At 59.4% G+C, this 42,297-nt stretch carries 42 protein-coding genes and 1 pseudogene; 13 read left to right on the top strand and 30 right to left on the bottom strand.

Annotated features, from left to right (window positions below; translation table 11 throughout):
* The 7 genes from B3V69_RS18535 to B3V69_RS18505 all read right to left on the bottom strand — a co-directional run.
* On the bottom strand, positions 1-236 hold a 236-nt coding region (locus B3V69_RS18535; RefSeq protein WP_296448620.1), incomplete at its 3' end, for an SDR family NAD(P)-dependent oxidoreductase.
* Between the two features lie 59 nt (positions 237-295).
* Complete coding sequence (locus tag B3V69_RS18530) at positions 296-1,135, bottom strand: enoyl-CoA hydratase/isomerase family protein (RefSeq protein WP_296448619.1); 840 nt, start codon at positions 1,133-1,135, stop codon at positions 296-298.
* Positions 1,136-1,273: 138 nt separating this feature from the next.
* Complete coding sequence (locus B3V69_RS18525; RefSeq protein WP_296448618.1) at positions 1,274-2,248, bottom strand: Bug family tripartite tricarboxylate transporter substrate binding protein; 975 nt, start codon at positions 2,246-2,248, stop codon at positions 1,274-1,276.
* 20 nt (positions 2,249-2,268) lie between these two features.
* Positions 2,269-3,225: an NAD(P)H-dependent flavin oxidoreductase gene (locus B3V69_RS18520; protein ID WP_296448616.1), complete on the bottom strand. Its 957-nt coding sequence runs from the start codon at positions 3,223-3,225 to the stop codon at positions 2,269-2,271.
* Between the two features lie 178 nt (positions 3,226-3,403).
* Positions 3,404-4,021: a 2-hydroxychromene-2-carboxylate isomerase gene (locus B3V69_RS18515; protein WP_296448614.1), complete on the bottom strand. Its 618-nt coding sequence runs from the start codon at positions 4,019-4,021 to the stop codon at positions 3,404-3,406.
* Positions 4,022-4,074: 53 nt separating this feature from the next.
* Positions 4,075-4,803: an SDR family oxidoreductase gene (locus B3V69_RS18510; RefSeq protein WP_296448612.1), complete on the bottom strand. Its 729-nt coding sequence runs from the start codon at positions 4,801-4,803 to the stop codon at positions 4,075-4,077.
* A 20-nt stretch (positions 4,804-4,823) separates the two neighbouring features.
* The gene (locus B3V69_RS18505; protein WP_296448610.1) at positions 4,824-6,386 is read right to left on the bottom strand and encodes a class I adenylate-forming enzyme family protein; all 1,563 of its coding nucleotides are present in this window, start codon (positions 6,384-6,386) and stop codon (positions 4,824-4,826) included.
* Between the two features lie 213 nt (positions 6,387-6,599).
* Here B3V69_RS18505 and B3V69_RS18500 point away from each other — a divergent pair, with 213 nt between their 5' ends.
* Entirely contained in the window at positions 6,600-7,454 is an 855-nt protein-coding gene (locus tag B3V69_RS18500; RefSeq protein WP_296448608.1) for an IclR family transcriptional regulator, read from the top strand.
* 12 nt (positions 7,455-7,466) lie between these two features.
* On the opposite strand, the gene B3V69_RS18495 is transcribed toward B3V69_RS18500, so the two are convergent.
* Positions 7,467-8,174, bottom strand: coding sequence for a TetR/AcrR family transcriptional regulator (locus B3V69_RS18495; RefSeq protein WP_296448606.1), 708 nt, complete (start codon positions 8,172-8,174; stop codon positions 7,467-7,469).
* A 214-nt stretch (positions 8,175-8,388) separates the two neighbouring features.
* Between B3V69_RS18495 and B3V69_RS18490 the strand changes: the two genes are divergently transcribed.
* From B3V69_RS18490 to B3V69_RS18455, 8 genes are all read left to right on the top strand, one after another.
* Positions 8,389-9,090 carry a 3-oxoacid CoA-transferase subunit A gene (locus tag B3V69_RS18490; protein WP_296448604.1) on the top strand — a complete coding sequence of 234 codons (702 nt, stop codon included), beginning with the start codon at positions 8,389-8,391 and terminating at the stop codon, positions 9,088-9,090.
* Positions 9,087-9,764: a 3-oxoacid CoA-transferase subunit B gene (locus B3V69_RS18485; RefSeq protein ID WP_296448603.1), complete on the top strand. Its 678-nt coding sequence runs from the start codon at positions 9,087-9,089 to the stop codon at positions 9,762-9,764. Before B3V69_RS18490 ends, B3V69_RS18485 begins: the two co-directional genes overlap by 4 nt.
* Positions 9,765-9,890: 126 nt before the next feature.
* Positions 9,891-10,910 (top strand): Bug family tripartite tricarboxylate transporter substrate binding protein, encoded by a 1,020-nt coding sequence (locus B3V69_RS18480; RefSeq protein ID WP_296448601.1) that lies wholly within the window; start codon positions 9,891-9,893, stop codon positions 10,908-10,910.
* A 77-nt stretch (positions 10,911-10,987) separates the two neighbouring features.
* The gene (locus B3V69_RS18475) at positions 10,988-11,419 is read left to right on the top strand and encodes a tautomerase family protein (protein ID WP_296448599.1); all 432 of its coding nucleotides are present in this window, start codon (positions 10,988-10,990) and stop codon (positions 11,417-11,419) included.
* Positions 11,420-11,427: 8 nt separating this feature from the next.
* Positions 11,428-11,853 carry a tripartite tricarboxylate transporter TctB family protein gene (locus B3V69_RS18470; RefSeq protein ID WP_296448597.1) on the top strand — a complete coding sequence of 142 codons (426 nt, stop codon included), beginning with the start codon at positions 11,428-11,430 and terminating at the stop codon, positions 11,851-11,853.
* Positions 11,853-13,352, top strand: a complete 1,500-nt coding sequence (locus B3V69_RS18465) for a tripartite tricarboxylate transporter permease (protein WP_296448596.1) — start codon at positions 11,853-11,855, stop codon at positions 13,350-13,352. Before B3V69_RS18470 ends, B3V69_RS18465 begins: the two co-directional genes overlap by 1 nt.
* 78 nt (positions 13,353-13,430) lie before the next feature.
* A complete protein-coding gene (locus B3V69_RS18460) occupies positions 13,431-14,015 on the top strand; it encodes a 2-hydroxychromene-2-carboxylate isomerase (RefSeq protein WP_296448593.1) in 585 nt (194 codons plus the stop codon).
* Positions 14,012-14,710, top strand: coding sequence for an SDR family NAD(P)-dependent oxidoreductase (locus B3V69_RS18455; RefSeq protein WP_296448591.1), 699 nt, complete (start codon positions 14,012-14,014; stop codon positions 14,708-14,710). Before B3V69_RS18460 ends, B3V69_RS18455 begins: the two co-directional genes overlap by 4 nt.
* An 84-nt stretch (positions 14,711-14,794) precedes the next feature.
* Here B3V69_RS18455 and B3V69_RS18450 read toward each other — a convergent pair whose 3' ends face one another.
* From B3V69_RS18450 to B3V69_RS18435, 4 genes are all read right to left on the bottom strand, one after another.
* Positions 14,795-15,859: a sensor domain-containing diguanylate cyclase gene (locus B3V69_RS18450; RefSeq protein ID WP_296448589.1), complete on the bottom strand. Its 1,065-nt coding sequence runs from the start codon at positions 15,857-15,859 to the stop codon at positions 14,795-14,797.
* 26 nt (positions 15,860-15,885) lie between these two features.
* Entirely contained in the window at positions 15,886-16,509 is a 624-nt protein-coding gene (locus tag B3V69_RS18445) for a Crp/Fnr family transcriptional regulator (RefSeq protein ID WP_296448587.1), read from the bottom strand.
* Between the two features lie 68 nt (positions 16,510-16,577).
* A complete protein-coding gene (locus tag B3V69_RS18440; RefSeq protein ID WP_296448586.1) occupies positions 16,578-17,894 on the bottom strand; it encodes a glycerate kinase type-2 family protein in 1,317 nt (438 codons plus the stop codon).
* 44 nt (positions 17,895-17,938) lie between these two features.
* Positions 17,939-18,706, bottom strand: a complete 768-nt coding sequence (locus tag B3V69_RS18435) for an IclR family transcriptional regulator (protein WP_296448584.1) — start codon at positions 18,704-18,706, stop codon at positions 17,939-17,941.
* A gap of 264 nt (positions 18,707-18,970) precedes the next feature.
* On the opposite strand from B3V69_RS18435, the gene B3V69_RS18430 reads away from it, so the two are divergent.
* Positions 18,971-20,881, top strand: coding sequence for an acyl-CoA synthetase (locus B3V69_RS18430; protein WP_296448582.1), 1,911 nt, complete (start codon positions 18,971-18,973; stop codon positions 20,879-20,881).
* Here B3V69_RS18430 and B3V69_RS18425 read toward each other — a convergent pair.
* From B3V69_RS18425 to B3V69_RS18390, 8 genes are all read right to left on the bottom strand, one after another.
* Positions 20,863-22,752, bottom strand: coding sequence for a putative bifunctional diguanylate cyclase/phosphodiesterase (locus B3V69_RS18425; RefSeq protein ID WP_296448580.1), 1,890 nt, complete (start codon positions 22,750-22,752; stop codon positions 20,863-20,865). The two genes, B3V69_RS18430 and B3V69_RS18425, sit on opposite strands and share 19 nt — an antisense overlap.
* A gap of 4 nt (positions 22,753-22,756) precedes the next feature.
* Positions 22,757-23,296 (bottom strand): YfiR family protein, encoded by a 540-nt coding sequence (locus tag B3V69_RS18420; RefSeq protein ID WP_296448579.1) that lies wholly within the window; start codon positions 23,294-23,296, stop codon positions 22,757-22,759.
* Between the two features lie 10 nt (positions 23,297-23,306).
* Entirely contained in the window at positions 23,307-25,337 is a 2,031-nt protein-coding gene (locus tag B3V69_RS18415) for a TonB-dependent receptor plug domain-containing protein (protein WP_296448577.1), read from the bottom strand.
* Between the two features lie 4 nt (positions 25,338-25,341).
* Positions 25,342-26,058, bottom strand: a complete 717-nt coding sequence (locus B3V69_RS18410; RefSeq protein ID WP_296448575.1) for an ABC transporter ATP-binding protein — start codon at positions 26,056-26,058, stop codon at positions 25,342-25,344.
* A gap of 105 nt (positions 26,059-26,163) precedes the next feature.
* Complete coding sequence (locus tag B3V69_RS18405) at positions 26,164-26,931, bottom strand: ABC transporter ATP-binding protein (protein WP_296448574.1); 768 nt, start codon at positions 26,929-26,931, stop codon at positions 26,164-26,166.
* Positions 26,932-26,943: 12 nt separating this feature from the next.
* Positions 26,944-28,026 (bottom strand): branched-chain amino acid ABC transporter permease, encoded by a 1,083-nt coding sequence (locus B3V69_RS18400; protein ID WP_296448572.1) that lies wholly within the window; start codon positions 28,024-28,026, stop codon positions 26,944-26,946.
* Positions 28,027-28,036: 10 nt separating this feature from the next.
* Complete coding sequence (locus B3V69_RS18395) at positions 28,037-28,966, bottom strand: branched-chain amino acid ABC transporter permease (RefSeq protein ID WP_296448570.1); 930 nt, start codon at positions 28,964-28,966, stop codon at positions 28,037-28,039.
* 455 nt (positions 28,967-29,421) lie between these two features.
* Positions 29,422-30,717 carry a replication-associated recombination protein A gene (locus tag B3V69_RS18390; protein ID WP_296448568.1) on the bottom strand — a complete coding sequence of 432 codons (1,296 nt, stop codon included), beginning with the start codon at positions 30,715-30,717 and terminating at the stop codon, positions 29,422-29,424.
* A 170-nt stretch (positions 30,718-30,887) separates the two neighbouring features.
* Here B3V69_RS18390 and B3V69_RS18385 point away from each other — a divergent pair, with 170 nt between their 5' ends.
* Together B3V69_RS18385 and B3V69_RS18380 are read left to right on the top strand one after the other, a co-directional pair.
* Entirely contained in the window at positions 30,888-31,388 is a 501-nt protein-coding gene (locus tag B3V69_RS18385) for a CinA family protein (RefSeq protein WP_296448566.1), read from the top strand.
* 143 nt (positions 31,389-31,531) lie between these two features.
* A complete protein-coding gene (locus B3V69_RS18380) occupies positions 31,532-33,271 on the top strand; it encodes a ClcB-like voltage-gated chloride channel protein (RefSeq protein WP_296448564.1) in 1,740 nt (579 codons plus the stop codon).
* A 299-nt stretch (positions 33,272-33,570) separates the two neighbouring features.
* Here B3V69_RS18380 and tnpB read toward each other — a convergent pair whose 3' ends face one another.
* The 10 genes and pseudogenes from tnpB to B3V69_RS18335 all read right to left on the bottom strand — a co-directional run bounded on the left by tnpB (position 33,571) and on the right by B3V69_RS18335 (position 41,217).
* Positions 33,571-33,918, bottom strand: a complete 348-nt coding sequence (gene tnpB / locus B3V69_RS18375) for an IS66 family insertion sequence element accessory protein TnpB (protein ID WP_296448563.1) — start codon at positions 33,916-33,918, stop codon at positions 33,571-33,573.
* Positions 33,915-34,178, bottom strand: a complete 264-nt coding sequence (locus B3V69_RS18370) for a hypothetical protein (protein ID WP_296448562.1) — start codon at positions 34,176-34,178, stop codon at positions 33,915-33,917. Before B3V69_RS18370 ends, tnpB begins: the two co-directional genes overlap by 4 nt.
* Positions 34,179-34,353: 175 nt before the next feature.
* Entirely contained in the window at positions 34,354-34,656 is a 303-nt protein-coding gene (locus tag B3V69_RS18365) for a cyd operon YbgE family protein (protein ID WP_296448560.1), read from the bottom strand.
* Between the two features lie 8 nt (positions 34,657-34,664).
* Complete coding sequence (cydX, locus tag B3V69_RS18360; protein WP_296448557.1) at positions 34,665-34,787, bottom strand: cytochrome bd-I oxidase subunit CydX; 123 nt, start codon at positions 34,785-34,787, stop codon at positions 34,665-34,667.
* An 89-nt stretch (positions 34,788-34,876) separates the two neighbouring features.
* Positions 34,877-36,013 (bottom strand): cytochrome d ubiquinol oxidase subunit II, encoded by a 1,137-nt coding sequence (gene cydB, locus B3V69_RS18355; RefSeq protein ID WP_296448555.1) that lies wholly within the window; start codon positions 36,011-36,013, stop codon positions 34,877-34,879.
* A gap of 10 nt (positions 36,014-36,023) precedes the next feature.
* Positions 36,024-37,598, bottom strand: a complete 1,575-nt coding sequence (locus B3V69_RS18350) for a cytochrome ubiquinol oxidase subunit I (protein ID WP_296448553.1) — start codon at positions 37,596-37,598, stop codon at positions 36,024-36,026.
* Complete coding sequence (gene cydP, locus B3V69_RS20845; protein ID WP_414707576.1) at positions 37,595-37,777, bottom strand: cytochrome oxidase putative small subunit CydP; 183 nt, start codon at positions 37,775-37,777, stop codon at positions 37,595-37,597. The genes B3V69_RS18350 and cydP overlap by 4 nt, the downstream gene beginning before the upstream one ends.
* A 189-nt stretch (positions 37,778-37,966) precedes the next feature.
* Positions 37,967-38,161: pseudogene (locus tag B3V69_RS18345) on the bottom strand (transposase); the annotation flags it as partial.
* A 46-nt stretch (positions 38,162-38,207) separates the two neighbouring features.
* Positions 38,208-38,861, bottom strand: coding sequence for an outer membrane lipoprotein chaperone LolA (gene lolA / locus B3V69_RS18340; RefSeq protein WP_296448552.1), 654 nt, complete (start codon positions 38,859-38,861; stop codon positions 38,208-38,210).
* Positions 38,862-38,865: 4 nt separating this feature from the next.
* A complete protein-coding gene (locus B3V69_RS18335; RefSeq protein ID WP_296448549.1) occupies positions 38,866-41,217 on the bottom strand; it encodes a DNA translocase FtsK in 2,352 nt (783 codons plus the stop codon).
* Between the two features lie 240 nt (positions 41,218-41,457).
* On the opposite strand from B3V69_RS18335, the gene B3V69_RS18330 reads away from it, so the two are divergent.
* On the top strand, positions 41,458-42,297 hold an 840-nt coding region (locus tag B3V69_RS18330; protein WP_296448548.1), incomplete at its 3' end, for an FAD-dependent oxidoreductase.

The raw sequence follows: 42,297 nt of genomic DNA, 5'->3' as shown, positions 1-42,297 counted from the left end.
GCTTCGGCACTGGCGACGAAGCGCGCGGCGTCGGATTCGTTGGCACCATCCCCAACGACGGCTTGCGCCGAGCCACCCGCAGCACGAATTTCCGACACGACATGGTCGAGTTTCTCGGCCGTACGTCCCGCGACCACCACATGCAAGCCTTCCTTGGCAAAGCGTCTGGCAACAGCGGCGCCCAGGCCACGGCTGGCACCCACACCGACGATGAGTGCGGTTTTTTCTTGGATCATCAGGCTCTCCCTTTTGAAATCAATACTTCACTTTGTGCCATGCCCGATCTCCGGTCGTTTCATCTGCTCGAAACAGGAATGCGACCCAGTGCGGCTCCGAGATTGAGTTCAACGTCGCCATGCGTCGCCGCGTCCTGTGCCAATAACCATTTGACGCGTTCGGCGACTTCCGGCTGAACCATCAATACCTGGAAGCGCTGGCTCTCATCGGTCAGTAAACTTTCGGCGGGCAGCGTGGCGCGGTTCACCATCTCTTTTGCGTTCCGGATGCCGGCTGGCGGAAACCCGGCAATCCGCGTCGCCAGGCGGTCAACGAAACCGCTGAGTTCCGCATCCGGTAGAGCACGATTGACCCAGCCGTAGCGCTCCGCTTGCGCGGCGTCGTAGTCGTCGCTCGACAGGATGACTTCGAGCGCACGGGCACGCCCGAGTAATGCGGGCAGCCATTGTGTGCCGCCCGCACCCGGCAGCAGGCCGCTGCCGACTTCCGGCTGCCCGAATACCGCGTTTTCCAGGGACGCAAAGCGCATATCCAGCGCAAGCGCGAACTCACCGCCCGCGCCCCGCACGCGGCCGCGAATTTCACCAATGGTGATTTGCGGAAGTTGCGATATGCGTATATACAGTTGCGCGAGCGGCGACAGACCGCTACGTGGTGTCGAATCGGTGGATTTGTTTACCTGCCCGGCCATGTCGAAGTGGTTCACGAAAAAATCCGCGAGCGCACTGCGAAAGACGACAACGCGCGTCTTGTCGTCTTTCGACAGCGAATCGACCAATGTCATCAAATCGACGACCAATTTACGGTCGACCAGATTGGTTGGTGGGTTGTTGATTTCGATGATGGCGACGCCGTCACGATCCGTGCGATGAAGTGTTGATGGATTCTCGGTAGTCATTGCTTTTCCGTAAATTAAGTAACGATCGTTATCCTAAATGACGCCATTCTAGACTTTTTCTGGCGTCAAGGCCTATGACAGGCTGAGTACTGCGTGCGCAGGCACGCCCGATGTTTCAAGCGCTGCACAAGCAATGGCTCATCTCCGGCTCAAACCCAGTGCTTCAAGAATTTCTTTTTCCTGTTTCATGGTGTCAACTGCAAACTGGTGAAAATCTTTTGAGCTGCGGTATTCAGGCTCCATGTCGTAACGGGCCAAGGCTTGCTTGAATTCCGGCATCTCCATGGCCTGCCTGAATGCGACATGTAGTTTTTCAATGATCGTTGGATCAGTCCCCTTTGGAGCAATCAAGCCCCAATGAGAGGTCTGGGTCATGTTGATACCAACTTCCTTCAAAGTCGGCACGTTCGGAAAACTTGGCATACGCTTGTGACCCCAAGTAACGAGCAAGCGCATTTTTCCTTCCTTCACGAAGGGCACCCAGGCAGACGTTTCGGCGCCCGAGTCTATTTGACCTGCCACTAATGCTTGCAAAGACTCTGCTGAACCTTTGTAGGGAATGTGATTTAGCTGGATTGCAGCGGCTCTGGATATCCGCTCCATCGTCAGATGATTGGTCGTGGCGACGCCGGGGGTTCCATACGTCAGTTGATTGGGTCTTGCCTTGGCTGCGGCGACATAGTCGTTCCAATTCTTGATTGGAGAAGATGAAGGCACCACAATGCCAAAGGCATAGCCAGTAAGGCCGATGATGTAGCTGAGGTCTTTGGAAGGATCCCACTTGAGGTCTGTGGTGTAGGGAAGACGATAGATTCCCAAAGATGCTATTCCTAGCGTGTAACCATCATTTGGCGATGCCTGGAGAATGGTCGCGGGCATGGTGCCACCGGCACCCGGTTTGTTTTCGATGACAACCGGCTGCTTCAGGATCTTGGATGCACTCTCAGCCAGTACCCTCATAGGTGCGTCGGTTGAGCCTCCAGGTGCAAAGCCAATGAGGATTCTGATAGGTCGCGTAGGATAGGCTGTTGATTTCTCCTGGGCTTGTACCCATTGAATTGAAATCATCGTTACCAAGGCTGCGGATAAGAATCCTCGCTTCGTTAGGTACATGCGGTCTCCTATTATTTGAATTAGGTTGCTAAGACTACGAGAGCGTCGGCATATTCTTGTTTGAATCTCTTCACCAGATCGTCGACGGCGTGGACCGTTTTAATTGCGGCAATGCCTTGACCACAGCCCCAAATCTCTTTCCAAGCCTTTACGGGTTTGTTCGATCCAAAATTCATTGCTTCAACATTGCCAGAGGGAAGATCATCCGGGTTCAGTCCATTTCGGCGCACTGACTCCTTCAGATAGTTGCCGCTTACACCAGTGAACAAACTTGAGTAGACAATATCTTCTGCACTGCTTTCCACGATCATTTGCTTATAGTCGTCGACTGCATTCGCTTCGCGAGTCGCTATAAATGCTGAACCGATATATGCCAAGTCAGCACCCATAGCCCTCGCCGCCAGAATTGAACGCCCTGTCGCTATCGATCCCGATAGCAGCAGCGGACCGTCAAACCACTCTCGGATCTCCTGAATAAGAGCGAAAGGTGACTGAATTCCGGCATGACCTCCTGCGCCGCAAGCCACCGCTATAAGACCATCTGCACCTTTTTCAATAGCCTTTTTTGCGAACGTGTTGTTGATGACGTCATGAAAAACCAGGCCGCCATACGAATGAACCGCATCATTTACTTCGGGTCGTGCGCCAAGCGAGGTGATGACGATAGGAACCTTGTACTTGACACAAAGCGCGAGATCGTGATCTAGCCGGTCATTTGATTTGTGTACGATTTGATTCACAGCGAAAGGTGCGCTGGGTTCTCCTGGATGAAGGCGGTCATGTTCGGCGAGTTCCGTTGTGATGCGGATCAACCATTCCTCGAACAACTCTTTCGGCCGCGCGTTGAGCGATGGAAACGAGCCGACGATGCCTGACTTGCACTGGGCAATGACGAGATCAGGGTTGGAAATGATAAAAAGCGGCGAACCTACGACTGGAAGGCGAAGGCGATTTCGCAGCAGAGCTGGAAGACTCATGGAAAATCCTAATGGCGGTAATCTTGAAATGATGTGGGGCAAATCGTCACATTGAAACTCTGACCAAAATCAGTGGGTTTCCACGACCATCGATGTCATACGTGCCCGCCGGGGTACATCAGGCGGCAGTCAGTATGGTGTTGACTTGGCAAGTGCTCAGGTCGTATAACTTTTTTTGTCAGATTACTGCTACCCGAATAATTTTTTCCTCAACTTCTCGAAGGCGATCTTTTCCAAAAAAGATTTCGTCTCCAACAAAGAACGTCGGCGAACCAAAGGCGCCGCGTTCATACGCAGATTGGGTATTTGCAAGAAGCCCGTTCTTCACGTCCGGCTGCTGTGATGCCTCGAGCAGGCTGTCAGAATCAATCCCGGCCGCGTTCAAGACAGCGATGATCTCAGTCTGCTCGTTCATGTTTCGCCCCTGTTCCCACATGGCTTCATACACCGCATCCACGTAGGGCATGAAATTTCCCAGCTTTTGCGCCGCCATCGCGCCGCGCATAATTTTTAGCGTATTGACAGGGAAAAATGGATTGCTCTTAAACCGATCCAACTTGTGCTTCGCGATGAAACGCTTCATTTCGAGCAGGTCGTAAGCTTGCTTGTTGGGGATGCCAGCAAACGCTTCTGCTGGAGAACGGTTGTTGGCGAGCTTGAAGAGGCCGCCCAGCAGGACGGGGACGTACTCAAACTTGACGCCGGTCCGATCCTCGATCTCCGGGATTACCTTGTGGCAGAGGTAGGCATTCGGACTTCCAAAGTCGAACATAAATTGAACTACGGGCAGGCTCATGGGTGGGCTCCAATCATTTTCAGAAAATTGAGTAAAAATATTCGCGGGGCGTGTTACCAAGTTTCCATCCAGGGGCGCAGTTCTGTTTCGTGCGTCCATGCATCGCGTGGCTGCATGTGTATCTGCCAGTAGGCATCTGCGATGCTGTCCGGGTTCAGGATGCCTTGTTGATCTTTCAGCTGGTAGCGTTCTGGAAAAGTGGAGCGGATGAACTCGGTGTCAATAGCACCATCAATAACGGGATGGGCAACGTGAATTCCTTTCGGCCAAAGTTCGCGTGCCATGCTCTGGGCCAGCGCACGCAAAGCGTGTTTGGCGCCGGCGAAGGCTGCAAAGCCCTCACGCCCGCGCAGGCTGGCGGTTGCACCCGTGAAAATGATGGTTCCCCGTCCACGTGGCAGCATCACCTTGGCAGCTTCCCTTCCCATGAGGAACCCTCCGAAGCAGGCCATCTCCCAGACTTTTTGATAGACGCGTGATGTCGTTTCCGTGATCGGAAAGCGCACGTTGGCGCCGATATTGAATACAGCGACCTCAATTGGAGCGATTTCTCTCTCAATCTTTTCGATGAGTCCGATCATCTCTTCTTCCTTGCGAGCATCGCTGCCAAAGCCGTGTGCATCGCCTCCGCTGTTACGAATCTCATTGACCAGTGGTTGCAGCTTTTCTTCACTGCGTCGGGTTACACAGGCAACAAAGCCCTCACGTGCAAAACGCCGTGCAATAGCGCCTCCGGTGGCATCACCGGCTCCGATGACAAGAATGGCTTTCTTTTCGTTCATGGTGAACTCCTTTAAAACGATTAATGCTCCGCAACTGGAGATGCGGTCGAATCCTGCGCCATCTTCTTCAGTACGTTCTTCAGCACTTTGCCGGTTGGCGCTGCTGGAAGCGCGCTCAGAAAGCACACCTCGGCCGGTACTTTGTAGGGCGCCAACTGCTCTCGCAGGTACTGTTGCAGAGTGGCCGCGTCGAGCGAACTTCCCTCTCGTTTCTCGACAAAAGCGATGACCTCTTCGTTATGCCCTACGGTGCGCCCTACAACCGCCGATTGCACAACATCTTTGTGGGCATTGATCGCCTGCTCTACCTCGACTGGATACACGTTCAAGCCGGAACGAATGATCAGTTCCTTGGTTCTTCCAACGATATTCAACGCACCATCTGGATTGGATCGGGCCATATCGCCCGTATTGAACCAGCCCTCGCTATTGATGGCCTCTGCGGTAGCCACTGGATTCAGGTAGTAGCCCTTCATCAAGCCGGGACTTCTTATCCAAAGTTCTCCGATGTCTCCCAAACGAACATCGTTTCCAGTTTGATCCACAATGCGCACCTTCACGTCATCAATGGGCTGACCAACGGCACAGTCGCTGCGAGGAGCCTCCATGCGCGTTTGCGCAATCGTCGGAGCACACTCGGTCAGTCCATAACCGTTGTGCAGCGTTTGTCCAAAGGCTGCCTCCACTTCGGCTTTCAATGGTGCGGTCATCGGGGAACCGGCTGCCGCAATGAAGCGCACGCGATCAGCCTTGAGCACATGCCCCGAGCTGCGTGCCCATTCAAGCAGGCGGGCATACATTGCTGGCACACCTACAAACGAGGTAATTCCTTCGTCAGCCAACACGCGCGCAGTCTCGGCCGGCGTGAACCGTGGCTCGAACAGTACTGAGGCACCGCCACACATGGTGCCGAGGAACTGCGATGCAATACCTACGACATGCGCCATGGGTAGCACGCAGTAGCTCCCGTCTTTCGGTGACAGACCGCGCATGCGAGCCGCAGACATGGCGGTGAACATCAGGTTTGCATGTGTGAGCATCACACCTTTCGGTGCGCCTGAGGTACCGGACGTGTAGATAATTGCCGCGACCTGCTCGGTTGCGCTGCTCAAAACGGGCTCCACCCAGGTTTCACTGTCAAGTGGACCGACCTGCATTTCTCCGAACCATGACCAAGTCACGGACTGCGCGCCGTGACGCTGGGCGTGTCGGGCTGCGTCATCAGATACCTTGTGGGTATACAGGACGCGGCGCGGTCGCGAGTGTTCGATGAAGACATCGATCTCCCGGTCGGATAACCGTGCGTTCGACAAGATGCACCACGCATCCATGCGACTTAGGGCAATGACAAGAACGGCCTGCGCAACGCAGTTCTCGCCAACCACCAGAACCCGGTCACCTGCTCGAACGCCCAAGCTTTTGAGTTGCAACATTGTCGACGTGGCCGCCTGATCCAACTGTCCATAGGTCAGCGAGAGGTTGGCGTCACGTAAAGCCAGGGCGTCGGACTGAGATTCGATCCATCTGTCTAGCAGCTGGTGAACCCGCGTTAAGCATCCTACGTCGTACGTAATTCCCGTCATGTAAGTCTCCTGTCATGACCTGTTTGGCCTTGATGGGTTGCGATCATATTCCGACATGCGGTTTATAATTTGACGAAACTCCGATATTTTAAATTTAGAAACCGCATAGCGGAATTACGCAGGCCTCTTTGGATTTTCTGAGGATTCGATGAAGTGGTGGCAGGATCGCTACACGGGTTGTCCTGCACTCGCTCTCAACACATACTTTTCAGCATGACTTCTCATTCCAACGCACTCGACGAAATCGACAAGCAAGCCGTGGCACCTAACCCGGATGAAGCGCTTGATGCCAAGTCGCCATCGGAAGGAAGTGACCGCCAATTCGTTACAGCGCTTGCCCGAGGTCTGGAAGTTCTTCGCTGCTTCCGGTCAGGAGAAGAGCGCCTTGGCAATCAACAGCTGGCGGAGCGGTGCCGACTGCCGAAATCCACGGTAACGCGTCTGACCTACACATTGACAAAGATTGGCTACCTGCACCATGACCAGGCATCGGGTCGTTACCGGCTTGGCATGGCAGCACTGGGCATCGGCGGCTCTACATTGGCGCGTCTTGAAGTCAAGGAGAAGAGCCGGTCAGTACTGCAAGCGGTTGCCGAATCCACCGGTTTGCAGCTCTCACTCGGTGTTCGGGACGATCTCTCAATGCTCTACGTGGACACCTGCCACGGAAATTCCATCGTGACCCTCCAGCTGAACGTGGGTTCGCGCATTCCAATCTCGGTCACGGCCATGGGAAGGGCCTGTCTAGCAGGCATGGATGAGGTTTCTAGACGGGATATCCTGGTGCGCATCCGTGCGCTGGATCCTGTCAAGTGGCCGAAGATCAAGACAGGTATTCAACAAGCGATCGTGGATCTTGCCGAGCACGGATGTTGCGTGTCGTTCAGCGAATGGCGGACGGAAGTCCACGGTATTGGAATTCCACTGTCCTTAGGTAGCGCATTGCCTGACATGGTGGTCACCGCCGCAGGCCCAGCTATGACGCGTACGCGTGAGTCGTACATGACAGAAGTTCGTCCGTTGCTCATCTCGGCGGTGCAGGACATCAAGCGGCGTCTCAGCGACTAGGCCTTTCCAATCCTAAGGCAGCACAAGTCCCTTACTCGGCCCGCCCGATCGAGGCGCGCCAGCCGGCTTGTGCGCCAGGCCGTTTGAACCCGATGCCATGATTTCGCGGCCCCGGGCAGTAAGGCCGGCCAAAGCGAAATCGATTACCGAATCTCGCCATTGATTGAATGGAAGCGAAGCAGCAGGATTCGGCCCGTGTGGGCGCCCACAGAACAGCATGCTCACGCCGTGCACAGCCGACCAAGCGCACTGCACAAGCTCGTCGGTACATGCGCCTTGTAACTCTAGTGATCTGAGGTACTCGAAGACGTACCGTTCAAGCATCGCGTAAGAGCGTTCGGTCGCCTTGTTGATCTCCTCACGCTCGTGGCGGTCAGAGATCTGCGGGCCGATCATGACCCAGAACAGCCCTGGCTTTTCAATTGCGAAGTCGGCGTAGACCGTCATGACCGCACGGAGCCTTCCCGCCGCATCTTTTGCTTTGTTCACCGCTTGCTCGCGTAAGGCGATCAACTCGTCGAAGCCGTCCACTGCAATGGCGGCGAGTAGGCCGTTGAGGTCGCCAAATTCATGGCGGGGAGCACCCGGAGAGACGCCTGCCGCCCGTGTCACAGAACGCAGGGATACGTTCAACGGACCCTGTTCGAGTAGCAGTTGCTTCCCGCAAGAAATGAGAGTTTCCCGCAGGTTGCCATGGTGGTAAGTAGAACGTTCGGCCATTCGAGCCAGCCAACTTTCAAGCAGCTTCTTCGAAGCCGCGCTAGGAATCGAAACCGGATGGCTCGCCGCGACTGAGTACCAAGGCGAAACCGTTTGGGCATGATATCACTTCGATCTAGGCACAACGGGGCGACCTGACAAGGGTAAACACTGTATACATTAATGTATACTGCGTTTACATTAAGCTTTCAAACCACTGACAGGAAAGGTGCAAATGATCAACAAAGTTGTTACTTCGTTAGAGGAAGCGCTAGGGCCCGTCAGTGACGGCTCCACGGTTCTGGTTGGAGGTTTCGGGACGGCTGGCATCCCCTCCGAGCTTATTGAGGCACTTATAGCCTCAGGCGCGCGTGACCTCACGATTGTCAACAACAACGCCGGCAATGGCTACGCCGGCTTGGCGGCGGTGCTGCAAACCGGACAGGTTCGCAAGATGATCTGCAGCTTTCCGCGGACGGTTGATAGCTGGGTCTTCAACGATCTCTATCGCACTGGGAAGATCGAACTGGAGTTGGTGCCTCAGGGCAACCTTGCTGAACGCATTCGCGCAGCCGGAGCAGGGATCGGGGCCTTCTTTAGTCCGACAGCCTACGGTACCGAGCTGGCGGGGGATCGTGAGACGAAGGAAATCAACGGCCGACTTCACGTCATCGAGTACCCCATCCATGGAGACATAGCGCTTATTCGAGCAGAGGTAGGCGACCGTTGGGGAAACCTGACTTATCGGAAGGCCGCGCGGAACTTCGGACCTGTTATGGCCACTGCAGCCCGGCGGACGGTGGCAACTGTTCATGAACTTCGGAATCTTGGGGAAATCGACCCCGAAACGATTGTGACCCCAGGGATCTTTGTCAAGGCGCTAGTCAAGGTCGGTCGCGTCGCAACTGAAGCGGGCGGCTTCAAGAAGGCAGCATGAGCGCAATCCTGGACATACAAACTTCTGCCCTTCCTCGGCGAAGCAAGACCGATTTGGCGAAGCTCGTCGCGCGAGACATCCATGATGGCGCCGTCGTAAATCTTGGCATAGGACAACCGACCCTCGTCGCGAACCACATACCGATGGGACGCGAAGTAATTTTCCACAGTGAAAACGGCATACTTGGCATGGGTCCGGCGCCGGCAGAGGGCGAAGAGGACTACGACCTTATCAACGCGGGCAAGCAGCCGGTTACGCTTGTCGATGGCGGTTGCTTTTTCCATCACGCAGACAGCTTCGCAATGATGCGCGGAGGCCATCTCGACATCTGCGTGCTAGGCGCCTTTCAGGTTTCTGTAACGGGCGATCTCGCAAACTGGACCACTGGCGAGGCAGGTGCCGTACCCGCTGTCGGCGGTGCAATGGATCTAGCCGTTGGCGCCAAGCAGACCTGGGTGATGATGGACTTGCTGACCAAGGACGGCAAGAGCAAGATTGTTGATCGTTGTACCTATCCGCTTACGGGCCTGGCTTGCGTCAAGCGCATCTACTCGGACCTGGCTACGCTAGCGTGCACCTCTGACGGTCTTCGACTCATCGAGCTTGTACCTGGCATATCACATGACGAGCTTGAGAAGCTGATTGGGCTTCCGGTCGCGCCTCTGAAGCGCTGATCCATCTGCCTGAATAGCCGGTGATACCAACACCTCCAAATCACCAAATCGTACCGATGTGTCGATATTTTTGAGCCGATTCGAAAGGGCAAATTTTCTAAGTTAGAGGACAAATTGGAAACAAGCATGAACAAAAATTTTGAAGTCATCCCAAATTCAAACTGTGGGGGAGTCCGTACTTTCCTCGCGACGATAGCAGTTGGTCTCGTTGCCGTCGTCTTTGCATCTGGACCCGCGCTAGCGCAGGCAAGTGATCAGCCACTGCACATGATCGTCCCGTATCCTGCTGGAGGATCGTCAGACTACGCAACCCGCTTGGCGGCGAAGTACCTGACCGGACCACTGGGATCCACGGTCATAGTGGAAAACAAGCCCGGCGCGAACAGTATTATTGGCGCGCAGTACGTTACTCAAGCGCGTGCCGACGGCACTGTCGCGCTGGTCGCGGGTACGGCGGCAACCACGGCTAATCCGTTCCTTTACAAGAAACTGCCGTACGACGCTGAAAAGGCGTTCACGCCGATCGGGATGATCAGCCGGATGCCGTTCGTGGTCATCGTGAACAGCAACTTTCCTGCGAACTCAATTGCTGAGTTCCTAAAAGCAGCCAAGACTGCAAAGGCACCCCTTAGTTACGGCTCAGCCGGGAACGGGAATCCCACACATCTCGCGGGCGCCCTCTTTGCCCAGACTACCGGCATTAAGCTGCAACAGATTCCTTACCAAGGCAGCTCACAGTCGATCACAGCGCTTCTAGCTGGCCAGACGGACGCGAGCTTTGAGGTTCTCCAGACGGCTCTGCCGTTCCTCAAGGCGGGGAAAGTCAAGGCGCTGGCGGTGATGTCGCTGGAACGTCACCCGCGTATTCCAGACGTTCCCACCTTGGCTGAATTGGGCTGGCAGGGTCTCGACGTCTCGACTTCGTTCGCGATGCTGGTTCCGGCTGCGACACCAGCGGCGACACAGCATCGACTACACGAAGCACTGATGACTGCGACCACAAATCCCGCCTTCATAAAAGCCTTGGACGACCAGGCGTTGCAGTCCTATCCAGCCATGTCCCAGGCAGACACCGCGGCGGTTTTTGCGAAGGAACGCGTGCGCTGGAAGTCTGTAATCGAACGCAATGCAATCGCACTGGACTGACCAAAACCACCGGCTGCCCGTGGACAGCTTTAACCCGCGTCGGCTATGTATGGCGGCGCACACCTAGGAGAAATCTCATGCCTTTCTACACCTGCATTCACAAAGCTGGAATTATGTCTGAGGAGGCGAAGCGCGCCATCGCAGTCGGGATTACAGACATCCACTGCGGCCTCACCGGCGCGCCGCGTCACTTTGTTCACGTGATGTTCCAAGACTACAAGAGCGGTAACTGCTATTCGGGAGGGGAAGACTCCCGCGTCGCCAACATTCGAGGAAACGTGCGCGCGGGCCGCAGTCAAGAGACGAAGGAAAAAATGATGGAGCAGATGACCGCACTTTGGCGTAAGGAATGCCCCGAGACAAAGCTAGGAGACATTGTTGTTTCCTTGGCAGAGGTTCCGGCCACCAACGTCATGGAGGGAGGTGTCTTGCTGCCGCATCCCAAAGATGACGCGGTTTGGTTGGTCGCCAACGGTTTTTCTGCCGCAGGGGTATCGGAAACTGTTTGAAAAGAAGTATGAATAACTTGAATTTCGTCAGGGGTCTGTGCCTCATGGCGATTGCTCTGCTCTTTGGCGTGGTGTCGCTGAACTACAAGGTAGGCGAATTCAGTAGAGCCGGCCCTGGCCTGTTTCCTCTGCTGGTGAGTTGCATGGTGTTTTTGATTGGTCTGCTCACCGTGGTGCGTTCGCGATTCGTCAAGCCGGTACCCCTGAACTACAACATGAAGAACATAGCCCTCGTCCTGTCGGGCCTGTGCGGCTTCGCGGTGCTCTCCGAGCACCTCAACATGATCGCGGGCATCGTGTTTCTGGTGTTTTGCGTCTCGTTTGCCGGCACCTCCTCTTATTCGGTCGTGCGCAACCTCAAAATCTCGGCCGGCCTGATTGCCATTGCCTTCATGTTTCGATACCTACTCGGCCTTCAACTGCCCTTATTCTGATGGACGTCCTACACAACCTCGCGTTTGGTTTTGAGACTGCACTGACCCTGCACAACCTCATGTATTGCGCCATCGGCTGCGTGGTGGGCACACTGGTGGGTCTGCTGCCGGGACTTGGGCCGTTGTCCACCATCAGCTTGTTGCTGCCTTTGACCTATTCCATTCCCGCCACTGGCGGGCTCATCATGCTGGCTGGCATTTACTACGGCGCTCAATACGGCGACAGCGTGAGCGCCATCACCATGAAGATTCCGCACGCCAGCAGCATCGTGGCCTGCATCGATGGCTACCAGATGACGCTCAACGGCAAAACCGGCCTGGCCTTGTTCACCGCGGGCGTTTCCAGCTTCATTGGCGGTACCGTGGCCATCGTGGTGCTGGCGACGGCGGCCCCGGCACTGGGCGAGGTGGCATTCTTGTTTGGCCCGGCCGATTACTGTGCCCTCATGTTGTTCGGGTTCCTGTGCGTGAGCTTTGTCACCACCGGCAGCCTGCTCAATGGCCTTGCCATGGCCTTTATAGGCGTGCTGCTTGGGTCAGTCGGCACCGATGTGAACAGTGGCACTGCGCGCTTCACCATGGACTTGCCCTTTCTGGCCGACGGTATTGGCTTGATCAGCATCGCCTTGGGCTGCTTCGGCATTGCCGAGGTCGTGAAAAACCTCGACAGCGGCAGTCAGCTCACGCCGTTCAACGGCAAGATCAAACTCATGCCGACCTGGCCCGAGTTCAAGCGCATCATTCCCAGCGCCTTGCGTGGCAGTGTGATTGGCTCGGTCTTAGGCCTCTTGCCCGGCGGGGGACCCGTGATCGCCCAGTTCGCAGCCTATGCCATCGATAAGCGCTTCAGCAAATACAAAGACGAGATCGGTCACGGTGCCATTGAGGGCGTGGCCGGGCAAGCTGCCGCCGACGAAGCGGCCGCTCGAACCAGCTTTATCCCGCTCATGGCCATTGGCATTCCCGAGAACGCGGTGATGGCCCTCATGATGGGCGCCTTCATCATCAAGGGCATCCAGCCCGGCCCTGGCATGATCGCCAACCACCCCGATTTGTTCTGGGGCCTGGTGGCCAGTATGTGGGTGGGCGGCTGCTTTTTGCTCATTCTCAACGTGCCCTTGGTGCGCTACTGGCTGTCGGTGTTCAAGATTCCCTTCAATGTGCTGTTTCCAGCGATCCTGTTTTTCTGTTGCATCGGAACTTACAGCATCAACAACAGCTTGGATGACATCTACATTACCGCCATCTTTGGCTTCTGTGGCTATCTGTTCATGCGCCTGGGGCTGGAGGCTGCGCCGCTCATGTTGGGCTTCATCCTGGGCCCCATGTTGGAAGAAAACTTCCGACGCGCCCTGCTCCTCAGCCGGGGGAATTTTGGCGCTTTCGTCACCCGCCCCATCAGCGGCACCTTGTTTGCCTTTATTGCCATCTTCATCATGTGGCAGCTGTTGACGTTTTATTTTCAGTCGCGAAAGGTAACTACTCCGTTAACCGTCTGAATACTCACCACATTAGCCGTGGTTGTGTCGCCATAGCGGCCCAGTCGCGATACATCGAGACCATCTTGGAGAAAACATATGAATTCGCTGGAGTTTTACTTTGATTACCGAAGCCCTTACAGTTACCTTGCTTATACACAATTCGCCAACCTGAATGCGAACCTGATTCTGGTTCCGTTTGACATCGTCGATGTCATGAAGCGCGTGGAAAACGTGCCGACGTCAGTGATCTGCGCGGCAAAAAATCGTTACGTCCAGAAGGACCTCAGGCGCTGGGCTGCCTTGTACGGCGTCCAGTTGAATCGGCATCCCAAGGCCAATGAGATCGACGCTCGTCGGCTGCTACGTGCAACGTTGGCGGCCGGACAGCTTGGCAACATGGCGAGCGCTGCTGGGGCGATCTTTCACGCCCGATGGCGTGACCCCGTACCGCTCGAGACCAGTTCGCAAATTGCAACCCTTCTTGGGCAGGTGGGATTCGATTGTGCCGAAATTGAACCGATGATTGACAGCCTGGAGCTGGATCAAGCCCTTGACAAAGGGTCTGCCGCTGCAGCGGAGCGTGGAGTGTTCGGTGCGCCGACGTTTTTCGTGGGCGATGATATGTACTTCGGCAATGACCGGCTGGACTTTGTTCGCGCCCGATTGGAGGCTGATCAATGAAGCCCCTGATCTTGATTACCGGTGTGGGCCCCGGTACCGGCTCAGCGCTCGCTCGACGATTCCACGAGGGCGGCTACCAGGTCGCCATGATGGCACGCAACGCGGACCGGCTAGCAACCCTGGAGCGAGAACTGCCAGGGTCGATCGCGGTCCCTTGTGATGTGTCCGATCCTCAGTCGTTAGAAAGCGCGCTGGCTTCCATGGAAGCTAAAGCTGGTACACCCAAGGTGGTGATTCACAACGCCGTGGGCGGCGCATTTGGCAACTTCCTGGATATTGCGCCCGAAATACTTGAACGCAATTTCAAGGTCAATGTAATGGGTTTTCTTTACTTGGCACGATGGGCCGCACCGCGGATGGAACGTGCAGGCGGAGGTACCCTGTTAGCAACGGGAAATACATCGGCCGTACGAGGAAAGGCGAATTTCGCCGGCTTTGCACCCACTAAAGCAGCGCAACGAATACTGGCAGAGTCGATTGCTCGCGAGATGGGCCCCAAGGGCGTCCATGTTGCCTATCTGATGATCGACGCGGTGATTGATCTGCCTTGGACGCGCGAACGCCACAAAGATGCCCCAGATGACTTCTTCATAAAGCCGACAGACATTGCGGACGAGGCCTGGCATATAGCTCACCAGCCGCGCTCCGCATGGTCGTTCCTCACGGAAGTCCGCCCATTCGGGGAGCGATGGTAGTTGTACGCAGCCTCTGCGCACTTGGGTCAAACTGGATCGACAACGGAATGTCTTATCCGACGCGATTCAAAGTCCAAAATTTTCTCAGGGCGATGACTGCCGCGGCGCATAGGTCACCACGCGGTTGCGGCCACCGTTCTTGGCTTCGTAACACGCGCTGTCCGCCGCGTGAATCACGGACGCCATGTCGGTCAATTCCGGGGTCACCGCAGCCACACCAATGCTGGCGCCCACGCTGAACTCCCCACCCTCGTGCGGCAGGCGCCAACTATCGACGGCCGCACGAATTTGCTCCGCCAGCTGCTGCGCGCGCGCCAGTGAACAGCCCGGCAACAGCACGGCAAACTCATCACCGCCCAAGCGACCCACAAGATCGCTCTGGCGCACCTGTGCTTCCAGCAAACGTGAAATCTGGCACAGCACCTCATCCCCGGTGGCGTGACCAGCGCTGTCGTTGATCACCTTGAAGCGGTCCAGGTCGATGTAAAGGATGCAGAGCTTATGGCCATCGAACTGGTTCATGGCCTGCGTCAGGCGGGATTCAAACTCCCGCCGGTTGACCAGTTGGGTCAGGCTGTCATGCGTGGCCGTCCACGACAATTGGTCGCGAGCCGCCTTGGCGCCGGAGATGTCTTCCACAATCCAGATGGTGCCACCGTCCGGATCGCCCGGAGTCACCGCCCGCGCCAGCATATGGGCCCAGAACTCACCGCCATCCTTTCGCCGCAGAATCTGTTCGCCGTCAAAGTGGCCCTGCGCGCTGAGGGCCGCGCCCACACGCGCACCAAACTCCGCATACACCGCGTCGGATAATTGAATCAAGCGGGTAGAACACCCCAGCAATTCTTCCTCGGAATAGCCAAACATGCGACAGCAATGCTGCCCCAGCAGTTCGATAAGGCCGCTGCGGGTAATGGCAATGCCCACGGAAGCGCTGTCCAGAATGGCGCGCAACTGACCCACAATGACCCGTTGGGATTGGGCCTGCTTTTCGTGCGCCAGCGCCACGTCACGCAGTGTTGCGACCAGTTCGCCGATCTCCCCCGAGGCCTCGGGCGAGGCCTCGGGCCAGCCCTCGGACGCCGATCCGTCGCCATGCAACTGCTGTGCTACCCGCTTTTGCAAACGGTCAATGATGCTGGAATCCATGGGGAGCGAGTGTAGCCCGGACCCGTTCAAACACCCGCCAGCGACCTCAATCCGCCCGGATCCACCAGGTTCAATATCCGGCCCGAGCCGCTGATCAGGCTGCGCTCGCGCAAGTGGCGCAGCACGCGTGACAGCGTCTCGGGCGCAATGCCCAATTGCGCCGCAATGGAGCGCTTGCGCTGCTGCAACAACACGGCCATCATGCCTTTGTCGCCGGTCTGCGCATGACGCAGCAGCCATTCGGCACAGCGGGCCTCGGCATCTTTCGCCAGACGACTGACGGCCAACTCGGCTTGCTGGCGGTGCGCCATGGCCACATCGTGTAGCACGGTCTGGGCTGAGGCCGACATGGCAGAGAGCGAGCGGCGAAATTCGGCCACGGGCACCCGACGCAACGAGACTTCGGTTTCCGCCACGGCATCCACGACGTTGGGCAGGTTCAGCACGGCCGAGGTCGCCTCCAGCCAGCACGGGCCGTCCACCACCCCGAGCTGATGCTCCATGACATCGCCCTCCATCACGCCCAAGGCAACACGACCCGACTCCAGGTAACTGACCCACGGCGACGCAACAGCACGCTTGAGCAAGAGCGCACCCCGGGCAGCAACTTGTCTCTCAGCGGAAGGGGCAATAGTTGGGGCGTGTAACATGAGCCCCACTTTGCCGCGCTCAGTGCCGCGCGACCTTGAGCAAGATCAAACAATTGTGAGGAATAAGCTCACAAAACCAGTACCGCGCGGAAATCATTCACGTTGGTAAACGTTGGCCCGGTGGTGACCAAGTCGCCCAAAGCCGCAAAGTAGGCATAGGCATCGTTGCGCTCCAGGTAATCGTCGATTTTCATGCCCGCTGCCCGTGCCCGGCTGAGTGTGGTCGGCTCCACCCAGGCGCCTGCGTTGTCTTCCACGCCATCGATACCGTCGGTGTCCGCCGCCAGCGCGTAGACCTTGGCCTGACCCTGCAGTGCCTGGGCCAGCCCGAGACAAAATTCCCCGGCGCGCCCGCCGCGACCGCGGGGCTCACCGGGTGCCACGGGCCGCACGGTCACGGTGGTTTCGCCACCGCTCAGGATGACGCAAGGGCGTTGAAACGGCTGTCCCTTGACCGCCACCGCACGCGCCAGCGCCGCATGCACCCGACCCACCTCGCGCGACTCGCCTTCCATCTCATCGCTCAGGATGTATGCCGCCACGCCGGCCGCGCGGGCGGCGTCGGCTGCGGCGTCCAGTGACTGCTGGGGCGTGGCGATCAGGTGGACTTGCGTGCGGGCAAATGCAGGGTCTCCCGGCTTCGGGGTTTCCAGTGCGCCACTTAGTAGCAAATCAGCCACTGGCCCTGGTATTTCAATGCGATACCGCTTCAAAATTGATAGCGCATCGGCACCGCTGGTGGCGTCCGGCACGGTTGGCCCACTGGCGATGACGGAGGGGTCATCGCCCGGCACATCGCTGATGGCCAGCGTCACCACCCGCGCCGGAAAGCAGGCCTGGGCCAGGCGCCCGCCCTTGATGCGCGAGAGGTGTTTGCGCACGCAGTTCATCTCGGCAATGTTGGCACCACTGTTCAGCAGAGCCTGGTTGATGCGCTGCTTGTCGGCCAGCGCCAAGCCTTCTGCGGGCAACGTGAGCAGGGCTGAGCCGCCGCCCGATATCAGGCACAGCACCAGGTCGTCTTCTCCCAGCCCCTGCGTCAGGGCCACTATGCGCTGGGCCGCCGCCAGGCCCGCGGCGTCGGGCACCGGGTGCGCTGCCTCGACCACTTCAATGCGCTGCTTCAGACCCGGCGGGCGCGCTGGTATGTGGTGGTAGCGCGTCACCACCAAGCCCGTCAGGGGTGCATCCTGCGGCCAGAAGGCCTCCACCGCCTGCGCCATGGCGCCGGCGGCCTTGCCGGCACCCAGCACCAAAGTTCTGCCTCGGGGCGGCGGCGGCAGATACGCCGCCGTGTTATGCAGAGGCAGCGCGCGCATCACGGCAACACCATAGAGATATTCGAGAAACTGACGGGGCTGGCTGGCGGGGTGGGGTGCGATCATTGCGGGGTCTCCAAACCGCATTGTGACCACTGCGGTCGCCGCCGTCACACCGGGGCCAGCTGGCGCACCGCCTGCGCCAGCCGGGGCCCCAGTCGCGTGACCACATCCGTCGGCTCAATCGCATTGGCCGACGTGCCGCACAGAAACACCACGGGCTCCGCCGCCGCCTGGCTTCGAAACGGTGTCGCCACCGCGTAAATCGCCGGATTCCAGCGCCCGAATGAAGGCACAAAGCCCCGTGTGGCCAGCTCGGACGTCGCTTGGTCCACGTCAGCGGCCAGCCGGGGCATCGACACGCCGCTGCTGGCGCACAACGCGGCCATGAGCGGTTTGAGCCGACTGGCCTCCAGCGCGGCCAGATAGGCCATGCCCGGCGCCGTCGTCTCCAGGGGCAGCACCGTGCCCACCCGCAACCAGATGGACGAGGAATCACGCGGCCGCCAGCAATGCGTCATCAGCATGCTGTGGCCGTTGCGCACCGCCATGGCCACCAGCGCGCCCACCTCATCGGCGACGGCCTGCATCAGGTCCGCCGCCCGGTCCATGAAGGGCAAGGTGGCGCTCGCCACATTGCCCAGCGCGATCAGGCTGGCCCCCAGGCGGTACTTCTCCATGGCCACCAGGTGCTCAAGATAGCCCAGCTGCGACAGCGTAAAGGTCAGGCGGGAAATGGTGGACTTGGGAATGCCGGTGCGCGCCGACAGTTCCTGGTTGCCCAGCGGCCCGTCCGTGGCCCGGAACGCCTGCAAGACCTCCAGCCCGCGGGCCAGGGTCTGCGCGAAACGGCGGTCAATCTCGTCGTCATTGGCCATTGCACTGTCTCGCGGGTGTCTTGGCATATCTGCCAGTCTTTGCTTCGATGAACCGCACGTTGGAATCGCTTGAAAAAATATTGTAAATAATGGCTATTATTAGAATTTAAAAATCGCAAATTCCGCATAGTAGAACAATATTCGTCTTATTGAAACAAACTCGTATTTTCTCTACAATGAGCCGGGTTTGACACCCACTCACCCGCCAAAGCTGCGCCCCATGGACGCCTTTTGCCCGCCCCCCCCCTACAGGACCTGACCAGCATGCCATTTGTCGCCCCATTTCCCATTCGGTCTGAACAAGACATCCAGCGCCTGGAACAGACGCCGCTGGCGCAGGCCGTGGACTGTGCCAGCACCTACGAACTGATTTGCCGCTCGGTGCAGACCCGTGGCGACCGCACCGCCCTGACCTTTCTGCACAGCGGACGGCCCGAGGACGCGCCCACCCGCTGGACCTACCGCACCCTGCTGGACGGCATTCACCAGACCGCCAACCTGCTGCATGGCCTAGGCATGGGCCATCAGGACGTGGTGGCCGTCATGCTGCCCGGCGGACTGGCCTACCACCTGGCGCTGTGGGGCGGCGAAGCCGCCGGCATCGTCCAGCCCCTGAACCCCATGCTGAGCGACGACAAGCTGCTGGCGCTGCTGCGGGCCAGCGGTGCCCGGGTGTTGATGGCCCACGGGGAAGATGACGATTCCGGCATGCTGGCCAAGGCGCTGCGACTGAAGGCCCAGCTGCCCGAGCTGTCAACCCTGTTGCTGGTGACGCCGGACGGCCAGCCGCTGCGCATGGCAACGCCGTTGCCCGAAGGGGTGCTGGACTTTCATGTCCTGCGCGCCACGCAGCCGGCCGACCGGCTGCTGAGCCAGCGGCGCTTTGCGCCCACCGACATTGCCGCCTACTTTCACACGGGAGGCACCACCGGCGCCCCCAAGCTCGCCCGCCACAGCCACGCCGCCCAGGTGTTCACCGCCTGGGCCAATGCCAGGATGCAGGGCATGCGACCCGACGACGTTCTCATCAACGGCTACCCGCTGTTCCACGTGGCGGGCGTGCTGCCGGGTGCGCTCTGCTCACTGGCGGTGGGCATGGAAACCATTATTCCCACGGCCTCGCTGTTTCGCAACCGGGAGGTCATCCAGAACTACTGGCGTCTGGTGGAAAAATACCGCAGCACGCTGGTGTCTGGCGTGCCCACGGCACTGGCGGCGCTGGCGGCCGTGCCGCTGAACGGCGCCGACATCTCCAGCGTACGCTCGGTGCGCACCGGCGCTTCGCCCCTGCCTGCCGAACTGGCCGCCCGCTTCCAGCGCCAGTTTGGCCTGCCAGTCAACGAAAGCCTGGGCATGACCGAAATGGCCGGCCTGTCCACCGTGGCACCGGCAGGCGTGGAAGCGCCGGCTGGCTGCGTCGGCTGGCGCCTGCCTTACACACAGATCCGGGTGGTCGCTCTTGACGCCAATGGCATCCCCACCGAGGAGGACCTCGGTGCCGGGGAATCCGGCATGGTGCTGTTCAAGTCACCCAACCTGTTTTCGGGCTACCTGGATGAAGCCGAAACGGCGAACGCCTTCACGCCCGATGGCTGGCTCATCAGTGGCGACCTCGGCTGGCGCGACGCCCAGGGCCGGCTGCATCTGTCGGGCCGCGCCAAGGACCTCATCATCCGGGGTGGCCACAACATCGATCCCAAGGTGATTGAAGACGCGCTGGGCGCCCACCCCGCGGTCCACCTGTGTGCCGCCGTCGGGGCACCTGACGCCTACGCGGGCGAGTTGCCGGTGGCATTTGCCACCCTGCTGCCGGGCGCCACGGCGACCGAGGCCGAACTGCTGGAATTCACCGCCGCGCGGGTCGACGAAGCTCCCGCCCGCCCCAAGTCCATCACGATTCTGCAGCACATGCCCGTCACCAACGTCGGCAAGATCTACAAGCCCGAACTGCGCACGCTGGCCACGGCGGCGGTGGTGCAGGCCTTTGTCGACAAGGTGTGCAACGAGCTCGCTTTGGCGACAGGGGCCCGACCCGAGGTTCAGGCCACCGCCGATGCCCCGGTGCGCGTGCTGCTGGACGCGCAGCGTCAGGGCACCCAACTCGTTTCCCTGGAGGAGCGCCTGCTGCCCTTGCTGGCTGCGCTACCGGTCAAAGTTCAGGTGGAGAACGCCTGAACGTAGACCACCAGCTCGGCCGCTGGCATCGGGCGACCGAGCAGATAGCCCTGCAGGATGTGGCAACCGCAGGCGCCCAAAAACTCGGCTTGCGCCTGCGTTTCCACGCCCTCGGCCACCACCATGATGTTCAAGGCACGCGCCATCTGAATCACCGCCGAGACAATCGCCGCGTTCTCGGCATCCTCGGGGAGGTCGCGCACAAAACTCTGATCGATCTTGAGCGCTCCCACCTGAAAGCGTTTGAGATAGCCGAGCGAAGAATAACCGGTACCAAAATCGTCGATTGAAAGCAAAAACCCGGCCGCGCGGAAAGCATCGAGTACAACGGATGCGCCCTCTCCCATCAACGCATTTTCAGTCAACTCAAATTCGAAACGGTCGGCGGGTTCACCGAAGCGCGCCACAGTTTCGCAAAAGCGCTCGACCACGCTACTGCCGCGCAGCAACTGGCGTGGCGAGACGTTGACTGACACCTTGGGCAGATCGACACCACTCGCGCGCATGAGCGCGAGATCCCGGCACACCTGGCTCAACACCCAATCGCCAAGCTCGCTGATCAGACCGGTTTTCTCGGCCACCGGAATGAACTCGACGGGGGCGATCAGGCGTCCATCCGCTTGCCGCCAGCGCACCAAGGCTTCAACTCCGATCAACCGTCTTGTTTGCGCACAGAGCTGCGGCTGATAGGCCACCCAGAGCCCGCGTCCGCCCTCATCCAGGGCTTGGCGCAGGCCGACCTCCAGTTGCAGGTCACCGCGTACGCGCGCATCGATTTCCTCCGAAAAGAACTGGAAACCATTTTTGCCTCGGGTCTTCGCCACAAACATGGCCATGTCGGCGCATCGCAACAAGAGCGCGGGATCATCGCCATCGGCGGGCAGCAAGGCCACGCCAATGCTGAGTCCGACGTGACTCGGGGTCGGCTCGGTCGGGAAAGGCTTGGCAATGGCTTCGATCATCAAACGCGCGACCGTCGCCACATTCTCCGAATCTTCGATGCCATAAAGAATGGCACCAAACTCGTCTCCGCCGAGACGGGCCACCACATCGGTCGAACGCAGAACAGCCGCCATGCGCTCGCCAATCATCCGCAGCACCTTGTCGCCCACCTCGTGCCCGAACGAGTCATTCACTTTTTTGAAATCATCGACGTCAATGAACAGCAGCGCAGCCCGCGTGCGCTCGCGCGCCAACCGCGCCAGGGTCTGGCGCAACTCGCGTTCAAACAAACGCCGATTCGGCAGGCCGGTCACCTGGTCATAAAACGCCAGCTGCTCCAGCTGCTCCTCCGCCCGCACCATGCGCCGACGCAAGCCACGGGTCAGGCGATAGGCCAAGGTAAGGGCCACAGTCGCAATGCCCAGCACGCCAAGCGCGTATTCGAGCATGCGCCAGTAGAGCGAGGAAAAACTCACATGAAGCAGCAAGGTGCCGACCTGGCTGCCCTCGACGCGAATGTCCTCGCGCAAAAATCCGCCTGCCATCGCGTAGGAGGTCGACGTCGGCACATCCATCAACTGATGCGAATCCTCGCCGCCGTCGAGCGTCAGCCGCAAGGGAAAACGCCACTCCCCCGCCGACGCGAGCCGCACGCCGTCAGCCCGATACAAGGCGCCGCCGCTGATGCGGGGGGTCAGCCGCACGGCGCCAATCGTTTCCTGTGCCGCCTTGGGGTCATCAAAAACCAGCGCAGCCGCGCTGTTGGCGCCAATAATCGCCGCCTCGGTATGCAACTCTTCCAGCATCTGCTGGCGCCCCACCACGTACTGGTGCACCATCAGCAGGACGAACGCTATCAGCAAGGCCAAGCCAGTCGACAGCAGGCTCAAGCGATTTGAGCTTCCGATCCGGTCGTCTTGGATTGTCATGCGTTCACTCTAGCACTTGGCGCGCCAGTCGAAGCACTTTGGAGCTCACCGCGAGTCCGGCCTGGCGCATTGAGCGCAGATCGATATCGAACACGACACGTCCGCCATCGATCTCCAGATTGAGCATCACGCCGCGTTGCAGATAGCCCGGGGTATCGCCCACCAACAAAATGCCACTGGCTCGCCCATTGGCGACGACGCGTGGCAGACTGACAGCGTCAAGCGACGACAGGTACAGGGCATGGCATCCTCCCATCGTCGCGCTATCAACACGCAGCACCTGCAGCGGCTTGCCCTTGATCAACTTGCCGCCAAGTTGTTCAAGCGCGGTGGCTACAGGCCCGCCGTCGAGATAACAAACGGTCAGCCGGTCCGGCGCCTGCCCCCCTTGGGCCGGCCAGTCCACAAATAAGAACATATTGACCAGAATGGCCGCCTTCAGTTCGGGCTCGGGGGCCAGCCGCTGTGCCAGCGCCAGCGGGGCCATCACCAGCAACGCCAAGGTAAAGAGTTTTCGACAAAATGTGCCGGCAGAAATCAACATGCGGCGCCCGTCACAGGGGCAATGTCCAGCGCAGTCTGAACTGCCGCCCATCCTGGGCCAGTGCATCCTGTGTAAAAGCCGATGACGCTGGATCAAGATAGTGAGCATTGCCGACGTTATAGACTCCCAGCGCCAGCTCTCCCAGGCCCGCCAGGCGCCCCGAAGTGAGCGCCAGATTGAGCACGCCGAAGCCAGGCACGCGACCCACCAGTGAACGCCGGTCGGACATGCCCTGCCACGCTGTGCCAAGCGTCCAGCCAGCGAAAATCGGCATGCTGAACACCAGTTTGCCGAGCAACTGCGGTGAATTTCCGAGTTCACTGCCATCGGCCGCACTTGACCACTGCCGCGAGACGCTGCCGCGCAGGCGGTAGCCGCTGGCCCAACGCTTTTCGGCATCGAACTCGATACCGCGGGTCTGGACGCTGGACTGATTGGCGAATACATACAGGCCGTCCGCCGGATCGAGCACCTGATCGATCATGTTTCGCATGTCATTGCGGTAAACACTCACCCCGACCCGCCCCCCCTGACCCACGCGAAAATCCGCCGCCAGTTCCGCGCTACGGATACGTTCGGGCAACAGGGCCGGATTGGCTTTTTGCAGCGCGCCGCCATCGTCGTAAAAACGCTCGTAGGCATTTGGCGCGCGATAAGCACTGCCGACCATCGCCTTCAGGGTAGCGCCGTCGTTCGGCTGGTAGATCAGGGCAGCACGCGGCGAGGCAATCGCCGAATACTCGCTGTGCTTGTCGTAACGCAAACCGAGATTCAACAGCCACTGCGCCGACAAGCGCCATTCGTCCTGAACAAAAACGCCGTAGGTGTGGGAGGGACGGTTGCTGTCCAGATAGCTGGCGGCGGGGGAGATGTCAAAATTTCGCTGTTCCAGCTGCGTGTTCCACTGCGTTTCGATGCCCAGCATCAGCTTGTGCGTTGGCAGCGTGCTCACGATCAGCCGGTAGTCGACACCCGCCCAATTGGCACGACCCTCATCGCGATTGTCGAGCGCTCCCGCGTATTGGTAATCTCCGTTGTACCGGTAACTGCCGTTGAACACCCGGAACTGCTGCTGCCAGCCATTGGCCAGCAGACCGTCATACGCCAGTTCAATCAGCCCATGCTGATCCACCGTGTGGGTACCGGGCACACCGAAGGCGGTCAAGAACGGCGCATTCGGCAGATTCTTGTCGCGCGAACTCAGACTGGCGGTCAAGCGCCAGTTGCCAAAGCGAAACTTGCCGTAGGCTTTCTGGTAGTCCTCGCCATCGAGGCCGCGCGCCCAGCCATTGCTGGCCCCATTGTCGAACTCGGGAAAGTAGAGATCATTGCCACGCGCGCCATAGGCGGAAAGTGCGACAAACCAGTCACGTTCACCGTCGACGCGGTGGCCGGCCAGCAGCCCCAGACGGTGGCTTCCCCCGCTGCCCGCATCAACCGTCAAACGCGTGCCACTGATGTCCCCGCCATCGAGCATCACGGCATTGACAATGCCGAACAGCGCATTGGCGCCATAAACCGCGGACGCCGGCCCGGACACGAACTCCAGTCGCTTGACCCAATCAATCTCGATCGGCGACTCGTTGCCGATATGCGCCTGGTCGTAAAGGGCGTCATTGCGCCGCGCGCCGTCGGTCAGCAGGAGAATGCGGGAGTTGTAGTCGCCGGGACGGTTGAAGCCGCGCACCCCGAGATAACTGTAATTGCGGTCATTGCTGACATAGACGCCGCGCACGCTGGACAGCGCCTCGGCCAGATTGCGGTAGCTCTGCCGGCGCAACTCCTCGCGGTCGATCACCGTCACCGATGCCGGCGAATCAGCCAGCGGCTGGGCGTAACGCGATGCGCTCTGCACCTCGACACGCAGCAGATCGTCAAGCGACATCTGCGCCAGCTCACCCGCATCGGCCAACAAGGCGGTGGCCCCAGCCGGCGCGCCGCAGCACAGCACGATCAGCGCGCTCAAACACTGAATACGGGAACGCACCAGGACCGAGAGCACGAACACCCTGCGGTAACCAACGGTTGTACGCGGCACCATGGACTTACTCGCCCAGGTACGCGGCGCGCACCTTGGAGTCGTTGAGCATCTGTTTGGCGTCGCCCGTCATGGTGATGATGCCGGACTCCATGACATAACCCCGATCGGCGATGGCCAAGGCGCGGCTGGCGTTTTGCTCCACCAGCAGCACGGTCACACCCTGCGCATAAACGTCACGCACCACTTCAAATATTTTGTCCACCATGAGGGGCGACATACCCATGGAGGGCTCGTCCATCAGCAGCACCTTGGGACGGCTCATCAAGGCGCGGCCCATGGCCAGCATTTGCTGCTCGCCGCCCGACATGGTGCCGGCCAGTTGGTCGCGCCGCTCTCTAAGACGCGGGAAGAGGGTGAACACCTTATCGATGTCGGCCAGAATATCGGCCTTGTCGTCACGGATGTAGGCGCCCATCAGCAGGTTCTCCACAATGGTCATGCGGGTGAACACGCCGCGCCCTTCCGGCACCATCGCCAGGCCTTGCTTCACCAGATCCCAGGGGCCCTGGCCGCGAATGCTTTTACCCAGGTACTCGATATCGCCGTCGTTGATCGGCAGCGTGCCGGTGATGGCTTTCATGGTGGTGGTCTTGCCAGCGCCGTTGGAGCCGATCAGCGACACCAGTTCGCCTTCGCGCACCTCAAAGTCGACGCCCTTGACGGCCTGAATGCCGCCGTAGGCCACTTTGAGATCCGTCACTTTGAGAAGAATATTGGTCATCGTTATTTCCTTGCGAGACAGACCTTCAGCTCTGTCCTCAACTTCCTGAAATCTTGCGGGACAGACCGCAGCCACACGAAGTGGGCAAGCTCTGTCCTCAACTGCTTAATGGCTGGTGCCAAGATAGGCTTCGATTACTTTTTCGTTTTTCTGCACTTCGGCGGGTGTGCCTTCGGCAATCTGTTTGCCGTAGTCCAACACCGTCAGCCGATCACACAGGCCCATCACCAGCTTCACATCGTGCTCGATCAGCAAAATGGTGCGGTTGTCGTTGCGGATCTTGGAGATCAACTCGCGCAGCATAAGTTTCTCGGTGGCATTCATACCGGCGGCCGGCTCGTCCAGCGCAAGCAGCTGCGGATCGGTGGCCAGGGCCCGTGCGATTTCCAGGCGACGCTGATCGCCGTAGCTCAGCGTGCGGGCCTTGTAGTCGGCAAATTTTCCAATGCCCACATAGTCCAGCAACTCATGTGCACGCTGGGTAATGGCGGCTTCTTCGGCCTTGAAACCCGGTGTGCGAAAGATGGCGCCCAGCAGACCGGAGTGAGTTCGGATATGGCGCCCCACCATGACGTTTTCCAGCGCCGTCATGTCGGCGAACAGGCGAATGTTCTGGAAGGTGCGAGCAATACCGGCTTTGGCGACTTCGTGCACCGCTGTCGGCTGATAGGCCTTGCCGGCCAGCGCAAAGCTGCCGCTGTCGGGCGTATAAAGACCCGTCAGCACATTGAAAAAAGTGGTTTTTCCGGCGCCATTGGGGCCGATCAGGCCATAGACCTGGCCACGCTTGATCTGGATGCCGACATCGCTCAAGGCCTGCAGGCCGCCGAATCGTTTGGAAACGCCAGAGACGTTGAGTACGGTGTCTGTCATATTCGTTCCGATTTATTTCCCGTTCTGCAGCGACTTGCCGTGGTCCGGCGCGGGCCACAAGCCGCGTGGACGCGACAACATGATGCTGATCATGGCCAGCGCAATCAGCAGCTGGCGCAGAATCGCCGAATCCAGCCGCCCATCGGTCATGGCCTGCAGGGGCCCGGCGACATAGCGCAACACCTCCGGCAAGGCCGACAGCAACACGGCACCCAGAATGACGCCCGGCAAGTGCCCGATGCCGCCCAGCACCACCATGGCCACAATCATCACCGACTCCATCAGGCTGAAGGACTCGGGAGAAATGAAGCCCTGGAAGGACGCAAACATGGCGCCCGACACGCCGCCAAAGGTCGCGCCCATGCCGAAAGCCATCAGCTTGAGATTGCGGGTGTTGATGCCCATGGCCTTGGCGGCGATTTCGTCTTCGCGAATCGCCATCCAGGCGCGGCCCACGCGTGAGAGTTCCAGCCGGTGGCAAATCACCACGCTGAACACCACCAGTGCCAAGAACAGGTAGTAGTACAACTGCACCGAAGTCAGCTCGAAGCCGCCGACGCTGACATTCTTGCCCAGGTTCAGCCCGAAGAAGCTCAGCGCGTCAATCTGGTTCAGCCCCTTGGGGCCATTGGTGATATTGACCGGATGATCCAGGTTGTTCAGGAACACCCGGATGATTTCACCAAAGCCCAGGGTCACGATGGCCAGGTAGTCGCCGCGCAGACGCAGCGTCGGCGCCCCCAACAGCACACCAAAGAAGCCGGCGATGGCCGCCGCCGCGGGAATCACAATCCAGATCGGCGTGTGCAGACCGTCCGGAAAGATGGCCGCAATCGCAGGAAAGGTGTCGGTCAGGTGGGGCGACGCCAGCAGGCCGTACATATAGGCACCAATGGCAAAAAAGGCCACGTAACCCAGATCCAGCAGGCCGGCGTAGCCCACCACAATGTTGAGCCCCAGGGCCAGCAGGACATAGAGCAGTGCCATGTCGGCAATGCGAACCCAGGCGCTGCCAAAGCCCTGAAGCAACAGCGGCAGAATCAGCAAGGCGGCAGCGGCAATCAGGAAAGGAATGATTTTTTGTGGTTGTTTCATGGCGTGCTCCTCAAGCACGATCTGCCACGCGCTCACCCAGCAGACCCGAGGGTCGCAGCGTCAACACGATGATCAGAACAATGAACGCAAAAATATCGGAGTAGTTGCTACCCAACACGCCACCCGTGAGTTGTCCGATGTAGCCCGCACCGAGCGATTCGATCAAGCCCAGCAGGATGCCCCCGACCACGGCGCCCGCCAGATTGCCAATGCCGCCAAACACGGCCGCCGTAAAGGCTTTGAGACCCGGCAAAAATCCCATGGTGTGCTGCACCATGCCGTAGTTGGCGGCCCACATCACACCGGCAATCGCCGCCAGCACCGCGCCAATCAGAAAGGTGGCAGAAATCACCACATCGGGTTTGACGCCCATCAGCGCGGCCACCCTCGGATTTTCAGCCGTGGCACGCATGGCGCGGCCCAGCTTTGAATAGTTCACCACATACATCAGGATCGCCAGTGACACCGCAGTCATGGCCAGAATCAGCACCTGGGTCGGCGTGATCACCGCGCCACCGATCTCGAATGGGGTGCGGGGCAGCAAGGTGGGATAGGGTTTGTAGTTGGGTTTCCAGATGATCATGGCCAGCGTCTGCAGCAGGATCGACATGCCGATGGCGGTGATCAGCGGGGCCAGCTTGGGGCTGTTGCGCAGCGGCCGGTAAGCCACTTTTTCAATCACAAAATTAAGGGCGGCGGCCACCACACAGGCAATGAGCAGGGCAATCAGGAGAATGAGCCAGCCCGGTGTGCCGGGCATGGCCTCTTGCATCAGGCCGATGATGGTCCAGCTGGTCAAGGCGCCTACCATCAGCACTTCGCCGTGGGCAAAGTTGATCAAGCCAATGATGCCGTACACCATGGTGTAGCCCAGCGCTACCAAGGCATACATGCTGCCCAACACCAGACCATTGATGATCTGCTGTATGAAAGTATCCATTAACTTCTCCGATTTTTGGCCGGCGCTTGGAAATCAGCAACTTGCTGACGAGCGGCGCGGCCTCGTGAGCTCTACCAGTTCTGTAGCAAAAAAAATGCCAGCGTAGCGACGGGCAGATTGGTGCTGGCGATTGTAGCGAAGGGGTGCCTTCGCTTCGCCTTTGAGTCACATCGGGGCCGCCGCGCCCGGTAACAGGGTTAGCCGCCTTGCGTCTTCTTCTCGAGGGCCGTTCGCAGCGCGTCCGGCAGCAAGACTGGACGTTTGGTTTCGGGCGAAACGCACACTTGAGTGATGGTGGCGCGAAACGTTGCCTCAAGGTCTGCGTTGTAGGCAGCAAGAAGGCACGGCGTCCGGCTTGAGCGACCCGTCGAACGATACACCGTGCTTCAGAAAATTGCTCGCCGCCTTTTGATCACTCCCCCGACAACCCCGACAACCCCGGCAAATCAAGCCCGCTAAGTCGCCCCGCTCTTGCGATCCAGCTCGCGCAACTGCCGCAGTTTCTCGGCGATGCGGATCTCCAGCCCGCGCTCGACCGGCCGGTAAAAACCGGGTGACGCCATGCCGTCGGGCAAGTAGCGCTCGCCCGCCGCAAAGCCGCCTTCTTCATCATGCGCGTAGCGGTAGCCCTTGCCGTAGTCCAGCTCCTTCATCAACTTGGTCGGCGCGTTGCGCAAGTGCATGGGCACCGGACGGGTACTGTCTTTTTTAACGAAGGCCTTGGCCTCGTTGAACGCCTTGTAGACCGCATTGGATTTGGCGGCAACCGCCAAGTACACCACGCACTCGGCCAACGCCAGTTCGCCCTCGGGCGTGCCCAGGCGCTCGTAGACCTCGGCCGCGTCCAGCGCCAGGCGCAAGGCCCGCGGATCAGCCAGACCGATGTCTTCACTGGCCATGCGAATCAGGCGGCGCGCCAGATAACGCGGGTCGGCGCCGCCATCGAGCATGCGCACCAACCAGTACAGCGCGGCGTCGGGGTCGCTCCCCCGCACGGACTTGTGCAGGGCCGAGATGGTGTCGTAGAACTGCTCGCCGCCCTTGTCATAGCGGCGCATGCGCTCGCCCAGCACCTTGAGCAGCCAGACATCGGTGATCTCGGCTTGCTTTTCCTGGGTGGCCGCCACGGCCAGTGTTTCCAGCGTGTTCAGCAGGCGCCGCGCGTCGCCGTCAGCATACGCGATCAAACGCTCAACTGCTATCTTTTCAATAGCTGGTACCGCATGTACGGCGAGGGCTGAGGCCACAATTTGTTCAAGGTCTTGCTGCGACAGGGGCTGCAGCACATAGACCGCCGCCCGCGACAGCAAGGCCGAGTTGACTTCAAACGAGGGGTTCTCGGTGGTGGCGCCGATAAAGGTGAACAAACCGCTCTCGACGTGCGGCAAAAAAGCGTCCTGCTGGCTTTTGTTGAAGCGATGCACCTCGTCCACAAACACAATCGTGCGCCGGCCCTGGCCCAGCGCAATCTGCGCCTGTTCCACCGCCTCGCGAATGTCCTTGACGCCCCCCAGCACGGCGCTGATGGTGATGAACTGCGCGTCAAACGCGTCGGCCATCAGGCGCGCAATCGTGGTTTTTCCGGTGCCCGGCGGACCCCACAGAATGCAGCTGTGCGGCTGGCCGGATTCGAAGGCGATGCGCAGCGCCATGCCGTCGCCCAGCAGCTGCTGCTGGCCGACGACTTCGCTTAAGCGTTTCGGGCGCAGCCGTTCGGCCAGGGGTTGGTGACTTGGAGATGCAGCGTTCATTGGGCAATATTGTGGCCTATTGCCTTTGCGTTGACTCCCGCGAGTCGGGAAACTTGACTTTCTTCAACGATACTAAGCTGAAGCAGATTCGCGGACGAGACGGACGCGTTCGTCATGCGGATACGGCCATTGAACAATAGCGTTGGCCAGCCTCAACCAAAGGATTTACGATGTCAGACCCATCCGATCTTCCCTCGCTGGCCTCGCTCGCTGCCCGCGTCGCAGAATCTTTGCGCGAACGCGGTCAGACCGTAGCAGTCGTCGAGTCTTCAGCCGGTGGCCTCGTCTGCGCCGCATTGCTGGCGATACCTGGCGCATCGGCTTACTTCGTTGGAGGAGCGGTGGTCTATACGCGCAAAGCCGGCAAAGGGCTACTCGGGCTGACCGCCGACGACGTCGTCGGAATGCGTGCGGAAACTGAACCGTACGCAAACCTTATCGCGGGCAAGATCCGCGAGAGGCTCGGCGCAACGTGGGGGCTCAGCGAAAGTGGTGCGGCTGGCCCCTCGGGAAGTGGCTATGGAGACTCGCCCGGCCATGTGTGCATTGCCGTTGCGGGTCCGAATTCAAGAAGCAGAACGATTGAAACAGGTCAGTCAAATCGTCCCGCCAACATGGACATCTTCGCGCGGCAATTGCTCTCGCTGTTCGATGAAGCCCTGCACGAATGACATCCGCTACCGCCTGCATAGCAACAGATGACAATCGAAACGGTCTAGGCATATTGACCTTGCTGATATCAATATTGAGCGACTCCAGTCCCGATTGGCATTTGAAAGCCGTGACGCGTTAAAGAGCTGGTATCTTTGTCCTTATGAAACATTTGGCCTCCGTGATGCTTGCCTTGCGTACGAGGTTGCGGGAAGTTTTCCGCGTCTCTGACTGGCAGGTGATGCTGTTGTGGTCAATCCCGGCCGGTCTACTAGGCGCATTGGCCACCGAGCTGTTCCGTTCGGCACTATTCGGACTGGACCGACTGGTTTTGGGGCAAGGTGGCAGTCTGGTGGCCATCGCGGTCCATTTGCCACCCTGGCTGCGGGTGCTGGTTCCCACCGTCGGCGGCTTGCTGGCGGGCGGCTTGCTGATGCTGGCGCTGGCTCGGGGCCGCGCCGCGCCCAAGACAAAAGGCGACTACATGGAAGCCACAGTCTTGGGGGACGGCTGCATTCCGGTACGGCTCAGCCTGATCCGCAGCGGCTCTTCGCTGATCAGCATTGCCAGCGGCGGCTCGATCGGTCGTGAAGGCTCCATGGTGCAACTGGCGGCACTCAGCGCTTCATTGCTGGGACGGCTGCTGCATTTTCCGGTCGATCGGCTTCGCCTGCTGGTCGCGTGCGGTGCGGCCGCCGGGATCACGTCGGCCTACAACGCGCCGATTGCAGGGGCTTTTTTTGTCGCTGAAGTGGTGTTGGGCTCGATGGCCATGGAAAGCCTGGGGCCGATCATGGTGGCGTCCGTGGTCGCGAACATCACGATGCGCGAATTTCCTGGCTATCAGGCCCCGTACGTGATGCCGGCATTTCCGTCGGTGGCAGGCGTGGAAGTGTTGCTGTTTATCGTTTTGGGGATTTTCGTGGGGGGTGCCTCGGCCTTGTTTTTGCGCGGCCTGAGTTCCAGTCGCCAGCTTTTTGAACGTCTGAGCCTGCCATTGCCTGTGCGTCTGGCTTTGGGCGGCCTGGTGGTCGGGCTGATCTCGCTGTGGTGGCCCGAGGTCTGGGGCAACGGGTACAGCGTGGTGAATTCGGTCCTGCATTCACCATGGTCGATCACGGCATTGCTGTTGTTGCTGGTCGCCAAGGCGATTGCCACCCTGTCTACCGTGGGTTCGGGGGCCGTCGGCGGGGTATTTACGCCAGCCCTGTTTTTTGGCTGCATGATGGGAGACGTCTTCGGCCAAGCGGTCCAGGCGCTGTGGCCCCAGACCACTTCGGCACCCTTCGCCTACGCCATCGTCGGCATGGGGGCGTTTCTGGCAGGCGCTACCCAGGCACCGCTGATGGCCATCCTGATGATCTTTGAGATGACACTGAGCTACCAGGTCATGCTCCCCCTGATGACCGCCTGCGTGGTCGCCTACTTTGTGGCCCGGTCGGCCAACGCAGGTTCGATGTATGACATCACCCTGCTGCGCCTGGCCAAACGCGATGAACAGCTGCGTCTGCGCACGCTGCACATGCGCGATCTGGTGCAGCCGGCACAGACCGTGGTGCGCCCGGATGCAGGCCTGGAAGCGATGAGTCAGCTGTTTCTGCAATACCCCGTCAAATACCTCTATGTAACCGACACGCTGGACCGGTTTCTGGGCGTGGTTCCTCTGAAAAAACTCAGCGCAGCTGCGGGCGTAGGCGACCTGGCGCAAAAATGTGCAGCTGATTTGCTGGCGGATGAAGTCACACCACTCACATCGGACATGACGCTGGCCGAAGCGCTGCAACGCTTCATGGAGCACCGCGGTGAACGCTTGCCCGTAATCGACAGCCTGGCCTCGCCGGTGTTGCTGGGCGTGGTCAACAAAAGCACTTTGCTGGCCACCTATGTCCGGCTCAGTGAGTAGCCAATAGGTTGCTTCGAATTTCAACGTGGTAGCGGACAACGTACAGTTCCCGGTTCCGTCGGTGTCCGCAGCGGGCACAGACTTGACCGTGGCGGGAAATCGGCGAATGACTTTTCCCAGTGTGCACCGTGAAAAGGCGGCGCTTTCCTGTGGGTGCAAGTGGCACCCGCCTATGAGGTGGATCGGTGCGCATTGAAGTACCACGCGAGCGCGAAGGCACATTTGAGCTCCACCGAATTCATGCCGTGTTCTGGTCCTGAATTGGCCCCAACTTTGATCCCCATAAAAGGACGTAAAAACTATGCGGAAATCGTGGGCCGCCAGGTGCGAACAGACATTCTCCACTCGATGCCTTCGAACAACATGGACAGCTGTGCCGGGGTCAACGAGATCGACCCGGAATTGGCCAACGGCCAAATGAAGCGGCCCTTCTCCAGGCGCTTGGCAAACAGGCACATGCCCTGCCCATCCCACCACAGCAGCTTGACGATGTCGCCGCGCCTTCCCCGAAAGACGAATACGTGGCCCGAGAACGGGTCCTGCGTGAGTGCGCTTTGCACCGAGGCGGCCAAACCATCAAAACCGCGGCGCATGTCCGTCAAGCCCGCCGCCAACCACACGCGCGTTCCCGTCGGCAGACCAATCATGTTGTGTCTCTCAGGGTCTGCAGCACGCAGCGCACACTGGCCTCATCCACCGCGCAGTGAAGGCGAACCCGGGCACCACCGAATTCAATCTCGATTACGCCAACAGGCGCTACCCGGGTCGTGGTGGATCCGGATCCTGGCGCTGCAACGCTCACGCCGCCTACCGGGGGCGTCGGATCGATCATGGCGGGCAGCAGCAATACCTTGCGTTTGAAAGCGGCGCTGTGTCTACGTCTGGTGGCTTTGGCCGGAGTTTCCATGGTGTGCACTTACCCGATCTGAGTACACACCAACGTGGCGTGCAGCTCGTCAGATACTGCCCGACCCCTCAGTTCGCCGCAAGAATGGTATCCGTCGGGCGCTTACTTCTTTTTGGCGGTCCGTTAGGGTCAGCGTTTGACGCAGGCTTGTCTTGGGCGCTGCAAAAGCTACTTCTCAAGTCCCAAAGCGTAGCCAAGCGGCGGTTAACAGCCCTGCCAGACAAGACCAGCCGGAAAAAATAAACCGCCAGACGAGCGCGTGGGGTACGAATCCGACACCGCGTACCAGCCCGGCACTCATGGCCCAGAACAGCGCCATGGCCAAGCCATGGTCCGGCGTTCCGTCAGCTCGCGCAAACACCAGCGGGTAAATGGTGCCGCCGAGCATGATGATCAGCGCCGCTATGAGGCTGGGTAGATGTACCGCTGTATGGTTCGGGGTGGTGGGGACAGAACCGCCCGCAGCGTTGGATGACATGGCTCGCGTCACCGTGGATCAGTGCCCCTGTGCGCCTTTTCATGGGCTTCTTCGTTTTCGCCCCACATGGCGTTCAAAATGGCCAGCAGAACTGCAAAGCCAACCCCAAGAATCCAGGTAAAGTACCACATGTTTTTATCCTTTGACTTGTTGTTCAGACTGCGTGGACCGCTCCGCCATTCGCTGGTTGCGCTGGACCTGGCATAGCCGTCCTGAGTGTTCAGTAAGCAGCATGCTCGTGCTCCTGAACGTAGGCCGCCGTCACCTTGCCGCGCATCACGCGGTAGGCCCAGCCGGTGTAGAGAACGATCAGCGGGATGAAGATCAGCGTCGCCCAGAACATGATTCCCAACGTGCGGTGACTTGACACGCTGTCCCAAATTGTGAGACTGGCGTTGGGCATGGAGCTCGACGGCATGATGAAGGGAAACATCGATGCTCCGGCAGTTCCTATCACACCCACCAGAGCCAGGGACGAAGAGATAAACGCGGTCAAAGTGCAGCGAAAACGCAGCAGCACGGTCGCCAGCAAGGCTCCCAGCACGCCCAGGGCGGGGAGCGCCCACAACCAGGGTTGCCGACCGTAATTGCTCATCCAGGCACCCGCTTCACGCACTACCGTCTTGCTCATGGGGTCAGGCAAGGCGGCCGCGTTGATGGTCGAGGTGATGCGGTAACCATCGATGCTCTGCAGCCATACCCCCGCGCCCACAAAGGCCAGCGTCATGAGAAGTGCTGCGCCCACGGCCCCTCGGATGGCGCGGTCCTGAATCACGCCTTCAGTGCGGTGTGCAAGATAGACGCCGCCGTGCATGGTGATCATCGCGCTGCTCACCACGCCGGCCAGCAGAGCAAACGGATTCAGCAACTGCCAGAAGCTGCCGGTGTAGGTGGAGACCATGTAGTTGTCGAATTGAAATGGAACGCCCTGCAGTAGGTTGCCAAAAGCCACGCCAAAGATCAGGGGTGGCACGGAGCCGCCGATAAAGAGACCCCAGTCCCAGGTGCTGCGCCAAGTGGCATTGTGGATTTTGCTGCGGTAGTCGAAACCAACGGGGCGGAAAAACAGCGCCCACAGCACCACCAGCATGGCCCAGTAGAAGCCGCTGAAGGCCGTGGCATAAACCAGAGGCCAAGCGGCAAAGATGGCACCGCCACCGGTGATGAACCAGACCTGATTGCCGTCCCAATGAGGTCCCACGGTGTTGATCACGACGCGGCGCTCCACGTCGCTGCGACCGACAAAGGGCAACAAAGTGCCTACGCCCATGTCGTGTCCGTCCATGATGGCAAATCCGACCAGCAACACGCCCACGAGCAGCCACCAGATGATCTTGAGAGTTGGGTAGTCGAGCATAGTGTTCTCCTTAGGCTTGTGCCGCTGCAACGTGGTCGGCGGCCTCATTGGCGTAGCGACCCGTACCCAGACTGCCCGGGCCCATGCGGGCAAACTTGACCATCAGGAACATCTCCACCACCAGCAATACGGTGTAGAAACCGATGAATCCGGCCAGCGATCCGTACAGGCTGTTCACGCTCAGCGTGGACACGCTCATGTGCGTGGGCAGCACACCATAAATCGTCCAAGGCTGGCGACCGTACTCGGCGACGAACCAGCCCAACTCACAGGCGATCCAAGGTGCTGGCAGCATCCAGAGTGCCCACTTGAGCAGCCATGGCTTTTGCATGCCAACGGATTTCAGCGTACTCCAGAACGCCAGGCCAAACAGCGCCAGCATGGCAAAGCCCAAACCCACCATGATGCGGAAGGCCCAGAACATCGGCGTCACGCGTGGCACGGTGTCGTCTATCGCGCGATCGATAATTTCAGGCGTCGCCTGGTTCAGGTCGCTCACATACTTCTTGAGAAGAAAGCCAAAACCGAGGTCGGCTTTGTAGGTCTCGAAAAGTCTCTTTGCAGCGGTGTCGTCGCGATCATGTCTTAACGCATCCAGCGCATTGACTGCAAGAATGCCGCGCAGAATGCGCTGCCGATTTTTCGCCTTGATCTCGCGAATGCCCGGAATTTCCTTGGTGATGGAGCGCGTCCCAATCAAACCCATGACCCAGGGGATCTCGATTTCCCAGTCATTTTTTTGCGCCGCTTCATTGATGCTGGCCACCATCGTCAGACCGGCTGGCGCGGGCTTAGTCTCCCACATCGCCTCTATGGCCGCCATTTTCGTCTGCTGGGCTTCTCCCACCGTGTAGCCAGATTCGTCCCCGAGCACGATAACGCTCAGCGCCGAGGCCAAGCCGAACGCTGCGGCGACACGAAAGCTGCGCTTGGCGAACTCCACGTCACGTTTTTTCAGCAAGTACCAACTTGATATGGACAGTACAAACATCGCGCCCGTGACATAGCCGGCTGACACCGTGTGTACAAATTTGGCCTGTGCGTCGGGGTTGAAAAATACGGTCCAAAAATCTACCATTTCCATGCGCATGGTCAGGTAACTGAACTCCGAGCCCACCGGGTTTTGCATCCAACCATTGGCAATCAGAATCCACAATGCACTCAGGTTGGTGCCGATGGCCATGAGAGCCGTCACCATCAGGTGCTGTGTCCTGGACAAACGATCCCAACCAAAGAAGAACAGGCCAATCATGGTGGACTCGAGGAAAAAGGCCATCAGCCCCTCCATCGCCAGGGGCGCGCCAAAAATGTCACCCACGTAGTGGGAGTAATAGGCCCAATTGGTTCCGAACTGAAACTCCAGCGTGATGCCGGTGGTCACGCCCAATGCGAAGTTGATGCCGAACAACTTGCCCCAGAAACGCGTCATATCCTTCCAGACCCCGTTGCCGGTCATGACGTAGACGCTTTCCATGATGACGAGCATCCAGACCATGCCGATGGTTAGCGGCACAAACAGAAAGTGGTACATCGCCGTAGCGGCAAACTGCAGCCGGGACAGGTCGACCAACTGGTCAGAAATCATGGCGATACTCCATTGACTGAATTCAGAGCGTTGTGGAGAAACTGCGCGGCCACGCTATCCCCATCCACGTTTGTTTGATGTCCCCGCACAAAGACCCAATACAACACCGTCAATATGACGAGCTTGAGTACCAGCACCAGAGCCAGCTTTTTTATGAGGGTTCTATCGAGGGGATTCATGACGCCAAGAGCACATGGTTCATTTTCAAACTCAAGTTCGATTTCATCCCATTTTGGCGTCGGCCTTGTTGCGTTAACTCAAGGCCAATATCAACCCATCTATGAATTTGGCGTTGATTTTTGGATAAAACAACTTCTTTTCTGCAAATTTCCGGGATCTGGTTTTGGGCTGTTGTAAGTACGCGGCGCTCAAGGTTTCATGGTCAGGTAGATTTTCGCGGCCATCCACTCCTCATCTTGTTCGGCCAGGATGGCACTGACCAGGCGCAGGCAGCTGACGGCGTTGGGAAACAAGGTCGCCACACACGCTCGACGTTTGATCTCTTTGTTCAGGCGCTCCAGTCCGTTGGTCGTTCGCATGCGCACCCGATGTGGAAGGCTGAAGCAAGCATGGCCGGGGCTCCAATGACCGGCCATGACGGCACCCGCCTTACTGCCGGATCACATCCGCCCCCGCCGGCGGCTTGAACTGAAAGCTGTTCCCCGGCAACGCGGGATTGACTTCAAAGCGGTTGAAGCTCAGCACCGAGCGTTGTCCGAAACTGTCAATGATTTCCAGCGCGGCCAAACCGCCCGCCTGGTTTGCCGCCGGGTCACCGACCTTGAAACCCACGCGCACCGTCTGCAGCTGACCGTCTTTGGCTTTTGGCGTCGCGGCCACCCATTGCAGCCCGTCCTTGTCCGGCGCGTCGGTCAGCGTGAAGTCGGCCTGCAAGGCATGCAGATCGGGCGCGGCGGCGATCAAGGCGGCCGGTGTCGAGCCCAGCGTCTGCGCTTGCTTGCGCGCCGTCACCTGGTTCAGATCCACGTCATACAACCACAGCGTCTGGCCATCGGCCACGATGCTTTGCTCGAACGGTTTTTTGTAGACGAACTTGAAGCGATTGGGGCGGGAAAACTCGAAGGTGCCGGTCGATGTTTTGGCGCGGGGCGCCTGCCCGTCCTTGGCAGGCGCGGTCACCACCTGGGTAAAGTCAGCGCGGCCGGTTTTCACCGTTTTCACGAAGACTTCAAGGCTTTCCAGCCCTCCAGCCCCCGCCAATCCAGCGTAAGCCGCTATACAAACAATAGCAAAATGTTTCATTGAGTTACTCTGCCCGTGCCGGCACCAAAATTTCACGTTGACCGCTGCTGCTCATGGAGCTCACCAGGCCAGCTTTTTCCATGTCTTCCACCAGCCGCGCGGCGCGGTTGTAGCCAATCTTCAAATGGCGCTGCACCAGCGAGATGCTGGCCTTGCGGTTTTTCAGCACGACTTCAACCGCCTGGTCGTACATCGGGTCTTTTTCACCGCCACCACTGCCGCCGCCCTCGCCCATCAAATCGCCCACACTGTCATCCGTGCCGCCTTCGAGCACGCCTTCGATGTAGTTGGGCTCGCCCTGGGATTTGAGGTAACTCACCACCCGGTGCACCTCTTCGTCGCTGACAAAGGCGCCGTGTACGCGGATCGGAAACCCGGTGCCGCTGGGCATGTAAAGCATGTCGCCCATGCCCAGTAGGGCTTCGGCACCCATCTGATCAAGAATGGTGCGGCTGTCGATCTTGCTGCTGACCTGAAAGGCAATGCGGGTCGGAATATTGGCCTTGATCAGGCCGGTGATCACATCCACGCTGGGACGCTGGGTGGCCAGAATCAGGTGAATGCCGGCGGCGCGCGCCTTCTGTGCCAGGCGGGCAATCAATTCTTCGATCTTCTTGCCCACCACCATCATCAAATCGGCCAGCTCGTCAATCACCACCACGATGTGCGGCAGGCGGTCCAAGGGCTCGGGCGCCTCGGGCGTCAGGCTGAAGGGGTTGGAGACGAATTCACCGCGCGCCTTGGCCTCGTCAATCTTGACGTTGTAGCCGGCCAGATTGCGCACGCCCATTTTGCTCAGCAGCTTGTAGCGGCGCTCCATTTCGGCCACGCACCAGGTCAGGCCGTGCGCGGCTTGGCGCATGTCGGTGACCACCGGTGCCAGCAAATGCGGAATGCCCTCGTACACCGACATTTCCAGCATCTTGGGGTCGATCATCAGCAGGCGCACATCGCGCGCTTCGGCCTTGTACAACAGGCTCAGAATCATGGCGTTGATGCCCACCGATTTGCCCGATCCGGTGGTACCGGCCACCAGCACATGCGGCATCTTGGCCAGGTCGGCCACCACCGGGTTGCCGATAATGTCTTTTCCCAGCCCCATGGTGAGCATGGACTTGGCCTCGTTGTAGATTTGCGAGCCCAAAATCTCGGACAGCCGGATGGACTGGCGTTTGGCATTGGGCAACTCCAGCGCCATGTAGTTTTTGCCGGGAATGGTCTCCACCACGCGGATCGACACCAGACTCAGGGAACGCGCCAGGTCTTTGGCCAGCCCCACGATCTGCGAGCCCTTGACGCCGGTGGCGGGTTCGATCTCATAGCGCGTGATCACCGGCCCGGGTTGCGCCAGCACCACCCGCACATCGACCCCGAAATCCTTGAGCTTTTTCTCGATCATGCGGCTGGTCATCTCCAGCGTCTCAGGCGCCACGGTTTCTTGTCGTAGCAGCGCGCCGTCAAGCAAGTCAACTTGCGGCAGCTTGCTGTCGGGCAACTCCTTGAACAAGGGTTTTTGCCGCTCTTTGGCGACCCGCTCGCTCTTGGGCAAATCCACCAGCACGGGCTCGATCATGACGGGCCGGGGGTGATGCACCGCACTGTCCTGGCGCTCCTCGATCACCACGTCTTCGCGTTCTCGCGCCGCCTGCTGGCCCATCGCGATGTCCTGCGCCACCTCACGCTTCTCGCGTCGCGATTCAACTTGAAAATACAGCCAGGCGCCTAGCCGCTCCGCCACATGTCCCCAGGAAAAACGGAACACCAGCGCCGCGCCCACCACCCCCAGGGCAATGGCCACCAAGCCGGAGCCGGCAAAGCCCAGCCACTTGATGCTCAAAGGTCCCACAAGATAGCCCAGAATGCCGCCGCCATGTCCCGGCAAACGGGCTTCCAGGCTGTACAAGCGGGACCACTCCAGGGTTGCGCTGGCGACCAGCAACAGCGCCAGACCACACCAGAAGGCCGCGCGGCCGGACGTGAATCGGGAAATCAGCGATGGGCTGTGTTCAGCCTGCGGCGTCAGCAGCTCGTGCCCCCGCAGCCAGCGCGCCAGGCCGGAAAGCCAGGCCCGCGCGCCCGCGGCAACACACCACCAAACCGAAAACCCCAACAGAAAATAACTGCCGTCCGCCAGCCAGGCGCCCAGCCGCCCCGCCCGATTGAGCACCGGCCCACCGCTGCCCGAGGTTGACCAGGCGACATCCTGGCCGCTGTAGCTCAAGAGCGCGAGCAACCAGAAAATCAACAGCACCAAGCCGGCCAACAGGCCCACTTCGTCGGCAAAACGCCCCCACCCGGAACGGGCAGGTGGCGCCGCAGGGCGGGAGGAATTCAGGGTATTGAGTGAGTAAGTCATTTGAGGCGTGTTACCCCAAGCTTAACCCGGTCGCAAAATTGCATCGCCTGGCCAGGACTGGGCCGAGCTTGATCCCTATCGACATCGCATAATCCTGCCTGCAGGGAAATGGGGAGGGTTCTTGAAATCGCGCCGGATCCAGACCCAAAAAGCATGACCATAATCCCGAACAGCATTGATATTTAACGATTTATCCCGAACTGTCTACGGCACTTCAGATTTTTTACAAAGGTTTTCACGATGTCAAACACACGACATGCCAAAGTTTTGATTTTGGGCTCCGGACCCGCCGGCTACACAGCCGCCATTTATGCGGCGCGCGCCAACCTCAACCCCTTGCTGATCACCGGTATTGCGCAAGGCGGCCAATTGATGACCACCACCGATGTGGACAACTGGCCGGCCGACGTGGACGGCGTGCAGGGGCCGGAGCTGATGCAGCGTTTTCTGGCGCACGCCGAACGCTTCAAGACCGAAATCCTGTTTGACCACATTAGCGCGGTGGATTTCCAAAAACGCCCGTTTACCCTCAAAGGTGACAACGGCGAATACACCTGCGACTCGCTCATCATCGCCACCGGCGCGTCAGCCAAATACCTGGGACTGCCGTCTGAGACTGCGTTCATGGGACGTGGCGTGTCGGGTTGCGCCACCTGCGACGGCTTTTTCTACCGCAACCAGGTCGTCTGCGTGGTTGGCGGCGGCAATACGGCCGTGGAAGAGGCCCTTTACCTGTCCAACATTGCCAGCAAGGTGTACCTGGTGCATCGCCGCGATAAATTCAAAGCCGAGCCGATTCTGATCGACAAGATGATGGAGAAAGTGGCGGCGGGCAAGATTGAACTCAAGACCTTCAACACGCTCGATGAGGTGCTGGGCGACGCCAGCGGCGTGACCGGCATTCGCCTGAAAAATGTCACCACGGGCAACACGCAAGACCTGATGCTGCAAGGCTGCTTTATTGCCATTGGCCATTCGCCCAATACCGAGATTTTCCAAGGCCAACTGGAGATGGCGGGCGGCTATATCGTCACGCAAGGCGGGCTGAAAGGTTTCGCCACCATGACCAGCGTGCCGGGC

The sequence above is a fragment of the Rhodoferax sp. UBA5149 genome, assembly GCF_002413825.1.
Taxonomy (GTDB): Bacteria; Pseudomonadota; Gammaproteobacteria; order Burkholderiales; family Burkholderiaceae_C; genus Rhodoferax.
Note: the sequence above shows the minus strand (reverse complement) of the source record. Positions and strands in the feature narration are given on the sequence as shown.

Coding starts and splice junctions, on each gene's coding strand:
- B3V69_RS18530 (WP_296448619.1), bottom strand. CDS start 1,135: ATGACTACCGAGAATCCATCAACACTTCATCGCACGGATCGTGACGGC.
- B3V69_RS18525 (WP_296448618.1), bottom strand. CDS start 2,248: ATGTACCTAACGAAGCGAGGATTCTTATCCGCAGCCTTGGTAACGATG.
- B3V69_RS18520 (WP_296448616.1), bottom strand. CDS start 3,225: ATGAGTCTTCCAGCTCTGCTGCGAAATCGCCTTCGCCTTCCAGTCGTA.
- B3V69_RS18515 (WP_296448614.1), bottom strand. CDS start 4,021: ATGAGCCTGCCCGTAGTTCAATTTATGTTCGACTTTGGAAGTCCGAAT.
- B3V69_RS18510 (WP_296448612.1), bottom strand. CDS start 4,803: ATGAACGAAAAGAAAGCCATTCTTGTCATCGGAGCCGGTGATGCCACC.
- B3V69_RS18505 (WP_296448610.1), bottom strand. CDS start 6,386: ATGACGGGAATTACGTACGACGTAGGATGCTTAACGCGGGTTCACCAG.
- B3V69_RS18500 (WP_296448608.1), top strand. CDS start 6,600: ATGACTTCTCATTCCAACGCACTCGACGAAATCGACAAGCAAGCCGTG.
- B3V69_RS18495 (WP_296448606.1), bottom strand. CDS start 8,174: ATGGCCGAACGTTCTACTTACCACCATGGCAACCTGCGGGAAACTCTC.
- B3V69_RS18490 (WP_296448604.1), top strand. CDS start 8,389: ATGATCAACAAAGTTGTTACTTCGTTAGAGGAAGCGCTAGGGCCCGTC.
- B3V69_RS18485 (WP_296448603.1), top strand. CDS start 9,087: ATGAGCGCAATCCTGGACATACAAACTTCTGCCCTTCCTCGGCGAAGC.
- B3V69_RS18480 (WP_296448601.1), top strand. CDS start 9,891: ATGAACAAAAATTTTGAAGTCATCCCAAATTCAAACTGTGGGGGAGTC.
- B3V69_RS18475 (WP_296448599.1), top strand. CDS start 10,988: ATGCCTTTCTACACCTGCATTCACAAAGCTGGAATTATGTCTGAGGAG.
- B3V69_RS18470 (WP_296448597.1), top strand. CDS start 11,428: ATGAATAACTTGAATTTCGTCAGGGGTCTGTGCCTCATGGCGATTGCT.
- B3V69_RS18465 (WP_296448596.1), top strand. CDS start 11,853: ATGGACGTCCTACACAACCTCGCGTTTGGTTTTGAGACTGCACTGACC.
- B3V69_RS18460 (WP_296448593.1), top strand. CDS start 13,431: ATGAATTCGCTGGAGTTTTACTTTGATTACCGAAGCCCTTACAGTTAC.
- B3V69_RS18455 (WP_296448591.1), top strand. CDS start 14,012: ATGAAGCCCCTGATCTTGATTACCGGTGTGGGCCCCGGTACCGGCTCA.
- B3V69_RS18450 (WP_296448589.1), bottom strand. CDS start 15,859: ATGGATTCCAGCATCATTGACCGTTTGCAAAAGCGGGTAGCACAGCAG.
- B3V69_RS18445 (WP_296448587.1), bottom strand. CDS start 16,509: ATGTTACACGCCCCAACTATTGCCCCTTCCGCTGAGAGACAAGTTGCT.
- B3V69_RS18440 (WP_296448586.1), bottom strand. CDS start 17,894: ATGATCGCACCCCACCCCGCCAGCCAGCCCCGTCAGTTTCTCGAATAT.
- B3V69_RS18435 (WP_296448584.1), bottom strand. CDS start 18,706: ATGGCCAATGACGACGAGATTGACCGCCGTTTCGCGCAGACCCTGGCC.
- B3V69_RS18430 (WP_296448582.1), top strand. CDS start 18,971: ATGCCATTTGTCGCCCCATTTCCCATTCGGTCTGAACAAGACATCCAG.
- B3V69_RS18425 (WP_296448580.1), bottom strand. CDS start 22,752: ATGACAATCCAAGACGACCGGATCGGAAGCTCAAATCGCTTGAGCCTG.
- B3V69_RS18420 (WP_296448579.1), bottom strand. CDS start 23,296: ATGTTGATTTCTGCCGGCACATTTTGTCGAAAACTCTTTACCTTGGCG.
- B3V69_RS18415 (WP_296448577.1), bottom strand. CDS start 25,337: ATGGTGCCGCGTACAACCGTTGGTTACCGCAGGGTGTTCGTGCTCTCG.
- B3V69_RS18410 (WP_296448575.1), bottom strand. CDS start 26,058: ATGACCAATATTCTTCTCAAAGTGACGGATCTCAAAGTGGCCTACGGC.
- B3V69_RS18405 (WP_296448574.1), bottom strand. CDS start 26,931: ATGACAGACACCGTACTCAACGTCTCTGGCGTTTCCAAACGATTCGGC.
- B3V69_RS18400 (WP_296448572.1), bottom strand. CDS start 28,026: ATGAAACAACCACAAAAAATCATTCCTTTCCTGATTGCCGCTGCCGCC.
- B3V69_RS18395 (WP_296448570.1), bottom strand. CDS start 28,966: ATGGATACTTTCATACAGCAGATCATCAATGGTCTGGTGTTGGGCAGC.
- B3V69_RS18390 (WP_296448568.1), bottom strand. CDS start 30,717: ATGAACGCTGCATCTCCAAGTCACCAACCCCTGGCCGAACGGCTGCGC.
- B3V69_RS18385 (WP_296448566.1), top strand. CDS start 30,888: ATGTCAGACCCATCCGATCTTCCCTCGCTGGCCTCGCTCGCTGCCCGC.
- B3V69_RS18380 (WP_296448564.1), top strand. CDS start 31,532: ATGAAACATTTGGCCTCCGTGATGCTTGCCTTGCGTACGAGGTTGCGG.
- tnpB (WP_296448563.1), bottom strand. CDS start 33,918: ATGATTGGTCTGCCGACGGGAACGCGCGTGTGGTTGGCGGCGGGCTTG.
- B3V69_RS18370 (WP_296448562.1), bottom strand. CDS start 34,178: ATGGAAACTCCGGCCAAAGCCACCAGACGTAGACACAGCGCCGCTTTC.
- B3V69_RS18365 (WP_296448560.1), bottom strand. CDS start 34,656: ATGTCATCCAACGCTGCGGGCGGTTCTGTCCCCACCACCCCGAACCAT.
- cydX (WP_296448557.1), bottom strand. CDS start 34,787: ATGTGGTACTTTACCTGGATTCTTGGGGTTGGCTTTGCAGTTCTGCTG.
- cydB (WP_296448555.1), bottom strand. CDS start 36,013: ATGCTCGACTACCCAACTCTCAAGATCATCTGGTGGCTGCTCGTGGGC.
- B3V69_RS18350 (WP_296448553.1), bottom strand. CDS start 37,598: ATGATTTCTGACCAGTTGGTCGACCTGTCCCGGCTGCAGTTTGCCGCT.
- cydP (WP_414707576.1), bottom strand. CDS start 37,777: ATGAATCCCCTCGATAGAACCCTCATAAAAAAGCTGGCTCTGGTGCTG.
- lolA (WP_296448552.1), bottom strand. CDS start 38,861: ATGAAACATTTTGCTATTGTTTGTATAGCGGCTTACGCTGGATTGGCG.
- B3V69_RS18335 (WP_296448549.1), bottom strand. CDS start 41,217: ATGACTTACTCACTCAATACCCTGAATTCCTCCCGCCCTGCGGCGCCA.